We start from the raw sequence: 57,671 nt of genomic DNA, 5'->3' as shown, positions 1-57,671 counted from the left end.
AAAAGCTCGGCCAAACCGTTGGCATAGCGGGCCGCTTTTTGAGGATCCTTGGAGCTGACATTGACTTCAACAATGTAAGTCGCACCTTGTCTTGAGGCACTCATATTCTTCCGAAAAGAATCAATGAGCGCTTTTTCACTTGCTGCCGACGCATAGTCTGGATCCGAACTGAGATCGAGAGCATTTACTGCTTTGGCCAGAAAGCCATCGGATTTCATGATTTGCACGAGACTGGTCAATGCGGCAGCATCGCCGCCAATGCCCGGCAGAACATCTTCGGTCAAGGTGACCCTTGGTTGTCGTGGGTCAACCAACACAAGCGCTTGCGAGGAATATTTACCCGGCAACACCATATAAACGGCCAGACCCAGACCAAAAACAAGCGAGGCGACCAGAAGAATAGTGGTAAATCGCCGAGTAAAAAAAGCCAACATGGCACGTGGATGGATCAATCCTGTCCAGGTATCTGACGGCTCACCCTGCTGAAGAGCAGCTGCTTCATGCTCAGCTTGCTCTGGCTGCCAGTCCAGACCACATTGTCCATGTCCGCGATTGCGCATTTATTCTTCGTCCGCCAAGTCACCGCAAATCCTCTGGGAAAAGCGGCATTTTCTCACCCATTTTGCCAATTCATCATATAGATGGCGACAATGGTGCATTTCTCTTCATACCGCACTATGGAGGGATGAGATTGAGGTTTGGTTAACCATGTTTGCTTGCCAGCAATTGAAGTGCATTTTTCTGAATTTTGCTCGAAGAGATTTATCTATTGAGGACTGTATTTGCGATCGAACCAAGGTCGTAACTTCTGCCATTTTGGCCGTAGAACCGCACCATCGATGACTTCAAGCTGGCCAGCCCTGTTCAAGCTGTGCAATTTTCGCCCCGGCCAGGCTGCATCTGGCGCCAGTTTTTTATGCACAATCTGCTCAAACCCACTCTCATCCAGTCGAGTGACTTCACAGAGAGCCAATTCGGCCCCATAGGAGAGCGAGCAATCCTGTACTGGACGCCAAAGTTTGCCGTTTTTTTGAACCATATTGCCTGCAGGACGGGCAGTTGCGCGATCAATCAGAACCGGATTTTGGGCATGAGCTTGCCAAGGCCCGAGCAAGTGATCAGCATGAAAGAGAGAAAGACAGTCAGAATATCCCCCTGCTCCATCGCGGGTGACGCAGAACATCCAATATTTACCATCCCATCTGGAGATGGTCACATCTGCTGCATCAATATCGCTTATCAGCACATGTTTCTTTTTCCACCCAAAGGGAAATTTGTCTGCACGATAAAGAGCTATTTCACGATTATTGGATGTCTCCGGGATCATGTAAAGCTCATCCTCTTCCTCAATGAAGAAAGGGTATGAAAGATGAAAGTCCTCTATCAAACAAGGTTGAGCCGGCCCTGTTGGGCCAGTTTCGTCAAATTCGATAACAGACAAAATTCCCTTTTGCTCATACTGATTGAGATCTTCAAAAAACAGATAATGCTTCCCTTTCCAAAAAAGAGGGAAAGGGTCTGCATAGAAATTGTGGCCCGGATCTTCCAGAATTTGCCATTTTTCACCGGATAAATCCTGACGGTTCCAGACATCCTGATCATCCACCCATCGCCAACCCACACGCCAATGGCTGGCATGAAAGAGTATCCGATAGACCTTCATGACTGTTTCACGCAGCACACTTTTGGCAGCTCGTTTCACAAGCGACATGGGCCCAGGCATGAAGCTATCCGTCTTTTGCAAAGGGGCTGCAAACCGTTGTGGGTGATGCAAGAAGGCATCCAGAAGCGTGATGACACGCGCATATAGTTGGTCCAGACCTCCAACCACACCTGCGGCCAATTCTCCAGAAGGTAAAGCGCTTGCAAGAATTTTGTCATTCTTCAGATCGCGCAAAGCTACTTGTGGCAAACCATTGTTGCCGAAAAGAGAAGCAATCGCGGCATCTTCCCCGGTTTTTCCGTCGAACAAGAGCTGAATTTGCATCGCACTTTCAGGGCAGGCGTCGTCACCGGCCAAATCGATGACCATATCAACGGCATCATTGCCGAGCAGCGGCAGATCCAATCTATCGAAACCCAGTCTAGAAGCTCCAGCTGTTTCTGCCTTGATATAGAGCCTGGTTTCAAACTCCATATAGACTTCAATGGCTTTCGCCAAAGGCTGTTCAACCGCACGAGACAAGCACAATTCGATATCATTGTGATCTGCCAGACGTTGAATCAGAGTTCGGTGCCAAGCTCTGGTGCGTGATGGATCGATATGTAGACAAAGCTTCATCAGGCTTGTTGCCCCATGGGCATGAAGAGCGGTTGTTCTTGTTCCAGAACCAGATCTTCATAATGATCAACCATGGTGTCTAGCGAATAGAGCCGGCTTAACCGTTCCGCCGAGGTAGCAAGTTGCTTCACCAGTTCCGGATCAGACAGCAATTTTTCGATGGCAGTGACATAACTTGCAACATCATCGCTATTTGCGAATAGTGCGCATGGTACCCCATCGGTTTGCAAGACTTCACGCAAGACCGGTATATCATTTGCCACGATTGGCAACCCCACTTGGGCAGCTTCCACTGCAGCCAAACCGAATGTCTCTGCTTGCGATGGAAAAATGAACAAATCCAATGTCTTCAGGAAATCACCGACCTGCTCGGACCTCATCTCGCCAATGAAGTGAACCCTATCCTCTACCCCCAAATCTTTTGCTTGCTTACGCAGATTGTCTTCTTCCGGCCCTTGTCCACCCAAAGCCAGATGCCAAGAAGGATTGGCAGAAAGAACTTCGATCGCGATATCAAGGCGCTTCAGCACATTCAGTCTTGCGACAGAACCCAAAATTGTTGCATTTGACGGAAGGCCATATTTCTCCCGGGCACATCCTTTGCTCAGATCAGAGGTTTTGGTCTTGAAGCCATGGGGGACATGAACAATCCGTTTGGTATAAACCTTCGGGAAATCACCATATTCACCCGCCGTATCCTTGCTATTGACCGTTATGGAATCAAACACGCCAATGGAGCCCATTGCCATATCCAACTTGCGGATCACAGAATTCATGGTTGCCTGTGCCGAGACCTGATTGGCAATAACATGGGGTACTCCAGCCAGACGAGCAGCAGGGCCGCCGAACAAATTTCCATAATGCTGGAAAGTCAAAACAACATCGGGCTTGAGATCGCGGATAAATTTGACCAGATCAATCAGGAATTTTGCAAATGCCAGTGGCGTTGACGGACGTTGATCACACAATATTGTCGTATTGGGTGCATGATCATATGCATCGGTCTTGCGATAAAAGAAAAGATGGTGAACTGCATGTTGCTTGGTCGCCAACCCCTCACCTACCAGACGCGAAATTTCCTGGGCGCCTGCATTCTCGGCCTGGGTTTGAATGAACAAGATTTTCTTTTTCATTTTCATGACTGACATCCATTTTATTTATTCGGCCGGGCTGGGGCGTATAGATGCGGCAGAGAGAGCATTGGGGTTGGTCGTCTGTTCACTCACATCCGGAATGCAGTCCGCCTTTTTACGAAGCAGACGCAAAATGGACGGATCCATGCCAGTTTTTGAACGACATTGCATATTGAGATAAATAGACAAGAGAACCAGCATGCTGGCAGTCACACAAGCCGCACCGACGATACCGAAAGCCGGAATGACCAGCATGAAACCAATGATCCGCCAGACGACTGAGGTCGCAACCGTCTTCATATAGGCATCTTCGTGCCCTGTGATCATCAGAAAGGACGGAGCCGGCCCTGCAGCCGCCGCAATCGCGGTGCCGACCGATAGAATGATCAGAACCAGGTGATAGTCCATGTAAGTGGTGCCAAAGAGCGCAAGCAACCAATGACCAAATAGAAGAACGGTGCCAAGGCCGGCTGCAACAATCACCAAGCTCATCAGAGCCATGAGCCTCAGGGTTTGAGACAGCTCGCGTTGCTGGCCGGTAAAATAGAGGCCGGGAACCCGACGAGTTCCAAATGTGTTGATACCATCCGCCGCCAGTGCAAAGGCGTTGGCGAGGCGAGCTGCAACGAAATATGCCCCTGCCGCCATGGGATCAAGCAATATTCCGATCAACAGCACTTCCAGATGCTGATTGGTAGCCTCCATCATCGCAGCGAACCAAAGACGAATGCTGCGAGGCGTCCAGGTCTTTACATCATAGCTTGCTTTTACAGGCCCCAATTCTCGAGACAATTTTCGGCTGATCAAAACGGACTGGATGGCGATGACCAGCATCAATCCGAATGCTGATACTGCAAAAATCTCAGCTGTTGTAATGGAATGCCCAAATATCAAGCTGGCAACAAGCATTGTGATAACCAGCGTACGCCAGGTCAATTCATGATGCCCATCTCCGACGCGAATAGAGACAATCGCTCTCGCGGCATGACTACTGAACAAGGACAATGTATTGGTGATCAGAAAGGCAACAGTCGCCAGTGCAAGCATCCAGTCGCCGTTGATTTGCAAGGGAGTGGCATTCCAATCAGCCAATAGGAATGCGCCAAAACTCAACCCGACAACAGCCGTTCCGGCCAAGCTCAATATCCAGCCATACCGCAAGGCCCCCAAAGCCAAAGCAGGTTGCTTTTGCGCCATATATTGGTTCCAGGCGCGCACAACTTTCAGCTCTTGCCCCATCGCGGCAACAATGGAAAGCAATGAAGCCACGGAGAAGAAGATTGAGAAACGTCCAAATTCCTCTGCCCCTGACGCGTTCGCAGCCAAGGTGAAGAGAGAAAAGGCAATGATCGCACTTGCGGCTTTCAGGGCCATGGTACCCAAGATACCTTTGGCGACACTATTGCCAAATAAAGCTTTGAGACTCTCCAGAGACGCACGTGATCCGGGATGTAGCTGGGTCATACTGTCTTGTTTTTTCCGGCGACTGCCATTTGCGCTGAATTTCAGCTACAACACTAAGCATCGCGTGCGAATTTTCCGTTTACCGAGATGCTTAATAAAGTCCTATCTGGATAGCTGGGCTGGTTACCGAACGGCTCTCAAAGATGCGCCCAGGATATGTCCGTTGAGTGCCATCATGGACCCCAAAGCAAGAGGGGAGAACAGAGCTTCTTCCTGAAAAACACCATTGACCAGAATGATGAAGAGGCCAAAAGATGCAATGGAATGCAAAGCCACCTTGCTTTGCAGGGATAGTTTGAAAGTCTGATATCCAATCCAGGCATAACAGGCCAGCAGTGCAAAGGCAGCAAATCCCATTTGGCGCATCATGACTCCCACTGCACTTTCCATGGCTGTTGGAGTTCGTCCCGCCGCCTGATAAGCAGACCAATCCAGCTTACCAAAATTCGTTGCAAGATTACCACCATCACCCAACCCATAACCAATTGGATTGCCTAGAAAATCATAGACACCACCCATGAAACCGAGGACATGGAAATCTCCAATATCAAGACCAATAATAATGCCCAGTACAAAATAACAAACGAGGACAAAAACAAGAGAAACAAGACCGAATACGGCGCCGAACAGAAAACGGGCAAGCAAAGCGCAAAAAGCCAGAAAGATCATGATCATCGAACCCTTGGCACTGGCCAAAAGCAAGAGTGGCAGCAACGGCAGAACCCACCAACCTCGCTTTGAGAACCACATTATGAGGGCCAGAATACTCAAAGCATAGGAATATGAAATCGGATGCAAATTCGGACCGTTCATGCGCGTGATCTTGATGGAATTATCGCCGAGCAAAGGGGTATTGAGAAAATCCACTCGCATGGAATCAAGTATGCCCAAAAGAACCTGACCTTTTTCCTTGGCATCCTGATCCCATGAAAGGTTCAGAATGTCCTTCTCCATGATCTTGCCCCAATAGGTCCATCCATTGGTGAGATCCAGCCAGAGGGGTCGATCCAGCATCTCGATCCAACCCGCAATGATGACAATCACGGTAACGGTGGTGAAAAACGGAAGAAGCGGTTGATTGAACCTCAGCGCAACAAAAAAGAAGAGCTGGAACATCACCATTGGTGTGATGATATTTCGCAAATAGATGGACGCTGCCATTGGGTTTTTGGCCATTCCAAGCAGCAAATAAAAACCAATGATAGCGAAAGCAATCAAACCAACTGCCATGATGCGATTGACCTGTCTGCTATGCACCCGCCAATTCATGGCATAACTGCCAAATAGCCAAAGCCAGGCCACCATCATGGTTAGAAAGTTAAACCCTTTGAGGATATTGAAACTTTCCGCATCACTCACGAAACCCGAAAATATCGAGATAATGATATTCTGGAACAATAGAGCGAAATAGACGATTTGAGGCAATGCAGGAGCAAAATAGAAGGTGACTGCACTTACCAGGATCAGATGACCGATAATCGCAATAAGCGGGGAAATGAAGAAGGCAGCAATCGGGAATGTCGTCACCAACAGGCACAGTGCCAATGTCAAGCTCAAATGGCTGGTTTGAATGGCCAGCCGTTCTATTGCATGGCCGCTCACCGGTTGATAGGGCGAGGCCGCATGTTGCATTTGATTGTTGACCAATGTGGACATGAAGTCTTTGGATTCGCTCTGAACAAATATTGCTATATATGGCTGGAAACCGGCTTTCGCTCAGTTTATCTCCGGGGCTATTGCAAAACACTTAAGAGTTGACCGCTTTCCTAGTTTGCCGTTTTTTACTCCGACTTTTGGTGAAGTGACAAAATATCACTTGCAGCGTCCAGGAAAATTCGCGTAAATCATAAAAACGAACGTATGTACGTTTAATGTTCATTCGAGCCAATTAAAAGTCTCGGGCATATACCGAAATACACATTCATTTTAAATGTCTATCAATCAGCATGGCATTTGAGGGAGGAACAATGAGCGATTTAGATAGCATTCTGGCCGCCGCCAGAACTCATGCGCAAGACGTCATCAGCCCGCAGGTTCATGACTGGAACGAACAAGGCCAATGGCCGCGCGCCGCTTCTGATCAAGCTGCAAAAGACGGACTTCTCGGGCTTTACTGCCCACCAGAATTTGGTGGACAAGGGTTGTCGTTAGGCGATGGTATTCAGGTTTATGAAGAATTGGGAAAAGGTGATGGAGCTTATGCCTTCGCACTTTCCATGCATAACATCTGCTCCTTTGCTCTTTGTGGTTTCGGAACCGATGCTGCCAAGGAAAAATGGGCGAAGGACCTCACCTCTGGCAAAAAACTGGCAGGCTTTGTTCTAACAGAGCCACAGTCAGGTTCGGACCCCATGATCATGCACACCAGGGCCAATGTGGATGGTAATTCCGGATCCTATACCATTTCCGGACGCAAAGCCTGGGTTTCTCTGGCAACGGAGGCTGATGTCTATTTTGTGGTGGTCAAAACCTCTGACGAACCGGGTCATAAAGATATGGCGATGATAGCAGTCCCTGCCGACGCACCCGGTGTGAGCTTTGGCCCACGCTATGAGACCGCTTCCTTCAACTTCCTGCCACTTGCCGACATGTATCTGGACAATGTGGAAGTGCCAGCCGAAAACATCATCCTTCCACCCGGCAAAGGTTTGTCCGGCTCCTTGATGGCCATTGACATTGCCCGGGCTTCCATTGCATCAGGCTGCTGCGGTCTTATGGAAGCGGCCCTTGATACAGCGCTCTCTTTTGCAAAGCAACGCGACATGTTTGGTGGCAAAGAACTGGATCTGGAAGGCATTCAATGGATGATGGCAGACATCGCCACCGATCTGGAGATTTCACGGCTACTCTACAAAAAGGCAGCTGGTCTTGTTGGAACTCCGGATGGTCCGCTGGCAGCAGCACACGCCAAGCGATTTGCCCCAGATGCTGCCTTGAAAGCGGCCAATGCCTGCACCCAGATGCTGGGTGGTTATGGCTTGCTCAAACAATATGATCTGGATCGACTGTCACGCCTTGCGCAGATGCTCAAATTGGTGGATGGCACGACAGAAATTCAGCGCGTTGTGATTGCCCGTTCATTGATCAAACGATCCAAAGGGCTGAATAATGTGCAGATGCCATAATTGAAACTGCCGATCATCTTGATCAATCAGACTTTGTCCTCTCCATTGCCGATATGGAGAGGACGGAAAGCAAAGCAGGTCACAATCGTGTCCTGTTTTTTCATTTCACTAACATGTCCAACCCAAAATCCCCTGGAAACTGGTTTATAGACCACGTCTCTCTCCAAAGATTGGTCATTTTATCCAGACTATTACTCCAAGATCATCACGGCTCGTCGTTCAAACATGAATTGCAGCCATCTCACCACTCTTTGGCACTTGATAAGGGCATTCATTTTAAATTTCGAATATTTATGGCAGGTAGCGAAGTGATGGCTCGTCTTTTCGGTATGCCCTCACGCCATATCCTGCCGAAGGCGGGTACCTGAGATCCCCTCTCTCCGCACTGTTCGGCCGTGATTGACGGGGTGGAAAGTCATTGCCGCTCTCTCATTCCACCGCGTTTCGAAGGCTCGAAGATTTTAGAAGGAGCTGGCAGATTGATCGATGAGGCGAATGTTGCTGATTGATCCAGTCGTCCCAAAGGGAGACCGGTGGTTCTTTGCGCACATATCAGACTTGGTACCAAAAACCGCAGTATTCTATCGTTGGAAGCCCTTCGCCAGCATGGCCTTCATGTGGTTGGTGCGACATTCATTGGCAAGACCAATGATGACACGATGAAAACGCTTGGCGATTTTTTTGGCGATCTCGGTATTCTGGCCGTCTGTCCGTTCTGTCGTCAATTTCCAAAATCAGTATTACAAAGGCATTTGCCAATAACTTTCATGTCAAAGATTTTGCCGTGGCTTGAAGATCATGCTCGAATTGGCCATCCAACCGAGAGGCGAAATCGGAACTGAAAAGCCATCAACATGCTACCGTTTCTCTATCCAACGCCTTTCCAAGCTGTTGACGCAGGCTTAACTGTGAGAATCATTTTTCAAAGCCTCGTCACATTCAAAAAGCGCTCTGTTTTTCTTGAAGAGCGAAAAAAGCGCTCGCGATGTTTTTTGAATATGTGGCAACTTCCTGTTTTCCTGGTGGCTAACAAGCCATTGGGTGTGGGTCAGTTCTTCAATCGGCGCGCTACAGCGCTTCAGCCGCTCATGCATTTCCCCGACAAAGCAGGGCAATATGCATAGCCCCATACCTTCGGCAACGGCCTCCAGCATGGCATTGGAGTTGGCGCAAACCATACGTGGCCGGCAGTCCATACGCTGAATGATCCATTTCGATGACGCTCCTGTAGCACCACTCATAGCCGTTATGACCCAATCGGCTTGGCCATATCGAAGATCTCCGTATGCCTTGGGGGTCCGGTCCAGATATTCTTTGGAGCCATAGATGGCAAAACGCACAAGACCGATACGTTGACGCACCAAACCCGGTTGCTCCGGCATCTGGTTTCGGATTCCGAGATCTGCTTCCTTTCTTGCAAAACTCAAAAAAGAGGCTCCGGTGATCAATTCAATTCTTGGTCCAGCTTCTCCAAACAACGAACCGATGGAGTTAGCCAAATTCTTTGCAAGGAATATGCTTGTCCAACTTCCAGCCGTAATTTTCACGGTGGGTGTCTCACTGAAACCATTGCGCCACGATGAAATCAGTTGTGCCTGTTCATCCATGGCATACGCATAGTCAAAGAGTTCTGTTCCACTTTCGGTCAAGGTGTATCCTCCTTGCCTGCGATTGAACAATGTTATTCCTAACGACTGCTCCAATGTCGTCATTCTTCGACTTAAAGTTGGAGCACTTGCACCCGTAATGGCAATAGCACCTGTGAGTCCGCCAGCACGCGCAATATTGAGAAACAGACGTAGATCGTCCCAATTCATTCTTTCATTTTCGAAAGACATTTTTTGAAACTTCCTCTCTCCATTGAAGTCAAAACTGAAGTATATGTTTATAGCATAATTTTTTCAGCTACTTACTGAAACTGAATGATAATCGTCCAATGCAATTGGATTTCAAAATTGGAAAATAAATTAACATCAATTATCAGGTAGCCGGCCAACAGAGGAACTTTCAGTTTGGAGAGAGAATTGCCTAAGAGACATAGCGTTATTGTCACGCTTACTGCAAAGCCTGAACAAAAATCCGCTTTGAAAAAAACGTTGAGATCAATCCAACGCGAACTACCACAAGTCGACGGATGCCTGGACGTTCGGGTTTTATCACACGCGGATAAAACCGGCTGCTTTACGTTGGTTGAGGATTGGAGCAGTCAGAGCCAACATGAAGCCCATATCCAAACTCTAACAAGCAATGGAGATTGGGCAAAACTCGAAGCATTATTAAGAGAACCGGTATTGGCGAACAACTATATTCCATTGGAAACGGAAGACATAAATTCTTGAATCTCAATGGTTTGGCAGATGAGCCTCTTACTTCCAAAAAGAAAAGAGTGTCAGGCGAGCAATTGCCTGGCACCCTTTTCAACCTTACAGATGCGCCGTCAGGCGCGACCAATGGAGCTGTAATCGAATCCTTTGGCTCGCATGTTATCAGGTTGATAGACATTTCGCATATCAACAACGACATCCCCATTCATGGCGTCGTGCAGACGGTTCATGTCCAACGCACGATATTCGTTCCACTCGGTCACAAGTGCCAAAGCATCCGCCCCTTCTGCCGCATCATATGCATCTGAGCACCAGATGACATTGTCCAGTTGCGGCTTTGCCTGATCCATACCTTCCGGATCATGGGCCCGAACAATCACGCCGGCCTCCTGCAAGATCGGGATGATTGCAAGGGTCGGGCTTTCACGCACATCATCGGTATTGGGCTTGAATGCGACACCCAGAATGCAAACCGTCTTGCCTTTCGGATCTGGCCCCAATTTAGCAAGAACACGCTCGGCCATGTTGGCTTTTCGGCTCTCATTCACTTCAATCACGGCCTCAACAAGGCGCTGAGGCGCGCCAAATTTTTCCCCGGTCGCTGCAAACGCACGCGTATCTTTTGGGAAACAGGACCCACCAAAGCCAGGACCTGCATGAAGGAACTTGCCGCCAATGCGCTTGTCCAAACCAATCGCTGATGCCACTTGCTGAACATTGCCACCCACCTGCTCACACAGATTGGCCACTTCATTGATGAAAGAGATTTTAACGGCCAGAAATGCATTGGCTGCATATTTGATCAGTTCGGCATCCTCCAGACCTGTAAAAACAATCGGCGTTTCACGAAGAAAGAGCGGGCGATACAGATTACGCATCACCTCCTCGGCACGCTTGTCCTCGACACCCACAACCACACGATCAGGACGCATGAAGTCCTCAAGAGCCGAGCCTTCACGAAGGAATTCCGGGTTGGAGGCGATGGAGAAATCCAGATCCGGATTCTCCTCCCGGATAATTTCAGCAACTTTACGATTGGTTCCGACCACAACGGTCGACTTGGTAACAATCACAACGCCCGGTTTGGCAGCATTGGCGATCTGACGCGCAGCCGCCCAGACATATTGCAAATCTGCTTCACCATCTCCACGTCGCGACGGGGTACCAACAGCAATGAAAATCGCGTCAGCTTGCGAAACCGCTTCATCGAAATTGGTGGTAAAGGTCAGGCGACCAGCCTTGGTGTTGCGATCCAGCAATGTATCGAGCCCAGGCTCAAAAATTGGCACTTCACCTTTATTGAGGGTGTCAATTTTACTCTGATCGACATCGACACAAGTCACGTCAAAACCAAATTCAGAAAAACATACACCGGACACCAAACCGACATAGCCGGTTCCAATCATCACTACCTTCATGACACTCTCAATTTTCGTTCAGCCTGAGGCCTTTGTTTCTTTGGGCACTTTGAATACCAGCAAAGCCTTGAAAAAACGTATCCAATTCCATACAGGGTTTGTCATCCAAATCATATGCTGATTTGGCATTGATTTCATGACAACACCCATCTCTTACCAAGGATGTTGCCTATCCCGCAAACACCTTGGTTCAGATATAGTCCAATCAGTTCCATTTGTTGACCGCCATTCCAGAAATCTCTTCGATGAGATAACACCTGCTCGAAACAATATCAGCTAATATAAAGATTTCTTTATATCGTTATTGCTTTCTTTAAAACTTGGCTCTATATCAGACTTAGTATTGAGATTTGGGCCGCTGGTGCCTGCATTCCCTTGCCCGCGAGGGCCTTATGTCACTGATCTGTTCCCAGACCGGGGCAATATTAGGAGCGAACATGGCTGATTTTGTCGTTAAAGATCTGTCTCTGGCCGATTGGGGCCGTAAGGAAATCAAAATTGCAGAGACCGAAATGCCCGGTCTGATGCAGACCCGTGAAGAATATGGCCCATCGCAGCCATTGAAAGGTGCAAAGATCACCGGTTCTTTGCATATGACCATTCAAACCGCTGTCCTGATTGAAACTCTTCAAGCGCTTGGTGCGGAAGTTCGCTGGGCAACCTGTAACATCTTCTCTACCCAGGACCACGCTGCCGCCGCCATTGCAGCAACCGGAACCCCTGTCTTTGCCGTGAAAGGCGAGAGTTTGGAGGAATATTGGGATTATGTGGATCGCATCTTTGATTGGGGTAACGGCGAAGGCCCAAATCTGATCCTCGATGATGGCGGCGACGCCACCATGTATATTCTGCTGGGTGCCAAGGTTGATGCCGGTGAAGATGTTCTGGTGAATCCAGAAAATGAAGAAGAAGAATATGTAAAGGCACAAATCTATAAGCGTGCAAAGGCAACTCCGGGTTGGTTCACCAAGATCCGTGATGGCATTCTGGGTGTTTCCGAAGAGACCACCACCGGCGTGCATCGTCTCTACCATCTGGCAAAGTCTGGCGATCTGCCTTTCCCTGCCATCAATGTCAACGATTCCGTCACCAAGTCCAAGTTTGACAATCTCTATGGCTGTCGTGAGTCTCTGGTTGATGGCATCAAGCGCGCGACCGACGTGATGATTTCGGGTAAGGTTGCTGTGGTTGCAGGCTTTGGTGACGTTGGGAAGGGTTCCGCTGAATCCCTGCGCTCTCAGGGAGCTCGGGTGATCGTCACCGAAATCGACCCAATCTGCGCGCTGCAAGCATCCATGCAGGGTTATGAAGTCACCACCATGGAAGACGCTGTCCCTCAGGGCGATATTTTTGTGACCACCACCGGCAACAAAGATGTCATCACCATCGAACATATGCGTGGCATGAAAGACCGTGCAATCGTTTGTAACATTGGTCACTTCGATTCCGAGATCCAGATTGGCGCTCTGAAAAACTATGAATGGCACAATGTGAAGCCGCAGGTTGATGAAGTGGAATTCCCTGATGGAACACGCATCATTGTTCTGGCCGAAGGTCGTCTGGTAAATCTGGGCTGCGCAACTGGTCATCCTAGCTTTGTCATGTCCGCTTCCTTCACCAACCAGACTTTGGCACAGATGGAATTGTGGGCAAACCATGCCAATTATGGCAAGGATGTCTATGTTCTGCCAAAAGCACTGGATGAGAAAGTGGCAACCCTGCATCTGGAGAAACTTGGCGTAAAATTGACAACGCTGAGCAAAGACCAAGCTGACTATATCGGTGTGCCTGTGGATGGTCCTTACAAGCCAGAGCATTACCGCTATTAACCTTTTGTTAAGAAAATGGCGGCTTTTCAAGGATCGGGAGTCACCAATCTTATCATTTGCAATGAATGCGTCTGGATCAATACTGATTCAGACGCTTTTTTTTTATCTTTTTGCGGGTGGACTCTGTTGCGAGATTCCGTGAACAGGTAAAGTGAAAGTGATTCGGTCAGAGCCGGGAGGAGGCCCCGGTGCTGCATCGAAATGAGTGCGTGCGTTCAAGCTTGTAATAGTTATGGGTTCCGAGTTTCCCCCGGTCACGGCAATGGCTGGTTTGGGAAGACGTGAGAGGAGTCCAACTTTTACAAGATCTTACGACGCATGGCTCTGACAAGAAAAAGAATTGGAGCTATGAAGTCAGCTTGCTGGCTGTGCGGCGGAAAGGGCTAAGACATGCCAGAAGGCGGTCTGTTGGAACAAAAAGGGCAAGTGCGGGCCTTTTTAACGACATCTCTTTGTATGCTGGGAGTAGGTGGAGTTCTGCTTCTTTCGCCTTCCTCTCTTTTAGCGCAGGAACAAAAAACCATCTTTGCCGATGATATGTCCCTGACCGCGCAAATGTCGGAATCAGAAACCAGCACATCCGAGCCCCTGGTCATTGCCGCTCCTGGTGCAACAGAAGCCTCGCAGCTCCCTGACATTCCATCTCTACCGGGTGAAGGCAGCATAAATGACTTTGCCATATCAACAAACGATGGATTGTCCAGCTCCGCTATTTTGGGATTGGCTACTTTTGGTGGCTTATTGATTTTCACATTGATAGCTGGTTGGTCTTCAATTCGCGCCCGCAGACAGGCCAATATGCAACTGCGTGAGGCGCATCAGGCAATCGTAACATTGCAATCTCGTCTGGATCAGTCTGAATCGCTTTTGGATGCTTCTGACCAAATGATGATCATTTGGGATAATTCAGGTGATGCTCCAAACCTGATTGGAAGCCTGACCAGCAATCATCAATTGCCCAACGGCGATGCAATTCTTGCTTTCGGCTCATGGCTTAACAGCGACTGTGCGCAGCAATTGGAACAAGCCATCGAGACCTTGCGCTCAAATGGACAGCGCTTTCAACTCATTGTTGAGGCGCGAATGGGTGCTTACGTCGAAATCAAAGGTCGCACTTCGGGGGCACGCGCTCATTTGCAATTGCGTGTTTTGGAAGATGAAGAACGGGACAGAGCGCACCTACGTCATAAAGCCAATCGCTTGTCACAAGAAATGAAGCGCATGAAGAGCCTTTTGGATGCGGTGCCCATGCCTGTTTGGTCCCGCGATGAAAAAGGAGAGCTTAGCTGGATCAACGAAGCCTATCGCTTGGCCGTTGATGCAGAAAATTTACGTGATGTACTGGAAAAGCAAACCGAATTGCTCGACCAGCAAGGACGCGATCTGGTTCGCAAAGCACATGTTGCACGAGCCGAACAATCAATCAACGACGACAAGCGCTCTATTGATGTTGCCGTCGAGCGCCTTCCGGTCATCATGCAAGGCAAACGCCAAATTCTGGATGTGGTTGATATTGCCTCCACACAAGGCAATGTTGGCATCGCGACAGATGTGTCCGCCATTGACCACGCAGAAAGGGCATTGGAGCGCATGCAGACATTCCATGCGACAACCATGGATCAGCTGACAACCGCTGTTGCGATCTTTGATTCCAACCAGACCCTGCAATTCTATAATGCTGCCTACCATAGTCTGTTCGATCTCGATCCGGCCTTTCTGGATCAACAACCGACAGATGGTGCAATATTGGATCGCCTCCGCGCTGATCGTCAATTGCCAGAGCAAGCCGATTTCGCTGTCTGGAAATCAGAGATGTTCTCAGCCTATCGCTCGGTAGACACGCAAGAGCATTGGTGGCATTTGCCCAACGGACAGTCCTTGCGTGTTGTTGCAGCTCCCAATCCCGACGGTGGTGTGACCTATATTTACGAGAATATCACCGAGCGGCTTGATCTCGAAAAGCGCTATAATTCTCTCATTCGTGTCCAGTCTGAAACTCTGGATCATCTGGGTGATGGTGTCATCGTGTTCGGGTCCGACGGACGAGTACGCGTATCCAACCCGGCTTTTGCTTCCATGTGGTCAATGGATGAAGGTTTATTGGCGGAACAGCCACATGTAAGTGCCGTGCTGGAAGTCTGTCGCCGGACCTATTCCGATCCGGCTGTTTGGGCTGATTTAAAACAAGCCATTGTTGGCCTTGCAGACAGTCGTGAAGGCTTGTCTGGCCGGATGGATCGGGAAGATGAACGCGTTGTGGATTATGCTCTCGTTCCGCTTCCCGATGGGGCTAGCATGATCACCTTTGTTGATGTAACGGACAAGGTCAATGTCGAGCGCGGCCTGACGACACGAAACGAAGCGCTTATGGCGGCCGATCATCTGAAAAACACCTTCATTCAGCATGTATCTTATGAGCTGCGCTCACCGCTGACCAATATCATCGGCTTCACGGAATTGTTGACCGAGGAAACATTTGGTTCATTAAATGAAAAGCAGCGCGAATATACAGATCATATCATGACTTCTAGCTCTTCCTTGCTCGCAATCGTCAATGATATTCTGGATCTGGCGACCATCGATGCGGGAATCATGGTGCTTGAACTGGAGGAAGTAGATCCGGTTGGATCCATTCAAGCTGCGGCTGAAGGGCTGCAAGATCGTCTGGCCGAAAAGGACATCACCCTCAATGTCTCCGTCGCGGACAATTTGCAGAATTTCATGGGTGACAGCAAACGCGTAAGGCAGGTTCTCTATAACATGATATCCAACGCCATCGCCTTCTCACCCGACCACTCAAACGTCTCGGTGCTCGCCGATCAAACGGCAAGTGAAATGGTCTTCACCGTGCGCGATCATGGTTGTGGCATGCCAGAAGAATTTCTCTCGTCTGCCTTCGAACGCTTCGAAAGCCGCAAAGCCGGAGAGACCCGGAAAGGGGCAGGACTGGGCCTTTCCATCGTCAAGAGCTTCGTGGAGTTGCATGGCGGACATGTATCCATCGATTCCGTTGTTGGCAAGGGTACGGCTGTCATCTGTCATTTCCCGATTGCGCCGCAACCAGTTAGTCAAGCTGCAGAATAGACCTGACAAAGCAAGTCAATTGGCCTAGTCCTGCTTTTCTCTCTTCATTCAGATAGCCAGTGCATGCAACCAACCAATGTATCTTCACCTTCTTCTGATTGGCACTTCAGCTTCCCAAATCTTGATGAAGCTGCCGGTCAGGCTTTTGCAGGGGACCTGGCCGAGATTCTCCGGTCGGGTGATGTAATCGCACTGGATGGCGACGTTGGCATGGGCAAAAGCACTCTGGCCCGTGCTCTGTTGCGCTCACTTGCCGATGATGAGCTTCTTGAAGTTCCCAGCCCCACCTTCACTCTGGTACAGAACTATCATCTGGACGGTCTTGAGGTCAGCCACTTCGATCTCTATCGCATCAGCGATTTCGAGGAATTGTACGAGATTGGCTTTGAGGAAAGCTGGCAAGAAGGGTGCACATTGGTGGAATGGCCAGATCGGGGTGAAGAGCTGCTTCCCGCGTCTACTCTTTGGCTGCATTTTGAAGATGCGCATGGAGAGGAAAGCTCTGCTCGCCACCTGACCTTGCAGGGAAACAAAGCATGGAAGGATAGGCTGGAACGTCCCTGTCAGAAACGGCAATTGCTCATTGATTGTGATTGGGGAAACGCCAAACTCAGCGAAATAGATGGCGATCTTTCAACTCGCAGCTATCAACGTGCTTATCATAGCGAAACTCAGCAAACCGCCATCTTGATGGATATGCCAAAACGTGAGCCGGGCCCTGTTCTCGCTGATGGTCGTCGGTATGATTTGATCGCACATCGCGTAACCGAACTGGCGCCGATGATCACTGTTGCGGAAAATCTGGAAAAGGCCGGTCTCACCGTACCACAGTGCTTTGGCCATCAATTGAATAACGGATTGGCTCTTTGGGAAGATTTTGGCAGTGAATGCCTGAGCCTAAGCGTTCCAAATAAGGAAGCCAAACCGATTGCAGAACGATATGAGGCAACGGTGATCGCGCTGGCGGATTTTCATCAAGATGGCTGGCAAAGCAACGCCACCCAACTCTCGGGTTCTGGTGGGCCTCACCTCCTCTCCAATTACGATCGCGCAGCTTTTGAGGTTGAACTGGATATTTTCCTTGATTGGTATTGGCCATTTCTAAAGGGACAGGATTGTCCTGCTACCACAAGAGAGGTCTATGTTTCACTATGGCAGCCAGCTTTTGATATTCTGATTGAAGCAGAACAGTGCCTTGTTCTTCGTGATGTGCAAAATCCCAATTGTTTCTGGCTGGAAAAGATCCGCGACGATAAGTTGATCGGTTTTATTGATTTTCAGGATTGCCTCATTGGACCAAGCGCCTATGATGTTGCAGCTCTTTGTCTGGATGCACGGATCTCCATTGAGCCTGATCTGGAAAAAACGCTTAAAGCTGCCTATATGCAGCATAGATCCTTTGACCGTGAGGCGTCGCAGATTTTCGAGCAATCTTATGCTTTGTGCGGCGCACAGCGGACATCCAAGAATTTGGGGGCCTTCGCCCGGGCCAAATTGAGTTTGGGCAAAAGCTCCTATATGGCGCATATCCCACGGGGTATTGGTTACTTGGCTCGCTGCCTTGCCCATCCCGAGTTAGCTGATTTGAGCGCCTTTTATAATGAGAATAAATTGTTGGACCTGCCATCCACATTTTGATGTTGGCAAGCCACGCAAGACTGGCAGTACGTGAATGACAAATAACGAACATTTCAAGGCTCCACTCGGCGCCCCCAAGACCGGTATGATTTTGGCGGCCGGACGCGGTACGCGCATGCGCCCTCTATCGGCGATCACTCCCAAACCCTTAATTCCTGTTGCAGGTCAAGCACTGATTGATCGAGCGCTTGATAAACTGCGCATTGCTGGCGTCGAGCGCACAATCGTGAATGTTCACTATCTTGCCGACTTGGTGGAAGTTCATGCAAAACGCTCTGCCCAATGCGAAATCATTATCTCCGATGAACGCGACGTCCTTTTGGAGACCGGTGGTGGTATTACCAAAGCCCTTCCCTCTCTTGGGCAAGACCCCTTCTATCTGCTCAATTCGGACAGTTTCTGGATGGAAGGCGTTGCCAATAATTTATCTTTGCTGTCTGATCATTGGGATGATGACAAAATGGATGCTCTTCTCCTTCTGGCACCGACCGTCTCCGCTATCGGCTATGAAGGCAAAGGTGATTTCAAAATGGACAAGGATGGTCGTCTCAGTCGTCGTGACGCGCGGACTATCTCCCCATTCGTCTATAGCGGCGCTGCCATTCTGCATCCACGTTTGTTCAAGAAAGCTCCTGATGGTGCTCACTCCCTGAATGTGCAATTCGACCAGGCCATCAAAGAAGAACGTTTGTTTGGCCTATCCATGGATGGCATATGGTTACACGTGGGAGAACCCTGTGCTATTGACCAAGCAGAAAAAGCCATTCAGAACAGTACACATATGGGCCTGATTTAGAACGCGTTCCCGAAAAGTTGCAGATTTTTCGGATGAGAACCCGTTTCAAACAAATAGCGAAAGCTTTTCGGGCGTTTCAATTATCGTCGAAAGGCTTTTAGTCGGGCTTTGGTTTTGGCAATCTATGATGGCCGGAGGCTGGTTTGACGGGAGAGAGAGATTGGATCTTTTTTCATATAGCTCGAATATCTCTCACCCCAATGTCTATTCCATCAGTCCCGGTTCCGGCTTTCTGGCAACCATGATCGATAGCTTGATCGATGGTGACCTGATTCCAAATTTTGATGGCTCTGACCCTGGTGCGTTGGCCAGTGTTACCATTTATGTGCCAACCCGCCGTACGGCCAATGCGCTGAAAGAAGCTTTTGTCTCTCATCTGCGCCTACGTGGCTGGCCGAGCATCATTCTGCCTCGTATCCATGTCATTGGAGATGTCGACGAAGATCTGCTTCCCTTGAAAGTCAGTATTGGTGTTGATGATGGATTCTGGTCCTTGCCAAGCGCAATGGATCCGTTGGAGCGTCGGTTGATCATGACGCAGCTGGTACATTTTTGGGCGCAGAAGCAAGCACGTGAAATCTTGCGCCTCGATCCCAAACAACGTCTGAATGTTTCCAGCACACCAAGTGATGCTGCTTATCTTGCCATTGATCTACTGGCGCTGATCGATGCTGTCCATCGCGAAGAGAGCGACTGGTCATTGCTGGGAGATTTGGTGCCCGATGATTATGGCGCCTATTGGCAGATGAGCCTGGAATTCTTGAAGATAGCCACCCAATTCTGGCCAGCTATTCTGACCGAGCGAGAGCTGGTAGATCCGGTAGAGCGCCGCAATGCCGTGCTTTCTCGTGAAATTGAAGCACTGAAAGGTCATACGGGTCCAGTGATTGCTGCCGGTTCAACCGGCTCTGTCCCTGCCACTGCCGATCTTCTGGTGGCAGTGGCCAATCATCCCAAAGGGGCCTTGATCCTTCCGGGGTTAGATTATCAACTGGATGAGCAAAGCTGGCTGGCTATCGGCCATTTACATCCCCTTGAAGGTCAAGGTGAGGGTGTTGCCGGGCATCCGCAATTCAACCTCAAGCAATTGCTTGATCGACTGAAACTAACTCGTGGTGACGTTCGCAAATTGGGAAGTGTGAGCCATCCGCTTTCATTACGCGAAAAACTGGTCAGCGAAGCCTTGCGCCCGGCGGAAAGCACGGATCTCTGGAAACAGGCTCTGGATCAATTCCTAGAGGCCGATCGTCAGATCGCTTTATTGGATGTTGCCTTGGCAAGGGGTGCCAACGAGCAGGAAGAAGCGCGCATTTGCGCCCTGGCTTTGCGAGAGACACTAGCTGACAAAGGCAAAAAAGCCGCTCTGGTAACCCCTGACCGGGCCTTGGCACGTCGCGTGATGGTAGAGTTGAAACGCTGGAATATCGAGGTCGAGGATAGCGCCGGTATGCCACTGGGTGAAACACCCCCTGCTCTCTTGATGCGTCTGATGCTGGACTGTGTTTTGCAGCATATGGAGCCTGTGTCCCTGCTCGCACTGATCAAGCATCCTCTTGCTTCCCTTGGCATGGAGCGAAGCCAAGCCCGGCGGGCTGCCCGCTTCATTGAGGTTGAGCTGTTGCGCGGCCCGCGTCTTGGTGGTGGTTTGCAAACATTACTCAATGAATTTGCCAATCGTCGTGAAGAGCGCCACGCAAAGGATCCAGAAACTCCATTGCCGCAAAACTGGGATCTTGCGAAGAAGCTGCTAGAGAATTTGCAACAGAGCCTTGGATCTCTGGAGACGCTCGTTCTTCAGTCAGAAGAACCACAACCTCTGTCCGATTGGATCAAGCACATCATTGCTTGTGTCGAAGCAATTGCAGCAAACGAAGAGGCTGATCCTCAACGCTTCTATGATGAAGAAGCTGGTCGTGCCATGCGCAGTTTCTTTGAGCGCATACAAAGCCCCGCCAGTGAAAATATCATGCTGGGCGCACGCGATGTAGAGCCTTTCCTCGTTGCCATGATGTCCGGTGAGACGGTTCTTGATCATGGCAGTGGGCATCCTCGTCTACAATTGCTCGGTACCTTGGAAGCTCGTTTGATGGATGTGGATCGAGTGGTGATTGGAGGCCTCAATGAAGGCTCCTGGCCTGCTCAAACAAAATCTGATGCCTGGCTCTCCCGTCCCATGCGTGCCGGAATGAAACTGGAGCCACCTGAGCGGCGCACCGGCCTTGCCGCCCATGACTTCGCGCAATCCATGGGGCGTCGCGAAGTGATTTTGGTGCGCTCAGAGAAAAGTGGCGGCTCTCCCACTGTGCCAAGTCGCTGGATCCTGCGGCTTGAGGCCGTAGCCGGGCGCGAGGCAAGTGATGCGATGGTAGCACGTGGAGAGAAGTATATTCGCTGGGCACGCCAACTGGATGCTCCCAGGGCACCGAAGCTTATTCCGCGCCCCAACCCCAAGCCACCTTTGGAACATCGTCCGCGCAATCTCTCGGTCACCGAGATTGAAACATGGGTACGTGATCCTTACGCACTTTACGCAAAACATGTGTTGGGCCTGCGTCAGCTCGACGATATTGGCAGCCCCCCGGGCGGTGCTGAAAAAGGCTCCATCATTCATGACGTGCTGGGGGATTTTACCCAGAACTGGGAAGGTCCATTTGATCAAAGAGCCTATGACCATCTGATTGAGTTGGGACGGTCTGCTTTCACACGGTTCGAGAACTTCCCAGATCTGCTGGCTATATGGTGGCCGCGCTTCGAGCGCATTGCTCACTGGTTCATTTTCGAATGGGAAGCAAGACGCAATGATGATGTTGCCAGTCGTTTTGCAGAAATAGCGGGCGGCACTTCGTTGCCGATGCGTTCCGGCTCGTTCCATTTGCGCGGACGGGCAGACCGGCTGGATATCATGAAAGATGGCAGCCTGTCGGTGATTGATTTCAAGACCGGCCAGCCGCCTTCTGCAAAGCAAGTCCTACCCGGCTTTGCACCACAATTGGCGCTGGAAGGCTATATGGCCAAACTTGGCGGCTTCAAGGATATCCCTCGCTCGGTTGAAGTCTCAGACATGGCCTGGATCAAACTGTCTGGCGGACGCAAGGCAGGGGAAATCAAAAGCGGCGTTGAGAAGGATTATGCAGCCGAAGATATTGTTGAATTGATCGGTAAACGTCTGCTTGGACTGATCGTTGCCTATGACAATCCATCCAAAGGGTACATGTCTCGCGCTCGTCCGATGTTTGAGCGCTTTGAAAGCCCTTATGATCACCTTGCTCGCGTCAAGGAATGGTCTCAGCAAAGCGAGGGAGACGAATAGGCATGACTTTTCAGATCCCTGACAAAACACGGCAAGATCAAGCCCTTGCTTCCCATCCTCAGCAATCTGCCTGGGTGAGCGCCAATGCCGGTTCGGGTAAAACCTTCGTTCTTTCCCAGCGCGTGATCCGTCTTCTATTGGCCGGAACCGATCCCTCTCGAATCCTTTGCCTGACCTTTACCAAGGCCGCTGCAGCGGAGATGTCCAATCGTGTCTTTGCCCGACTTTCCGACTGGATCGGGCTGGACGATGAAACCTTGACCAAAGCCTTGCAGGATTTGGAAGGGCGACCGCCCAGTGAGCAAGAGCTTGCTTTGGCCAGACGACTTTTTGCACGAGCGCTGGAAACTCCGGGCGGTTTGAAAATTCAGACCATTCACGCCTTTGCCGAACGCTTGCTGCATCAATTTCCACTGGAAGCCAATGTGCCCGCGCATTTTGAAATTCTGGATGATCAATTGGCAGCAGAATTGTTGAGCAATGCCGTTGGATCCGTGCTGTCTTCAGCGCGGCTGAATAGCCAACCCTTGTGGGGCGAGGCTCTGGATCATCTCGTCGGTTCCATGGGCGATATGGATATCCGCAATGCTCTGGCCAGCTTGGTGCGCAACCGTGAAGGCTTTGGCCGCTTCATGGAAGCTGGGGAAGCAAACACATCAAATGGAAACGAAGATGCAGCAGGTGTAAGCGCCGCATTGGAAGCTCTCGCCAAACATCTTGGGGTAGATCCAAGCGACAGCATGGATAAGGTGCGCAGCAGCCAGTCAGACAGCCCACATTTCTCAACGGATTATATAAGCTCTCTAGTTGATCTGTTCGAAGCTGGCGGCAAGAGAGACAAGGATCAGGCGGCAACTTTGCGGGCATTTCTGCATGCGGAAGATCCAAAGCAAAAAGCTGCTCATTGGTGGACATTCTTGCGCAAGAAAGATGGTGCTGCCAAAAGCGCCAGCTTCATGGCCTCCAAGAAGGTCAAGGAAGCTGATTTGGCGCTGGAAGGCAGTATTGAACGCGAGCAAGCACGATTGGATGCTCTGGAAGAGCGCCGCAAGGCCCTGGTAACATTGGCGGGCAGTCGGGCGTTGTTCATCCTGGCGGACGGCGTTATCAGCCATTATGAACGCGCCAAAGCCGCACGGGGTTTAATGGACTTTGATGATCTGATCATCAAAGCGGCCAATCTGCTTGCCCCCTCCCAAGCGGCTGCATGGGTGCATTATAAACTTGATCAGGGCATCGATCATATTCTGGTCGATGAAGCGCAAGACACCAACCCTCGGCAATGGGAAATCATTCAGCAGCTGGGCGAGGAATTTTTCGTCAGCGAAAGCATGCGTGGGGTGGAACGCACCATTTTTGCAGTGGGAGATGAAAAGCAGTCCATCTATAGTTTTCAGGGCGCGGAACCAAAATGGTTCGCCCAGATGCGCGAGCTCTTTGCATCGCGTGCAAGAATGCAAGAAAAACCGTTCCACAAGATCGATTTGCAGCTCTCTTTCCGCTCCACGCCGCACATTCTGAAGGCAGTGGATGAAGTCTTTGCCAATGAAGCGCAATATACCGCGCTGTCAGCTGATCATGAGCCTACCGTACATGAAGCCATTCGGCACAACGATCCAGGGCTGGTAGAACTTTGGCCATTATTGGAACCGGTTGAGCAAGAGCAGGATGATGATTGGGCTGCGCCATTGGATGTACAGGGGGACAGCAGTCCATCCGTCACACTTGCACACACCATCGCCTCAACCATCAAGCATTGGTTGCAAAATGGCGATCATCTGGCTGGATCTGGCAAAAGAATCACTGCGGGCGACATTCTTATTCTGGTGCGCAAGCGTGGCGGCTTTGCCAATGCTGTCAACCGCGCCCTGAAAGAAGCCGGTCTGCCCGTTGCCGGCGCGGACCGCCTTGCCTTGCTTGATCATATCGCCGTCATGGATCTGCTCTCGCTTGGCGATGTCATGCTTTTGCCAGAGGATGATCTCAGCCTTGCCTGTGTACTGAAGAGTCCACTTTTTGGTCTCTCAGAGGAGCAATTGTTTGATCTGGCCAAAGCGCCTGAATCAGATGAAAAGCGTGAAAAAAACCTTTGGGAAATTCTGGGTGCGCATCATCAAAATGACCCATCCAGCTTGTTTGGTCGTATTTTCGGCACGCTCAGTCATTGGCGCGGGCAGATTGATTTCCAACCACCTTTCGACTTCTATGCGCAAATTCTGGGTCCGGGCGGTAAACGTCGGGCTTTTATTGAACGTCTAGGGCCAGAAGCAGATGAAGTGATTGATGAGCTGCTTTCCCGCGCTCTGGATTTTGAGAAGAAGCAAATCCCCAACCTGCAGGCATTTCTCGCTGCCATGCGCCAAGGTGGCGCAGAGATCAAGCGTGACATGGGCGCGGCTGAAAATCAGATCCGCGTCATGACGGTTCACGGCTCAAAAGGGCTGGAAGCTCCCATCGTCTTCATGGTGGACAGCACCGGCAAGCCTGCCAATCCTCGTCACCATCCGCACCTTGTCTCCCTGGATCAGAAAGACAGTTCCATCGATCTGATGGCACTCAAGACCGCAAAGGCTGATCAACCTGCCATCATTCAAGCAAGCCTTTCGGAGCTGGATCGCGAGACGGAAGAAGAATATCTGCGCCTTCTTTATGTAGGCATGACCCGTGCGGAAGATCGGCTCTATTTGTGCGGATATACAGGAACTAACGGGCCAGCGGAGAATTGCTGGTACAATGTCGTGGCCCGGCAGTTGCGCCCTGATGCTGTAGAACTGGATCATCCCGTTACTGGCGAAAGCATTTTGCGCTGGGAGCTGAAGCAAGACTTCCGTCCACGTCCTGTGAATGAGAGCCTTAATCTTAGTCCTGTAAGCGCGCCAGCAGCTTTACCCGATTGGTTCCGTGTCTCACTGGAAGCAGAACCTGCCCCGAATGCGTTGTTGCAGCCTTCGAAAGCGGCTGATCTGGTTGAAGCCAAATCCGTTGCCTTTCCCAATGTCGGACAGACAACCACCGGGTCCGCGACCAAACATAGTCTTCATGATTGGGAACCAAGGCGCAGAGGCTCGATCCTTCATAGTTTGTTTGAACATTTACCCAATCTGATATCTTCCCGATGGGAAGAACAAGGCAGAGCATTTTTGGATCGCGTAGCAGGGGATATGACAGAGACAAGCCGGGATGCGATTCTGTCTGAGGCACTTGCACTATTAAGCGATTCGGCTTTTTCCGAGCTATTCTCCTTCCAAAGTCAGGCTGAAGTTTCCATTGCGGGCTGGGTAGAAACCGCAAGTGGCCCCAGAGATGTTTCTGGCCAAGTGGATAGGTTGATCGTTACCCCTGACGAAGTTGTGATCGTGGATTACAAAACAAACCGTCATGTACCAGCTTCACCTGATGAGGTGCCCTTTGATTATGTTAGCCAAATGGCTGTTTACGGTCATCTTTTGGCACCGCTCTATCCGCAAAAGAGTGTTCGAACACTGCTTTTGTGGAGCTGCGGGCCATCCTTGATGGAGGTTGACGCAGAACAGAGATGTGCCGCACTGGATCAGATTGGAATAAGATAACACTTGCCCATCTTGACGGACGCGGCTTCAATACCTACCTTCAAGGCAACAGAGCTATATTCAAACATCAATGAATATAGATACTTCTTCCTTCCCCAGTTCATTGGTGAGCGATGAGCTGAGACGAACCGAACGAGGCTTACTATGGCTATTGTGAACGCGACTGATGCAAACTTTGCAACTGAAGTTCAGGGTGATGTCCCTGTTGTTGTTGATTTCTGGGCAGAATGGTGTGGCCCTTGTAAGATGATTGCTCCAATCCTGGACGAAATCGATACCGAAGCTGCCGGTGGTGTTAAAGTCGTCAAAGTCAATGTCGACGAAAACCCGAACACTGCTGCTCAGTTCGGCGTTCGCTCCATCCCTACCCTGTTGCTTTTCAAAGGCGGCGAAGTGGTTGACATGAAAGTAGGCGCTGCACCAAAAGCTGACCTGCTGAAATGGATCGAAGCGAAAAAATAAGCTCGTTTCTCATCTGATCAAAAAAGCCCGATTAAATTCCCAATCGGGCTTTTTTGTTATTCAATCCAGCTCTTCACCATTTGCCTTGAGCACTTCGCCGGCCAGATAAAGCGAGCCTGCAATCAGAATACGCGGGGGAGCTTCTCTTGGAATCAGAGCCAGTTTTTGCAAAGCTTCTTCAACTGAGCTGGCTGCAGATGCAGGTACTCCAGCTTTCACGGCAAGACTTGCCAGCTCAACAGGATCTTGTCCGTTTGTCTGACTGATCACAGGTACGGTAATAACGTCCCTTGCAAGACCTTTGAAGGCCTGAAAATAGCCTGATGGATCCTTGGTTTTCAGCATTCCAACGATCATGTGCAACGGACGAGGAGATCTATCTTCGAGATCTGCCAACGCCGCTGCCAGCATTTGCCCGGCATTGGGATTATGACCGCCGTCCAGCCACAATTCCGCGCCCTTGGGCGCCATATCGAACAGTGGGCCATTCGTTAGCTGCTGCAAACGACCGGGCCATTTCACCTGCTGCAAGCCTTGTGCGATGGCCTCATCGCTCAAATCAAGCAGGCCAGATTGTGCCAATGCTCTCAGTGCCGCTATCGCCATGCCTGCATTGGAGATTTGATGCTGGCCCAGCAAGCGTGGCAAGGGCAAATCCAGCAAACCATTTTCATCCTGATAGACCAGTCGTCCATGTTCCTCATAACTCATCCAATCCTGAGCATGGACAAAAAGTGGGCCAGCTCTTTTGGTACGAGCTTCGTCCTCCAATGCATCGCGAACAACATCAGCCTGGGGCCCAACGATGATCGGGCTACCAGCTTTGAAAATTCCAGCCTTTTCTTTGGCGATGCCGGCGAGGTCTGAGCCAAGATATTCTTCGTGATCCCGCGCAATCGGAGTAATCATGGTCATGGCCGGTCGTGGGATGACATTGGTGGCATCCAGCCTTCCGCCAAGACCTACTTCCAATATCACGATGTCTGCCGGTATCTGGCTGAACAGCAGAAGAGCTGCGGCAGTGGTAATCTCGAAGAAAGTAACCTCACCATCTCCATTGGCTTTTTCACATTGCTGCAAGGCCGCCAACAGGCTTTCCTCGCTTACCAGCATGCCTGCAAGGCGAATGCGCTCACGAAAGTCCACCAAATGAGGTGATGTATAAACATGCACCTTCAGCCCCTGCGCTTCCAACATCGCTCTTAACAAGGCTGAGGTGGAGCCTTTGCCATTGGTTCCGGCGACATGAATGACGGGTGGGAGCAATAGATGTGGATTGCCCAACTTTCCCAATAATGTGAACAGACGTTCCAATCCCAGATCAATCTCATCAGGGTGAAACATACTCAGGCGCGACAGGATAGAGTTGATTTGCTGCATGGAGGACCTTGGCGAAACCTCGGGTCAAGCATAGCTTTCCCTGAGTTGAGGTATGATTTTAGCCGAAAGGATAACATAAGAAAAATGCCTCAGAAAACCAGTTCCTGAGGCATTCCAACGATCAATGTGCAATTTTTTACTGAGCAGCTTGTTCCGCTGCCTTGTCTGCATTCTCATTTGATGCGGCAGCTTCTGCCACTTGCGCATCGGAATCGACTGCGTTGGATACAGCGGCATTGCCTTCTTCGTCTTCACCAGAGCCAGAATTTGTCTGCTTCAGTTCAGCAGGCATTTCCTGATTTGTGAAGAAACGGCACAAACGGGCAATGGTAGATTTCATATCGTGGCGATGCACCACCATGTCCACCATGCCATGCTCTTTCAGGTATTCTGCCCGCTGGAAGCCTTCAGGCAACTTCTCACGAATGGTCTGCTCAATCACACGCTGACCAGCAAAACCAATCAACGCACCAGGTTCGGCCAACTGGATGTCACCCAACATCGCGTAGGATGCGGTGACGCCGCCAGTGGTTGGGTCGGTCAGCACGACAATATAAGGAAGACCTGCTTCACGTAGAGCTTGAACAGCAACGGTCACACGCGGCATCTGCATCAGAGACAGAATGCCTTCCTGCATGCGCGCACCACCAGATGCTGCGAACAAGATGAACGGGGTCTCATCTTCAACTGCCTTCATCATGCCAGTGATCAGCGCTTCACCTGCTGCCATCCCGAGGGAGCCGCCAAGGAAGGTAAAATCCTGCACTGCGGTGGTAACTTTCAGACCTTCGATGCTGCCTGTGGCAACCAGAACACTGTCCTTTCGGCCTGTTTTGGCACGCGCGTCTTTCACCCGATCAACATAGCGTTTCGTGTCTTTGAACTTCAATGGGTCAGAAGCAGCTTCCGGCAGATCAACCAGATCGAACTTCCCATCATCGAAGAAATAGGTCAGACGCTGGTTGCCGTTGATGCGCATGTGGAAGTCGGAATTGGGAACCACAAACTGATTTGCTTCCAGATCACGATGGAACACCATTTCTCCGGTAACAGGACATTTGATCCAGAGATTTTCCGGAGTGTCACGACGAGAGAGAATGGAGCGAATTTTCGGTCTGACGACAGTGTTAATCCAGTTCACGAGCCAATTCCTGAGACTGTCCCGATTATCACTTTTCATGAAAATCGGGAATACTGATGTTCGTATGCCAAAAGGCCCGCATTCAGTTAGGTGCGAGCCTATATGACAATTTGGCTATGCTTTAGCACTCAATTGTGGTGATGGGGAGGCCAAAATTTCAATTTTGGCCTGCTTTTTCCCCTTTTGTTAGGCCTTTGACGCTTTCGCGCCCTCTGCCAACCCTTCGATGATGCTGGTAACAGAGTTAACAGTGGCATCGGTTGCCTTGCCGTCTGCATCCAGACTTTCGCGAATGGCATTGACCAGAACCGAGCCGACCACCACGCCGTCGGCATTTTTGCCAATAGCCTTGGCTTGTTCTGGTGTCTTCACACCAAAGCCAACTGCAACAGGCAGATCGGTGTGACCTTTGATGGTGCTCACCGCTTCGGCCGCGGCATCTGCGTTCAATGCACCAGAACCAGTTACACCGGTGACTGAGACATAATAAACAAAGCCAGAGGTATTCTGCAGCACCTGATCCAGACGTTTGCCTTTGGTTGTCGGCGTCGCCAGACGGATGAAGTTCAAGCCACCATCACGAGCGGGTAGGCAAAGCTCATCATCATGCTCTGGTGGCAGATCGACCACGATCAATCCATCGACACCAGCATCCTTGGCATCCTTGACGAACTTGTTGACCCCCCAACTGTAAATTGGGTTGTAATAACCCATCAAAATGATCGGCGTGTCGTTATCATCTTTTCGAAATTCGCGGACCATATTCAGTGTCTTTTGCATGGTCTGACCGCTGGACAATGCTCTCTGTGTTGCAAGCTGTATCGGCACGCCTTCCGCCATCGGATCGGAAAACGGCATACCAAGTTCGATGACATCTGCACCAGCTTTTGGCATTGCTTTCAGGATTGCCAAAGACGTTTCCAGATCTGGATCGCCTGCCGTGATGAAGGTCACCAATGCAGGACGGTTTTCAGCTTTGCAAGCAGCAAAGCGAGTATCAATGCGAGTTGTTTCCATTGCTTTATCTCTTTTGCTGATTGCTTAATTGCTGGTCAGATCAACGCCCAGATGACCGCCAACGGTAAAGACATCCTTGTCACCACGACCACACAGATTCATTACAATGATCTGGTCTTTATCCATCGTTGGCGCAATTTTGATCACATGAGCCAGGGCGTGGGATGGTTCCAGTGCCGGAATAATACCCTCGGTGCGACAGAGCAGCTGGAAGGCTTCCAGAGCTTCCTGATCGCCTGCCGAGACATATTCCACACGGCCGCTATCACGAAGATAGGAATGTTCGGGGCCAATACCTGGATAATCAAGACCCGCAGAGATGGAATGACCTTCCAGAATCTGACCATCGTCATCTTGCAGCAAATAGGTGCGGTTGCCATGAAGCACACCTGGTTTGCCAGCATTCAGCGATGCGCAATGCTCTTCGGTATCCAGGCCTTTGCCAGCTGCTTCCACTCCAATGATTTTCACATCTTCGTCTTCCAGGAATGGATGGAACAAACCGATGGCGTTGGAACCACCACCAAGACACGCCACCAGCATGTCTGGCAGACGGCCTTCCGCTTCCATCATCTGCTTTTTGACTTCCCGCCCGATGATGGATTGGAAATCACGCACCATTGCAGGATAAGGATGCGGACCTGCGGCAGTACCAATGATGTAATAGGTGTTCTCGACATTGGTTACCCAATCACGCAGGGCCTCGTTCATGGCATCTTTCAGTGTACCTGCACCCGCGGTGACGGGGTTTACCTTACCGCCCAGGAGCTTCATGCGAAACACGTTCGGAGCCTGACGTTCCACGTCAGTCGCTCCCATATAGACTTCACACGGGAAACCAAAACGTGCGCAAACCGTGGCCGTGGCCACACCATGCTGACCAGCACCGGTCTCGGCGATGATACGGGTTTTGCCCATACGTTTTGCCAGCAGTATTTGCCCAAGGCAATTGTTGATCTTGTGACTGCCGGTATGGTTCAGCTCATCGCGCTTGAAATAGATTTTTGCACCACCCAGCTCTTCGGTCAGGCGCTCGGCAAAATAGAGCGGGCTTTCACGTCCCACATAATGCTTGTGAAGATAAGCCAGCTCGTCATGGAAAGCCGGATCGTTCTTGGCTTTCTCATAAGCTTCATTCAAATCCAAAATGAGCGGCATCAGGGTTTCAGAGACGAATTGTCCGCCATAAATGCCAAAAAAACCTCGTTCGTCTGGCCCTGCGGCCAATGAATTGGGCGCAACAATAGCCCCGGTGTCAGAAGATGACTTGGTCATAACGCATTCCTTTATGCGTTGTGCGCGCGGAAAATCTGCAAATACTTCCGAGACGCTCGGATCAAGTGCTTGCAGCTTCCTTCGCAGCGCGAATGAATTGAATGATTTTTTCCCGATCCTTAACGCCGGGAGAGCTTTCAATGCCTGAGGAAACATCAACCCCTTGTGGCCTTGTAAGGCGAATGGCCTCGGCCACATTGTCCGGGTTCAAACCACCGGACAGCATAAAAGGTTTCTTGAGCTGCAAGTTCTTGATCAGACGCCAATCAAAGGAAATACCGTTGCCACCAGGCAATTCGGTCTTCATATCTTTGGGCGGTTTTGCATCAAACAGCAAGACATCGCACACGGCTTCATAATCAGGGATCGGAGCCAGATCAGCTTCATCCCGAATTGCCAGGGCTTTCATCACCGGACGTCCAAATTTTTGACGGATTTCCGCCACTCGTTCCGGTGTCTCGCTGCCATGCAATTGCCAGATGTCTGGATTGATGGCTTCATCAATGGCTTTCAGCTCTTCATCGGTAGCATTGACTGTAAGAGCGACTATGGACGCTTTCCCGCGTACCGGACCCACCAGATCCTTCGCTTCCCCATAATTCACATGCCTCGGGCTTTTTGGAAAAAAGACAAATCCGATCCAGTTGGCCCCGCTGGCAAGACCCGTTTCAATCGTATCTGGCGTGGACAGACCACAAATTTTTACATACATATCTGCCCTCCCCTTTTCCTCGTTAATGGCTCAGTTCGTAAAGATATTGCGCGGCGGCCAAATCTTCAATTGCCGTTCCTACGCTTTTAAACAGGGTGATCTCATCATCCGTTACGCGGCCTTTGACTTCACCTTTGCATAGTTCAAATAAATCACCCTTGATCTGGTCAAGAGTCAAGATGCCATCTGCCAAAGGTTGGACAAGATCGCCCCCTTCTTTGGTTGCGCCGGCTTTTGTATCACAAAAAACATTGGCCCTACGGATCGCTTCATCATCGCTTTCGCGCATATCCGGTCGATAAGCCCCGACCAGATCCAGATGCGCACCCGGTTTCAACCATTCCCCCATGATCAATGGATCGCTTGCCATGGTAGCGCAGGAAATGACATCAGCTTTTGTGGCAGCTTCCGCCAGATCCTCCACTACATCGATATCCAGATCGATATTCCCCATGGATATGACAAGTTGCTCTGCCTTGGCTGGATTACGTCCCCAAACGCGTATCCGTTTAAGTGGGCGTACCGCCAAATGTGCTCGAACCAGATGCTCAGACAGAGCGCCGGTTCCCACCATCAGCAGTTCCTCTGCATTTTCATGAGCTAGATAACTTGCCGCCAAAGCCGAAGCACAAGCGGTTCGCCAGACAGTAATGGCCGGGCCATCCATAATTGCACGAATTTCGCCAGTGGCGCCATCAAGTAACAGATAGGTGCCAAGAATGGAGGGTTTTTGGGCTCTTTGCGCATTATCGGGATAGACGGAAACCATCTTGATACCGACATATCCATTGTTTGAATGCCCTTTTGCCATGGCATCATGCCAAGCTGGCATCAGCAACAATGTGGCGTCAGATTGATCGGGCATCTCAATCGTATGATGGTGTCGAACAGGTGTCGTGATCTCGCCCTGAAATGCTGAGCGAAGCGCTTCCACCAAAGCCGGATATTGCATCAAGCCATTCACGTCATCTGCAGATAGCACATGCATCATCTCTCTCCCGGATCAATTGCTCAGGGCGCACCCAAACATCAGCCCCTGTCTGCATATTCGTGAATTCCGTTGGAAAGAAGCGGGGCTGCCTTCAAAAACACTCTGGCATAACAGGGAAGCCCATCTCACCACACATCGTGGCGAGATGGAGACAACAAAATATATCGAAAAATAATCATGCCTGACACAGGCAAAGGCAACAAAGTCAGTCGCGAATTTTTACGCTGCTGTTTTGGTATCTGGTGCTGGCAAGGAAGGACCAGCAGCTTTGACCTGCTCATTGAGCTTTTCAACCCGCTGATGCTGACGGTCCGCCTCGTTACGCCATTTTCTGGCTTCATAGCGATTGGAACGTGCGGCCTTACGATGACGCCCCTGTTTCAACCATGCCATCACACCGCCGATAAGAATTCCAGACATCAATGCTCCGAACACAATCCAGAACAGCGGCACATCGACAGCAAATGCCGGATTTTCAGGTGAAAACGGGTCCAGGACCAATGGAACCACATGACGGTTGGCCACGGCAAGCGATACGAAGGCGATGCCAAATGGAATCAAAACCAGAAACAGAAACAGGCGCTTGAGAGCTTTCATGATATTCGGATACTCGCTTGGCTTCTATTCCAGATCTTCGCCGTCATTCAAACGCTCACGCATTTCCTTGCCGGTTTTGAAGAAAGGTACAAATTTTTCGGCAACAGACACACGTTCGCCTGTTCGCGGATTTCGACCGATTCGAGCAGGACGGTTTTTGACCGAAAAAGCTCCGAAGCCACGCAACTCAACACGGTCACCCCGTGCAAGCGCGTCGGAAATCTCATCAAGGATGGCATTCACAATATGCTCGACATCCCGTTGATATAAATGTGGATTTTGCTCTGCAATATGCTGAACAAGCTCGGACTTGATCATTGTCCGTGTTCCTTCTATTGACGTCTTCCCCTACCCATCAGGAATTTGACGGGTCGTTCACAATGACGCTGGCATAATGGCTTCTTATTGTTTACTTTTTTGAGCCTGCCAAACTGAAACCAGTCCGTCAAGTTTATGGATTGGTTTTTGTGCGCCAAACAGCTCAATTATTGGCTGTGGTAACCATTTTGACAAGAAAGCGCTCGCGAGACCAAATGGGAGATCATCCCGCAAAGGTGCCGGTTTCCATTCGATCAACTTCAGATCTGTCGATAGCTTGTGTTTTGTCACCATCCAGTTTTTGGCATCTTCCGGACCACCAAGCTCGTCCACCAGTTTCAGACTTACCGCCTGGCCTCCCGTTACAACGCGACCATCAGCGAGCTCGAGTGCCTTGGTGCGGTCAAAAGGGCGATGCTTTGCAACGAGATCCACAAACCATTGATAAGAGTCGTCGAGCATCTTGGCGATCATATCGCCTGCTTCCGGAGTATAGGGAGTGAATGGGTTTGGCTCAGCCTTCAAGGGCGCGCTCTTGATGGACCGCATTTCAACGCCGACAGTTTCCATCAATTTGGTCACATCGGTATATTGAAACAGAACACCAATGGATCCGGTGATTGTGGACCGGCGTGCAAAAATCCGTTCTGCAGGCAAGGCAATCATATAACCAGCTGAGGCTGCAATGCCATCCATCGAAGCGACCAATGGTTTGGTCTTGCCCAAATCGACCAATGCTTCATAGAGGGCTTCTCCACCCGATGTTGCACCGCCTGGACTATTGATAACCGCCACAACACCCTTGACGGATTTGTCTTCTTTGAGTTTCTGGATCAAATCCAGTTTTCGCTGTTCTCCCAGAATCACACCATCAAAATTGACTTTCGCAATATGCTGTCCGCCTTTGGTCAGACCTCCACCATCAGATGTCATTGACAAGCCGAGGGCAATAACGCCAGCAACAACCAGCAATACGGTGATGACACGCCAGAAAGTCACCTTGCGGGACAAGCGGCGGCGTTCGATAAGTTGGTCGGCATCAAAAGGCATGAATCCATCCTGAATAGGTCAATTTGGCAGAGCTATACCCTGTCTGCTTGCTATCGGTAGCATCGGCTTGCCGATCAAGGCAATCGATAAGACTTGGCAGCATGGTAATCCATCCTACCTGAAAGCACATTCCCAAACATTGGTAAAAAGACCTTTTATTCAAGGTCCGAAAGGGGTTTTTCGATCGACTTAATCCCAGACACAAAAAAACGCGGCTCAAATGAGCCGCGTTTTCAGATTTGGAAGCTTCAATTATGAAGCATCGACTTACTCGTCGCGCGCTTTCAGAGCTGCACCAAGAATATCGCCGAGGGATGCGCCAGCATCGGAAGAACCGAACTGTGCAATGGCTTCCTTCTCTTCTGCAACTTCCAGTGCCTTGATGGACACGGACAGCTTGCGGGATTTTTTGTCGAACTGAGTGATGCGTGCATCAACTTTTTCACCGACCTGGAAACGGTCAGTGCGCTGATCGCCACGGTCACGAGCCAGATCACCACGACGAATGAACGCAGTCATATCGGAGTCAGTTACTTTAACTTCCAGACCGTTTTCTTTCACTTCGGTGATTTCACAAGTGATAACCGCACCGCGCTTCAGTTCGCCAGAAGCATCTTCAAACGGATCGCTTTCCAGCTGCTTGATGCCAAGGGAGATACGCTCTTTGTCAACATCCACATCGAGGATGACAGCTTTGACCATATCGCCTTTGTTATACTCTTCCAGAACCTGCTCGCCAGGACGGTTCCAATCCAGATCGGACAGGTGAACCATGCCGTCGACTTCGCCTTCCAGACCAATGAAGAGACCGAATTCGGTTTTGTTCTTCACTTCACCTTCAACGATGGTGCCCTGTGGATGGCTATCGGCAAAGACTGCCCAAGGGTTGTCGAGGGTCTGTTTCAGGCCGAGGGATACACGACGCTTTACAGGATCAACTTCCAGGATCATCACTTCCACTTCCTGAGAGGTAGAAACGATTTTACCAGGATGAACGTTTTTCTTGGTCCAGGACATTTCAGAAACGTGGATCAGACCTTCGATGCCTGGCTCCAGCTCAAGGAATGCGCCGTAATCGGTGATGTTGGTTACGCGGCCGGTGAATTTCTCACCAACTGGGTAACGCTGCTCGATTTCGGACCAAGGATCGGTTTCCAGCTGCTTCATGCCCAGGGAAATACGATGAGTTTCCTGGTTGACGCGAACGATCTGCACCTTAACGGACTGGCCAATGGACAGCACTTCGCTTGGGTGGTTGATACGACGCCATGCAATGTCGGTTACGTGCAGCAGGCCATCGATGCCACCAAGGTCAACGAACGCACCGTAATCGGTGATGTTCTTGACGATACCTTCAACAGTCTGACCTTCTTTGAGGTTCTGTACCAGCTCAGAGCGCAGCTCTGCACGGGTTTCCTCAAGAATAACACGACGAGACACAACGATGTTGCCACGTCGCTTGTCCATTTTCAGAATCTGGAAAGGCTGTGGGGTGTGCATCAGAGGTGTAACATCGCGGACCGGACGGATATCGACCTGGGAGCGTGGCAGGAAGGCAACAGCACCATCCAGATCGACGGTAAAGCCGCCTTTGACCTGGTTGAAGATAACGCCCTGTACTTTTTCTTCTGCTTCGAAGGCTTTTTCCAGCTTGCCCCAGCTTTCCTCACGACGTGCCTTGTCGCGGGACAGAACAGCTTCGCCCAAAGCATTTTCGATACGCTCGAGGTAAACTTCAACCTCGGAGCCAATCTCAAGACCACCGTCTTTTGCCTGCGCACCAAACTCTTTCAGAGACACACGGCCTTCAACTTTCAGACCTACGTCGATGATGGCCATGTCTTTTTCGATGCCAACGACGGTGCCTTTGATAACGGAACCCTCATGCGGCTCTTCCGCGGAGAAGGATTCGTCAAGAAGGGCTGCAAAATCTTCCATGGACGGATTAAGATCGCTCATAAAATCTCCTAAATGGCCATTTCAGGCCTATCGCGCCAATTGGGTTGGTGTGTATAAACGCGCCTTTCTCGCCGTAGCTTTTATCAAAGCTACCCCAGCCTCATCCCAGAAGATGAAACCAGTCTGGCGCGAAACCGGCCAGAAAGGGCTATGGGTTTTTGAATTCCCGACAAGCTGCTACAGGAAAAAACTCTGCAATAGCAAGCATCAAACGCCAAAAAGGGCGCATGCTGCACCCTCTTCGTTCAGATACCTGCTTGATCACTTGACAAGAGATCTCTGTGCAAGAGTCTTTTCCACCAAGCTCACGGCCTGCTGGAATGCGCCTTCTATATCTAATTTTGACGTATCTAGCAAGTGCGCATTTTCCGCGGGTTTCAGCGGCGCATCGGCCCGGTTCATGTCCCGCTCGTCTCTCATTTTGACATCTTGCAGAATCTGATCGAAATCGGCGTCTTGCCCTTTGCCAAGTATTTCATCCGTGCGACGTTGTGCCCGTACCTCTGGCGATGCGGTCACAAACAGTTTTACATCCGCATCCGGGCAAACCACGGTGCCGATGTCACGGCCATCCAAAATGGCTCCGCCTGGCTGATTGGCGAAGTTTCGTTGCGCTTCCAAAAGAGCCTTGCGTACAGATGGCATGACAGCAACCTTGGATGCTGCCTCACCGATATGATGAGCTGAGAGGATGTTTCGATCCAGTTTGCCCAGATCGACCTTCTGCGCCATCTCGCATGCCAACACCTCATTATCCAGCGGCAGATCTGCTGATAGAAGTGCATGACCAACAGCACGAAAGGTAAGTCCCGTGTCCAGATGAGGAAGCATGAAATGCCCCGCCAGCTGGCGAGAAAGAGTGCCTTTGCCCGATGCTGCGGGGCCATCAATTGCAATTATCATTGCGGTATCCTTCTTCCTTCACGCCGAAAATCTACCGCCTAGACCTGTCATCAGATCTACAAAGCCCGGGAACGACGTGTTGATGACGGCACCATCATCCACTTCAACAGGCTTTTGCGAAGCCAGTCCCATGACAAGGAAACTCATGGCAATGCGGTGGTCCAGATGGGTTACCACGGTGCCACCACCGATTTGGTTGGAACCACCTTTGACAACCAGATAGTCCTCACCTTCGATATGCGGAACATTGTTAGCCGTCAGACCTGCGGCTACGGCAGACAAGCGATCACTTTCCTTGACGCGTAATTCTTCCAAGCCTTCCATGCGGGTTTCGCCGTTGGCAAAGCTGGCCGCAACGGAGAGAACCGGATATTCATCAATCATCGATGGCGCGCGCTCTGCAGGAACCGTAACACCTTTGAGATCGGAATGACGGACATGGATATCTCCAATGCGCTCACCACCACTTTCACGTTCATTCTCAATGGTTAGATTCGCTCCCATTTCAACGAGCGTGGTCAAAAGCCCGGTGCGGGTCTCGTTGAGAAGCACATTCTCGACCAAGAGATCGGATCCCGGCGTGATAAGTGCTGCAACTATCGGGAAAGCCGCAGAAGATGGATCCGCTGGCACCGTCACATTTTGTGCTGTCAGCTCTTGCAAGCCTTCGAGCGTCAGAACGGTCTCACCTGCCTCATTGATTTCTTCGCCGAGTTCGGCCCCAAAGCCACGTAGCATTTTCTCGGTATGATCGCGCGTTTTGACCGGCTCTATCAGAGTAGTGGTTCCCGCCATGTTCAGACCAGCCAGCAGCACGCAGCTTTTTACCTGCGCCGATGCCATCGGTACTCGATAGGTAATTGGAGTTGCCGGATCAGCACCCTTGATGGTCAGGGGCAGCCGATCCTTGGAGCGAGCCAAGACTTCAACACCCATTTCGCGTAGTGGATTGAGCACCCGCCCCATCGGGCGGCCGGACAAAGACGCATCGCCAATGAAAGTGGAAGCAAAGGCGTGAGCGCCCGCCAATCCCATGACAAGACGAGCTCCGGTACCGGAATTGCCAAAATCCAGCACATCGATTGGTTCCAAAAGAGATCCTGTTCCCACGCCGGTCACATGCCATAGGCCTTGATCATCTTTATGAACCTGCGCACCAAATGCCTGCATTGCTTTTGCAGTATTCAACACATCTTCCGATTCCAGCAAACCGGAAACAACCGTCTCACCCTTGGCCAAAGCACCAAAGATCAGCGAACGATGTGAAATGGATTTATCGCCCGGGACCTGAAGCTTTCCTTTCAGACCATCTGAACGAAGAGAGGATAATGGTGTCATGTTTGAGGCATCATGTGCCATAATATGCCTATCGGCCGCATCCGGGGCGGCTGTTTGCAAAAAGCCAATCGCGCTCGCATTTACACGATTTTTTAGTGTTGGTCACCTTGATATCAGGACAATTGTGGGTTTTTGCAGCAATTGGGTCGTTTTTGCTTTTGACAGGCCGCTTAAGGTTGTCTAATGGAGGTCTTCAGAGTTTTTGAAACAAGAATCTAGGCAAAGAGGCAAAGCTGTGGCACGACCAGAACTTGGCACCAAGCGGATTTGTTTGGACTGTAATGCCAAATATTACGATCTGAATCGCGATCCTATCACCTGCCCAAAATGTGGCACCATCTTTGAGCTTGCAAAACCAGCAGCTCCTGAAGTGCCAGAGATTGAAGAAGAAAGCACCGAGGTCGAGGTTGAAGAAGGCGCTGCGGAAGCAAATGCCGAAGTTATCTCCCTGGAAGATGCCGATGCCGAGCAGGCCTCCAGCATTGAAGTACCAGATCTGGATGATGATTCCAGCAGCGACGATGCCGATGTTTTCCTTGATGACGAGGAAGATGAAGATTCCATGGCCAATATTGGTCTGGATGTGGCAGTTCCATCCAATGATGAAGAATAAGAACGCTTAGACCAGCATTCTTGTTCCTTCATCAACAGACCAAATGCATGCGAACGCGGCAGAATTCTGTCGCGTTTTCTTTTGGCTTCTATGGGTCTGTCGTCTCGCAGAATTCAGAGAATTGCGTGCTTTGACAGAAATCTACTCGACTGGGGAAAGATTTGCATATCAGACAAAAAAGGGATTGATTTCAAAAAAATCCCTGACTATGTTCCGCCTCACCACCTGATCGGTGCATACCAGTCAAAGATGTGGGGCTATAGCTCAGTTGGGAGAGCGCGTGAATGGCATTCACGAGGTCAGCGGTTCGATCCCGCTTAGCTCCACCATTTTACCATTCCCTTGTTTCAAGTCACTTAAGTGTCTGAAAGGTAATGTAGTTTTTGCGGTTCGATAACCCTTATTTCGACCATAGGTCATGGGGTCTGCAAAGGCCAATCTCAGGACAAGTCTCCGCAACGAAATTTGCCCAGAAGTCCATAAGTTCCAAGGGTTTTCCAGGAATTTGATACCCGGTTCGATAATGTCCACGAAGCTGCATGCCGATTTGTCTGATTCTTTGAGTTTTGAGACTATACGTAGCTTCTCACTATCCAGACTTTTCAGGTGCTTCTCATAAGCTGTAACCAGAGCATCACTATCCGCGCTGACAATCCGCTTGACCAAGGCTTATTCTTTTTTCTCGACATCTTCTAATGCTTGGTGAAGCGCATCTTGTATGAAATCGATCTGTACCCCGCGCTGATCCCATGCATGCTGAAAGATGGTTTACGAGCGCCCAGCCATCGGCTTCAAACTCCATACATAGCAAAACACGATTATCAATTCCGGTATCTGATACAACAAGCCCATCGAAATGTAGTTCTTCGAGACCCGTTATAGTGAGTGCTTGTTCCGAATGGGAGTTGGAAATGCCTTAGCAGAGTAACAGCGAAATCCCCTGGATGCTGTTTGTTGAAAATATCCGGCCCTGTCCTGCTCCGTCCCGTTGAAATCGTCATTCCGTAACACATCCGTCTCTACGGCTGTGTCAATGAAGGTTTCCGAAATCGGACTTGAAGCGCGCATTGAAGAAATTGCGCGAGGGCCGTCTTCACCATGATACTCATTCCCTTCTGGCCCATGCTTTCAGATCTGGTGGATCTGCACTGTCGTGACGGCAATCAGGGCTAGAATGTCATCGACAGAGCAGCCGCGGGACAGATCGTTGGCGGGTTTGGCCAGACCTTGCAAAACAGGTCCGATCGCGGTCATGCCACCGATACGTTGCGCGATTTTATAGCCGATATTGCCGGCATCAAGATTGGGAAAAATGAAGACATTGGGACGGTCTTCCAGGGGACTATCAGGTGCTTTAGAAGCACGGATTGATTTCTCAAACGCCGCATCAAACTGAAGCTCACCACCCACGACCAATTCTGGGTGATTTTCTTGCAATTGCGTCGCGGCTTCCTGCACCACGGCCACACGTGGATGGGCAGCGCTGCCAGAAGTGGAGAAGGATAGCATCGCTATCTGAGGATCCTGACCCAACAAAGCCTTGCAGGATTGGGCCGACGATAGCGCTATGGATTGCAGCTCCTCACAATCCGGTTCCACCACGAGACCGCAGTCAGAGAAAATCATGCCACCTTTGCCCTTTTTGTGGCCGGTATGGTGGGGGGCGCAGGCCAGCATCAAGAAGAAGCTGGAAACGATATTGCTATCCTTGGCCTTACCAATGATCTGCAGAGCTGAGCGGATCGTATCAGCCGTTGTCGCAACCGCACCAGCAATCGTTCCATCCGCATCGCCTGTATGCACCATCATGGCGGCATAGTTCAGCGGTTCTTTCATTGCAGCCAACGCTTTATTGGCATCGACGCCCTTATGGGCACGTTTTTTATGAAAGAGTTCGGCATAATGTGCCAATTGTGGGCTGGTTTCCGGTTCGATGATAGCGATATCCTTGGCTTTGTCGCCAAAGACCATCAGGTCTTTGCTGATCCGATCCTTGCGCCCCAAAAGAGTTATGCGGCTCAGACCATCTTCACTGGCCCGAATGGCCGCTTCCTGAATGCGTGGATCTTCTCCTTCAGCCAATACGATATGGCGAGGCTTTTCCTTTGCGAGATGAAAGAGTCTTTCAAGAGGTTTCATCGGAGATCTCCTTAGCAGCCTCGCGGGCTAGGTCAGCAATTGCAGGCCAGCAATGATGACACCTGCAATGAAAATGGTTTCCAGAACGATCAAACCAATGGCGGGACCACCCACTTCCAGCACCTTGCCGAGGGAAGTTTTCATGCCAACGGCTGCAATAGAGGTGAGCAGAGCCCAACGGGACACAACGCCAGCCCAATCAACCAGAATTTGCGGAATCAGATGGGCGCTGTTCAGGCCTGCCAAAATCAGGAACATGATCACAAACATAGGCAGCAATGGTGGCTTGGATGCACCGGTCTGGCTGGCACCGTTATAGCGGGCGCGGATGACCAAGGTTGCGACCAGAACCACTGGGGCAAGCATGGTCACGCGAATGAGCTTGACCAAGGTGGCCACTTCGCCGGTCTCATTGGAAATGGAGAAGCCCGCACCAACAACCTGCGCCACATCATGAATAGTACCGCCGAGGAAGACACCACTCTGGCGGGTGTCAAATTCAAACAGGCTCGACAGGATAGGATAGAGCACCATGGCAATGGTTGAGAGCACGGTTACGCCAAGAACGGTGAAAATCAGATTGCGCTCCGAGAAATCCTCACCTTCGCTATCGTTGTTATTTTTGGGCAGGATTGCGCCGATGGCCATAGCTGCAGACGCCCCACAAATCGCAACAGAGCCGCCGGTCAGAAATGAGAATTTGCTGTCAAACCCAAATAACTTACCAACGGTGAGGGCAAATAAAATGGTCAGGATCACACCGCCAACCACCAGGCTAATCAACTGCGGTCCCAGATCCATCAACAAGTCTACGGAAATTCTGGCGCCGAGCAGAGCAACTCCAATACGCAGAACAGTTTTAGCTGTCAGTGCAATGCCTTTGACCGCTCGGCCTTCCTCTCCCAGAAAATTCAGCGCAATGCCAAGGAGCAATGCCATCAACATGGCTGGGGCGCCATAATGGTCAGACAGGAATTGTGCGGTCGCGGCAACTACCAGACAGATCAAAAAGCCGGGAACAGCCAAGCGCAATTCTGGAAGTTTGGATTGCAAGGTCTGTGTCAATGAAATGCCCATTTGAAACCTCTGATATGGCAAAATGTTTCGAAAAGAGTCAGCTATTAATAGCTATCGACCAATCACCCCGCGGAAATTTCGAAAAAATTGATGCATAGCCGAATGTGAGAGATTGGGGGAAAATCCGGCTATGCTCGGAATGCCAGACGGACAAGGTCTGGAGGAACGCAAACGGTTCCTTGTCAATGCCTGGCATTCCATATCCTGGTCGGATGGGTTGGGCCGATGGATAAACTGCCCAACCCTTCGCGCATAAGGCTTGCGATTAGAGAGCGCCTTTTTGCAGAACCATGTCGTTGATGTCGACGCCGGCCACAGAAACAGGCTTTTTCATAGCATCGCGGCGGAATGGCTCGCCCAGTTCCTGATTGAGCATGACTTCGATGAAAGTGGTTTTGCCATTATTCATCTGGTCATCTACAGCCTTGGACAGTGCTTCGGTCAGCTCCTGCATGGAGAAGACAGCAACACCTTCCAGACCACATGCTTTTGCAATGCCCGCATAGGACACATTGGTGTCGAGTTCGGTTCCGACAAAATTGTCATCGAACCACAAGGTGGTGTTGCGTTTTTCAGCGCCCCACTGATAGTTGCGGAAGATCACCATCGTGATAGGCGGCCAGTCATCACGACCAACGGATACCATCTCGTTCATCGAGATGCCGAAAGCACCGTCACCAGCAAAACCAACCACTGGTATATCCGGACGACCTATCTTTGCGCCACAGATTGCTGGCAGACCATAACCACAAGGGCCGAATAGACCAGGAGCAAGGTATTTGCGGCCCTCTTCGAAGCTCGGATAAGCATTGCCAATTGCACAGTTGTTGCCGATATCAGATGTGATGATCGCATCTTTCGGCAAAGCCGCAGAGATTGCCCGCCAAGCCATACGAGGAGACATCTTTTCCGGCTCACGGCCGCGAGCGCGCTCATTCCACGTGGTGCCTGGATCGTCATCTTCATGATCCATGGAGGTCAGGGCTTGAGCCCATGCAGATTTGGTCTGTGAGATCAGAGCTTTGCGGCCGTCACGATCATGATCGCCTGCGGTAGAAGACAAACGCTCAAGAATGGAAGTCGCCACTTTCTTTGCGTCACCAACGATACCAACGCTAACAGGTTTGGTCAGGCCGATACGGTCCGGATTGATATCCACCTGAATGATCGCCGCATCTTTTGGCCAATAATCAATACCATAACCTGGCAGGGTGGAGAATGGGTTCAGACGCGTGCCAAGAGCAAGAACCACGTCTGCTTTGGAAATCAGTTCCATACCTGCCTTGGAGCCGTTATAGCCCAGAGGACCGGCATGCAGTGGATGTGTGCCGGGGAAGGCATCATTGTGCTGATAGCCACAGCACACAGGAGCAGTCAAACGCTCTGCCAATTGACGAGATTCATCGATCGCGCCGCCAATCACAACGCCAGCACCATTGAGGATAACAGGGAATTTGGCATTGGACAGCAGCTCTGCTGCACGATTGATGGCTTCTTCACCGCCGCCAGGACGCTCGAATTCAACAATCTGAGGCAGATCTATATCGATGACCTGGGTCCAGAAATCGCGTGGAATATTAATCTGGGCAGGCGCAGAAGCACGCTTTGCCTGCAGGATCACACGGTTCAGAACTTCAGCCATGCGGCTGGCGTCGCGAACTTCTTCCTGATAGGCAACCATGTCTTCAAACAGGGCCATCTGTTCCACTTCCTGGAAACCACCCTGACCGATGGTCTTGTTTGCAGCCTGCGGGGTTACCAGCAGAAGTGGAGTGTGGTTCCAGTAAGCGGTCTTGATCGGGGTCACCAAGCTGGTAATGCCAGGACCGTTCTGAGCAACGACCATGGACATTTTACCGGTAGAACGAGTGTAACCATCTGCAATCATGCCTGCGTTACATTCATGAGCGCAATCCCAGAACTTGATCCCTGCAGCAGGGAACAGATCTGAAATCGGCATCATGGCAGATCCGATGATGCCAAAGGAATGCTCAATGCCGTGTGCTTGCAAGACTTTGATGAAAGCCTCTTCGGTTGTCATCTTTACCATTTTGTTCAACCCTCCAATTGGTCTGAATTGCGGTTCAACAAGCTTCCTATCAATCAATGTCAGCGAAGAGTTGCCTTGTTGATGACGAGGATTTTTGTTTTCTTGACACTCAGGATATGGTATGAAAATAATAATGCAAACGTTTTCATAAATTTTTTCATAAGAGAGAATTCGCATGAAAAAACAAAAAGATAAGATCGATATTTTTGCAGTTGCTCAACAGGCTGGTGTTTCACCAGCTACGGTTTCGAGGAGCTTCAATCATCCCGATCTGGTCAAACCCACTACCCTGAAGCGCATTGAAGACGCTGTGCGCAATCTTGGATACATTCGCAATCGTGCTGCTCAGACCATTCACGGCAAGCGTAGCGGCACGATCGGACTGGTGGTGCCGGTGGTGACCAATGCCATTTTTTCCGAATTGATTCAGGCTTTCACCGAAGTAGCAGACGACAAGGGTTTCACCATTCTCATCGCCACCCATGGCTTCAATCTCAAAAAGGAAGAGTCGGTTCTGCGCAAACTGCTCGAACATCGAGTCGATGGAATTGCTCTTATTGGACTTGATCATCTGGACGCGACCTATGTGTTGGTCGAGCAGCAAAATATTCCATCCATCGCCATGTGGAATTTCAATGACAAATCGCGCCTTTCCTGTGTCGGTGTCGACAATTTTGAAGCAGGCTATCTGGCTGCCAAGCATTTGATTGATCTCGGCCATACCAAATTCGGTCTCGCCATGCCGCCGACAGAAGAAAATGACCGCGCCCGTGCCCGTAATGCTGGGGCGGTGGCTGCCCTCAAGGATGCTGGTCTGCAAGCATCTGAAGAATGGGCCGTGGAAGCACTTTATGATGTCTCGCAGGCCAAGCAGGTCTGCCTGTCCTTGCTCTCTCGCGATAACCTGCCAACAGCCCTGATTTGCGGCAATGATCTTATTGCCAAATCTGCTCTTTTCGCCGCCCAACGCTTGAAATTGGATGTGCCAAAAGAATTGTCGATCGTGGGGATTGGTGACTTCCCTGGATCTGCCGATCTGGAGCCGGGCTTAACCACAGTTCGCATACCCGCCCGCCATATCGGGCGACAAGCCATGCATCACCTGGCAATTTCCATAGCAGAACAAAATGTCACCAGCATCATGCGATCCAAGCTTGATGTGTCCTTGGTCGTTCGCGGATCAACTCACACAGCACCATAAGGCGATTGCGAAACCTCACCTGACAACGACAAACCCAAATGAAAGAGCTCAAATGGATCACCGCCATTCAAGCTCTTTGCCATGTTTGGTATTTGGGTTCAGGACCCATTGATCAAGCACGTTCTGCAAGTCCAGACACCTTGATAGTTCGAGCTGCCTTTACAGGAATTTGCCCGCACTCAGCGACGCTCATCGCGATAATGATACCACTGGTATAACCATCTTTGACCGAGGCGACGGAATGGGGTCAAAATGCCTTCATGAGGCAGTTCAGATCCGCAAATAGGTAGGTCCGGGGTCGGAACGCCCATCGCAAGATCTGCCATTCGCTTTCCGGCCATGGCTGAATACATGACACCATTGCCTCCATATCCCATAGCGTAGAACATCTGTTCTTGCAGATCAGGCTGAGTGATGCGCGGCATCATGTCGTGGCTGACATCCACCCATCCCCACCAAGAATAATCCAGTTTCACGTCCCGTAGTACGGGGAACTTGCGAGCCAATCCTTCACACAGAGCTGCCAGATGTTTGGGATTGTCAGCATCAGATCCGGTGATGGAACTGCGCGATCCGATCTGAATCCGATTGTCTGGCAACAATCGGAAGTAATGGCGTAGAACACGGGTATCGGTAAGCGGACAGGTGACCTTGATGCCACATGCAGCCAACTCATCGTCCGTCAGGACGCGTGTCACAACGGAGTTGGACAATACCGGCATCAGTCGATCTTTGGTTTTGCGATGTAAATTGCGTGGAATGTAAGCAGAAGTTGCGACGCATACCTTACGGGCTCTTACAATACCGCCAGGCGTGTGCAGATAGTGTTTGCCGTGCTTTGTTTCCCAATGGGTGACCGGACTGGCGGTATGGATTTTTGCCCCTGCGTTGCGAGCAGCTTCCATAAGACCAAATGCATATTTGGCAGCATGAATGGCCACGCCGTCCGGCTCCCACATGGCACCTTGTGCCTCGTGGTCGTTGGCTATTTCGTTGCGATAGGTCTCAGCTGAGAGTATTTTCGCGCCATAGGAAAAGCTGTCATTGAGAAGTGCGGCTTCTTTTTCCAGCTTTGGCATCATCCATTGACGATGCGCCACATAATAGTGACCACCATCTTGCGGATTACAATCAATCTCATGGTCCTTGATCAAAGAGCGGAAGAGATCAAAAGCTTCACTGACCTCTCGATGTAAGGCTTTCGCTGTATCCAGGTCCCAACGAGCAATCCATTCGGATCGCTTCAATCGCCCGGACGAGATCTGAGCCTGCCCGCCATTTCGAACAGAGCAACCCCATGCTACCTGATTGGCCTCTAGCACATGGACATCTATACCATGGTCCTTTGCCAGATGCAGCGCGCAGCTCAGGCCGGTATATCCTGAGCCAATGACCGCAACTTCCACATCCAGATCGCAAGAGACCGGCCCATCGTCCTCTGGCGGTTGTCCTGCGGTATCAATCCAGTAAGTAGGGGCATAGGCCTGATTGCATCCCGGCCCCTTATTGGTGAGCGGATCAAAGAGCGGATCATATTGTTCTTGATCACGAGCTGTCTTTATCTTGTTCTGATCCATACCAAAAATCCTTCAACTGATAGAGCATCCGCCGTCATTCTCGGCAAGATGCGCCATTCTTTGCAGAGTGAAGGGCCCAAGACTGGCCAAGGCCCTTCAGCTTTCCTGACAGGCTCAACCGGCTTGTAGAGGCCGATCTTTGCGGAATGCTTGTTTGACGATGATTTTGCCATCACGCACGGTGAAGAGATCTGCACCCTGTGCTTCGACACGCTGCCCTTGGGCATTGGTGCCGGTGAAGGTCCATTCGGACACAGCCCGGTCTCCATGCACAAAATGGCTATGATGGTCCCAATGAGCATCCTTCATTCCAGCCCATACCGCACTGAAGGCTGCTGCGATAGCGTCTTTGCCTTCGACCTTGGTTCCGTAAACCTCTGCACCACCAACGGTGTAAAAGACTGCATCGTCAGCAAAAACCTTCATGACAGCATCAACATCATGCTGGTTGAAGGCATCAAAAGTTGCTGCAAGATCTTCTGCAGTAAGTGTGTTTGACATTCTCATTACTCCAATTGTCAGAGTTCGTCTTTGAAAGGCACCACAAAGGTGGGAATGGTGGAACGGCGTAGAACCCGCTTGGCAATCGAGCCAAGAAAGGTATGGCTGAAGCCATGAGCATGCGCTCCGATCAGGATCATGTCGCAATCCAGGGCTTCCGCTTCATGCAGAATGGATTCAGCTGGAAAGCCCTCCAAGACTCGAACTGACGCGACCTTGTCGCGGATGACCTGTTCTGTCTCATCAAGCGACTCCCAAAATTTGTCCTGTCGCTCATGAAGAAGCTCCGTTGCCGTATCGACCCGCCGTCGCAAGGCTTCTTCACGGGCTTTTTCATTCTGGATGAACAATGTCAGGGTTACCCGTTGATCATCGCTCAGAGCTTCGACCACATGAATGACATGGATTTCAGCATCCAGAGATTTTGCCAAACCGGCAGCATATTCAAAGGCATAGGCTGCATTGTCGGTAAGGTCGGTTGCATAGAGTATGCGGTTGATTTCTCTAATCATGAGACAAGCCTCCTCAATAGCCCATCAGACGTGGGAGCCACAGGGACAGTTCAGGGAAGAAGGCGATCAGCAACACTGCGATGATATTGACCACAGCGAATGGCAGAGCCTTGATGGATATTTCCTCGATCGAGACATTTGAGATGCCCGATGCGATGAAAAGATTTTCTCCCAAAGGTGGAGTCTGGAACCCGATTGACAGGGAGCAGATCATCACCACACCGAAATGGATTGGGTCGATACCAACGCTATATGCGACTGGTAACATCACCGGCACCAGGATCAGGATCGTGGCCAGAGTTTCCATGAACATACCGACAAACAACAGGAAGGCTATGATCATGATCCAGATGAAATAGACATTCTCGGTCAGTGACAGCATGCCATCTGCAATGATGGCCGGGATCTGGTTCTCCACCAGGATGCGACCAAACAAAGTTGCGGTGAACAGGATCAAGAGCACCCGCCCGGACAACCAGGTTGTTGTTTCCAGTGAAGAACTGACCGCTTTCCAATCCAGTTCGCGATAGATGAATGCGCCGACAAATAGTGTGAAGAAGATGGCTACAATTGCCGCTTCGGTCGGCGTGAAGAAACCGGAATAGATTCCGCCGAGAATGACGAGCGGAGCCATCAGAGCCCAGAAGCCCTCACGGATTGCTTGGAAGATATGCCCAAAATCCATGGCAGAACTGGTGCCCTTGTAACCATGCTTGCGGCATAGAAGATAATTCATAACCAACAAGCAGGTCGCCATGATGAAGGCAGGAACAAAGCCCGCGATGAACAGCTTTGAAATTGAGACGGACTGGAATGTGCCAAACTTCTCAACTGCAGCTGGAGGCGGAATCATGCCAAGGGCGGAAATTCCGAAAATAACCATCGGAATAGAAGGGGGAATAACAATACCAAGACCACCTGCAGCGGCCGTCAGCGATGACGCGTAGCCAGGGGAGTAGTTGCGTTTGATCATGGCGGGGATCATGAGCATGCCAACGGCAGCTGTTGTCGCAGGACCAGAGCCGGAAATAGCACCAAAGAACAGGCACGCCACAACAGTCGAGGCAGCGATACCCCCTGTAAAGGGACCAGCAAAACTCTCCGCTACATTGATAAGGCGACGAGACAAGCCAGCTGCTTCCATCAAGGCCCCAGCCAGGATAAAGGCGGGCAATGCCATCAGCGGAAAGGATCCCACAGAAGTGAAAGCAATCTGGACAAACTTAACGGGGTTTTCTTCCAGATAGAAGGTCGTTATGAGCGATGCGACACCCAGTGCAACCGTGATGGGGGCACCAATCAGCAACAATCCGAGAAAAGAGCCAAACAGGACATAGACAATTGCGGTCTCCATTATGCCTTTCCTCCGTTATTGGTGTTGTTTGTGGCTGATGTGCCATCGACATCATTCAGCTCATCCTCAAGCGGCAAATCGATCTTGTCGGGGTCTTTGATGTCCACGCCCTTGACGAGCTTGAGATAATTCACTTGTAGAATGCGTATGGTCATCAGTGCGAAAGCTATTGGGAGCACCAGATAGATGTATTTCAGCTCGACACCCAACGTTTGTGCTTTCCAAAACTTGTTCATCCGGAAGAAGATGAAGTCGTAGGCCAGATAGACAAAGTAGATATTGAAGCTCACCCAGATGAGATCGGCAAACGCTTCCAGCCAAACTCCGACCTTTGCTGGCAACCAGCGAAAATGAAATGAAACGCGGTTATGAGCTGAAATTCGGGCGGCGTAACTGGCTCCAAAATAGACGAACCAGACAAACATGAAGACTGATAATTCTTCAATCCAGGTGATCGATGTTCCAAATATTTGACGAGACACAACTTGAGTGAAGAGAAGAGAGACGAAGCAAACGAGCAGAAAGCGACAGATATAACTTTCCAAACGGTCACAGAATTTGAGAAAATGGGTCATCAGTCGGCTCCTATCCCATTCATGAGACAAAGGGATCCTTAATCCCGGGGGCCGCGAAGGATCCCCGGGATTAAGGTGTCACAATGGGAGGACATTACTTGACGGTTTCACGACCCAGTGCAGTCAGTACTTCATTCAGCTTGTCTTTGCCGCCGATGCTCTCGTAAAATTTCGGCCACACAGTGCTGGTTGCTTTGTCGATGAACTCTTTCTCACCATCGGCAGGATCAGAAATCTCCATGCCTTTTTCAGACAGTTCTTTCTTGATGCGATCTTCTGTTTCTTTCAGGAAGCTGGCAGAGAAAGCTGTTGCTGCCTTACCGGCTTCAAGAACAGCTTGCTGATCTTCTTTTGACAGGTCCTGAAACAGGCTTTCGGATACGACCAGCGGTTCGATCGAGAAGATGTAGCGAAGGTTCGTGACGTATTTCTGTACTTCATAGAACTTCATCGCATTGATGGTGATGTATGGGTTGTCCTGCCCATCAACCACTTTTTGCTGCAGACCGGCAAAAGTCTCAGACCAGGCCATTGGAGTTGGATTGATACCCCAAGACTTATAGGTCTCGATCATGATCGCATTCTTTGGAACACGCACGACAAGGCCATCAAGATCAGCCACGGACTTCACTGGCTTTTTTGAGTTCGACAACACACGGAAGCCAGAATAAGCCCAGCCGATGATACGCACATTGGCATCACGGATCGTGTTCTTGACAAGCTGCTGGCCAATAGGTCCAGTCGTGACTTTCTGCGCGTCCTCCAAGCTTAGAATTACATATGGCAAAGTTAAAGTGCCAACACTTGGAGAAAAAGGTGTTATATTGTTAATGGCTAGAATAGAAAAATCCAATGCTCCCATGGCAGCATTATTAACTGTATCTTGCTCTGATCCAAGCTGACCATTCAGAAAAAGAGTAGCCGTATGTTTTTTATTTGAATTTTTTTCAAGAGCTTCAATGAATGCTTTACCAAGTGCTTCTTGCGTCCCACCAGCGCCATCACCAACGGCAATCTTAAAGTTTTTCGCCGAGACTGGCGATACTGCTACTGCCAGAGCCGCTGCAAATACAGCGGTTTTCAAACCTTTGATTGAAAAGGCCATGATATCCTCCCAGATATTTTGATATAGAAAGTAGTAATATTTGATTTTTCTTATTTCCGTTGCCCGAAGGATACTTGCGTATAATCCCTGATTGATATATCCAGTTAAAATCTCATTTAAGTCCAGATCGATTTTTGTGCGGGGAAACGCCATGTCCAATAAAAAAAATCGCATTCCACCGGACCTGTTTTTCATCGACAAAAAGGCTACGATTCCACTGCAAGCACAGCTGATCACTTCGGTGGTTTCCCTTATACTTCAAAATCATATACCTGCTGGTACGTGGCTTCCTTCCAGTCGGACACTGGCCAAATTTTTGGGTATTTCACGGCTGACGGTGACGCTGGCTTACAATGAGCTGGTCGCTCAAAATTATTTGATCCCCATGTCCAGATCGGGCTATGCCGTATCGCCAAATGCGCCGCGCCGACGCGTAAAATCCGATCAGGAGGGGCAGGAAATCGATGAGTTGCAGTGGTCAAAACGGCTCAGACAAGATCACGTGCGGCTCAGAACAATCGTTAAGAGACGGGACTGGGGTACCTATCCATACCCATTTTTGTATGGGCAAATGGATAGGTCTTTGTTTAATCATACGGCTTGGCGAGATTGCGCCAGACGAGCCTTGGGAGCCAAGGAGTTTGACCTGCTAGCCGGGGACTGGGCCAGTGAAGATGATCCCATGCTGGTTGACTATATCTGTAACCGCACGCTTCCCCGTCGTGGAATTCAGGCCACAAAGGAGCAGGTTTTGATTACGATGGGCGCGCAAAATGCTCTTTGGATCATCATCGATATCCTCAAACATAACCGGAAGCTTTTCATATATGAGGAGCCGGGCTATCCAGATGTTCCGGAAATGCTGCGCTTTGCTGATGTCCCCACCAAGGGGTTGCAAATTGACACGCAAGGTCTGGATCCATCCTGCATTCCGCCAGAAACCAATTGTGTGTTTGTCACACCGTCTCACCACGTCCCCACTGGCGTAACCATGCCGATGGATCGACGGCGGAAACTGTTGGATCTGGCGGAGAAAGACGATTTCGTTGTTGTGGAGGATGATTATGAGTTCGAGCTCAGCTTCCTGCAAGCTCCCAGTCCGGCCCTGAAATCATTGGACCGATCTGGTCGCGTGCTTTACGTGGGTAGCTTTTCCAAGTCAATTTTTCCAGGACTTCGACTTGGATATATCGTTGCGCCCGAACCAGTCATCCGTCAGGCACGCACAATGCGCACAATGATGCTGCGCCACCCTCCAGGGCACATGCAGCGAACCACAGCCTATTTTCTGGCTCAGGGATATTATGATGCCCTCATCGTCAAGATGCGCGAAGCCATGCGTGAACGTAGCGAAGCATTGAGCGCAGCTTTGATCAAAACAGATTTGCAAGTGGTAGGTAAAAGTCAGCATGGAGGAACCAGTTTTTGGATCAAAGGACCAGATTTTCTGGATAGCAAGATCTTTGCTCAAAGACTTGAGGCACATGGTGTCCTGATTGAACCAGGTCATCCCTTCTTTTCTACTCCTCCAAGTCCATGCCCTTATTTCCGACTGGGATATTCCAGTATTGCATTGGATAAAATTGAAGATGGTGTGGCGAAAATTCAAGATGTTCTGAGTGAAATTAAAAATAAAAACAGCAAAACAACTGAAGGGTCAGTAGTGTACTGAGGTGATGCTCAATGCAAAGATATTTTTACTCTATTTTGGGTCATCTATATTTTCCAGTATTAAAGTATGTCCGTATAAAGCATTCACATTTCCCCTGAATCATTCATCCATCAACCCAATGACTACAAAAAGGAACTACCTTGATTTTGTTATTGGCTCCTCTATCTGAGCACTTCAAAGCAACCAATACCAACGAGGGGAAAGAATGCCCCATATGACCGAACTTTTCAGGTTTTGTGACAAGGAGCGGGTGCCGTCTTGGTCTGACTGACCACAAGGCAGCGGCGACGCAGTCCACGAAGCTTGAAAATCCGGCCTTTGGTGCTTTTCGATTGCTCGCTGAACGTCGTTATCTTTCTTCCGAAAATGCCCCGGCATTGTCCGTCGAAAGCTGCCTTGTCAGCAAACAATCGAAAAGCATCCTATGGGTTATTGTTCCCCCTCGTTGGTATAAAGCATTTTGGCATCAAGTCAGTTTTGACAATTCTGCCGCGCCTTGCTGCAATGAGGGGAGGAACTCTGTCAGATCCTTCAAACTGTGTCGTTGAACCGGAGCATGGACCGAGAGTGTTGCAAGCAATCGTTGGTGAGCATCCCAAACCGGAACTGCGACGGCTACCATACCGGTAATGAATTCCTCGTCATCGGTAGAATATCCACGGCTAGCGATGGCCTCCAGTTCTGAACCGAGGGCATCTGCGTCGATGCAGGTCTGGTTGGTGGCCGCTTCAAGCGGTTGAGCACGCAATATTGCTTCCTGTGCGCTGGCTTTGAGTGTCGAGAGATACATCTTTCCGCTGGCCGTACAATGGAATGGGACCCGGGTACCAATTGGTAGCTGAATGCGCAATGGCCATTTGGTTTCCACGCGATCGAGGTAAGTCATGCCTTCCCGATCAGGCGTGGCCAAATTGCAGGTCTCTCCCAGATCTTCGGCAATGCCCTTCAGGATACTGAGACGCGCAGTGCGCAGATGCTCTGAAGACATCGTATTCAGAGCCAGTTTTCTCAGCCGGGGACCCGGGCCATAAGCCCGGGCATCCAGATCACGTTGCAGAAAGCCTTCAGCTTCGGCGGTTTGCATCAGACGATGAACGGTTGGCTTGGGGAGGCCCATTGCCTCGATCATCTCAGAGGGTTTTACCGCCACACCGCGCCTGACGACTTCTTCAACGAGTATCAAAAGACGTAGGTTGGTGGGGATTTGCCCCTCTTTTTTGTCTGACAGACCATCCTCTACCATGAGTGCATGTTACCTATTTGTTGGGCAGCAACATCAAGGCGAGGTCGGGAACAAGGGATACCAGTAACCACACCCCAATCAGGGCCGCAAGATAAGGTACGGTATAACGAAGTAATCTGAAATATGGAACACCTGTTACTCCAGATGCGACATATAGATTGAGCCCGTAGGGAGGCGTGATAAAGCCAATGGAGGCGCCAACCAGAAAGATCACCGAGAAATGGATAGGATCTATGCCGACCGAAGCAGCAATCGGGGCCAAGATTGGAGCCAGAATGATGGTGACCGGCAGGCTTTCCAGCACCATGCCGGAGAAGAATACGATGACCATGGAAGTGAACAGAACGGCATAATAGCCGCCCATTGATGTCACAAAATCCCCGACGGCCTGCTGGGCACCCAATAGTGACAGGATTTGCTGCATGACCACAGAAATGGCGATCAACGGTGCCAGAATACCGGTAATCTGAGCCGAACGCACCACAATTGAAGGGATCTGGGGGATCGTGAAGCCCTCAACCAGAAGCATTTCAGCAAAAGACTTTTCTTCCCAGCTTTTGAAACTGCGTATGCCTGTCATCTTGGTCACCAACCAGGACAGAACACCTGCAATCACACAAAAACCAACCGTCACTCCTGCCGCTTCGGTGGGGGAGAATTTGCCAGTATATATACCCCACAGGACAAGACCGATCGCAAAGAAGCCAAGCCAGGCCCCAAAGGCGGTTTTCAGGACCCGGTTCAGTCGTAGTGAGATCAAATAACCCCAACCGTTTCGTGTGCAAATGATCCAACAGGCGAGCTGCATGCCGATGACCATCATGGCACCTGGGATAATACCGGCGACAAACAATTCCGAGACCGGCAGGTTCATCAGGAAGCCATAAACAATGAAGATGATTGATGGCGGAATGATGATACCAACTGTACCACCCGCGGCGGCTGTCGCAGCAGAAAAGCGTTCGTCATAGCCACCCTTGACCATTTCCGGATGTAGCATGGAACCGATGGTGGCCGTGGTGGCGGAGTTCGATCCCGAGATTGCCGCAAACAGTCCGCAGGCACCAAGCGATGCCATGGCCAGACCGCCCCGCATCCATCCAAGACAAGCATAGGCAAAGTCCGATAGTCGCCGGGCAATGCCTGATTGATTGATCAGATCACCTGTCAGGATGAAGAGAGGCATCGCCAAAAGTGCAAAGCCCTTGTTGAAGACGTTCAAAAGCTCCGCACCCATATTATCGAGTGTCAGACCCAACACGAAGGAACATCCGATCACCCAATATCCGATCACAAGCAGAACTGGCACGCCCAGCATGAACAGCAAAGAGACCCCAAGTGAAATCAACGTAATCCAGGTTCCATCAGCCATTATACATCTCCTCCGATTACAGCCTGTTTGATCAACGGTTCGCCGCTTCGGAAATTTCGAATATCATCGAACAGGTTTTCGAATACACGGGCGATCATCAGGATAAAGGATAGAGGTGCGGTGATCAGGAACCACCATTGCAGCACGCTGTCGGTGCCAAGCACGATCTGGAAGTTGGAGGCCGACAAGGCAGTGAGCCGGGTGGTGGTGACAAAAACAATCACTGCAAAAATGAACCACAATATTGCATCCAGTGTGAGACAACTCATTTGCGCCCAGCGCGGCATTCGGGAACGGAACTCGGAGAAACTCAGATGTGTGCGTAGTCGAACGTTAAAAGCCGCCCCGAACCAGGCCATGATCATGAATAGCAAAGGCGGGATGGTGGTGGACCAGGGTTCCTGGTTCTTAAAGACGAAACGATCAATCACACCCCAAAAGATAATCATGGCGATTGCCAGATAGCTCCATACCATGATGGTCCGTTCCAGATGACGGTCCAGGAGCGGCGCCAGCCGATAGATGAACATCACAAGAAAACCGCTAAGAGCGGCTGCAATGGTGCCCAACACCCAGGCAGCATTACTTTCCAGAGCATTTCGAATTTCCCAACTGTCTTGTGAAGCAAATGCACTGAGAATCGCACCGATATCAGACCAGAGCGTCATTTATTCCTCCCATAAAATCTCCGGTTCTCCCGTCCGGAGGCACGGCCCCCGGCGCATAAGCTTGCGTCGGGGGCCGATCTTTGTGGCTTAAAGCAATTCTATTGGTTCTTGAGTGATGTGAGTTGCTGTTTGCCTATTTTTTTCAAAGCGCGCCGGAATGTGAAATCTGTTTTGATTTTCCAGAGCTTCATTCTGGCACACAAGCCCTGATCAGGCCTTCCACCAGCGGCGCGGTTCTACATTTTCCGGCTTCATGTCTTTGTCAACTTCGCGCGCGATGTTATAGATTTCCTGATAGGTATCGATGCCACCAGCCCATTTGTTGAGACGGTCGCGCCATTGCTCCCATAATTGTGGCTGGAATTCAGGCGAACACATTTCCTCTGCCATGCGGATTTCGCTGTCCGGCAAGAAGGCGGGACGCACGTCATTTTCGACGAACATGGTGCCTGGTAGTTGCGGGTCAGAGAAACCGACAGTTTTGACCAGAGCAGCTTCATTTGCTGCCTGCACATGGGCCTGGGCCCAATATGCGCTTTCCATCACCGCATCCTGCAAATAGCCTTCAAGGCTGTCAAAGACTTTGGCTGACATCGAAGTATGTTCGGTACCACAGAAGAATTTCAGATCGACCGACTGGCTGACCACTGGCGACATATTGGCATAGGCTACTGCTGACGCCCAGGTTTCCGCACCATCGATCAGGCCCTGTTTCAAACCATCAAGGGTTTCTTCCCAGGCAACCGGGACCGGGTTCAGGTTCAATGCCTTCATGGCAATCCGGCCCAGCTGGGTTCCGGTCACGCGATTCTTGGTGCCAAATAACTGTTCCAGCTTGGTGATGGTTGGCTTGTCTTTATATTTCAGGCCCAACTGGATGCCGCGCAGTTCACAATGG

Annotated in this window: 45 protein-coding genes and 1 tRNA gene (2 of these 46 running past the window's edge); 14 read left to right on the top strand and 32 right to left on the bottom strand. The window is 50.5% G+C overall.

Annotated elements, in window-relative coordinates; translation table 11 throughout:
- The 5 genes from CRO57_RS18755 to CRO57_RS18735 all read right to left on the bottom strand — a co-directional run.
- Nucleotides 1-560: the 5' end (the start) of a GumC family protein gene (locus CRO57_RS18755; protein WP_097155025.1), read on the bottom strand. It extends 2,128 nt beyond the left edge of the window; the window shows 560 of its 2,688 coding nt (coding positions 1-560); it begins with the start codon at nucleotides 558-560; its stop codon lies off the left edge, out of view.
- Nucleotides 561-766: 206 nt separating this feature from the next.
- The gene (locus CRO57_RS18750) at nucleotides 767-2,281 is read right to left on the bottom strand and encodes a glucosamine inositolphosphorylceramide transferase family protein (RefSeq protein ID WP_097155024.1); all 1,515 of its coding nucleotides are present in this window, start codon (nucleotides 2,279-2,281) and stop codon (nucleotides 767-769) included.
- Nucleotides 2,281-3,420, bottom strand: coding sequence for a glycosyltransferase family 4 protein (locus CRO57_RS18745; RefSeq protein WP_244580150.1), 1,140 nt, complete (start codon nucleotides 3,418-3,420; stop codon nucleotides 2,281-2,283). The genes CRO57_RS18750 and CRO57_RS18745 overlap by 1 nt, the downstream gene beginning before the upstream one ends.
- An 18-nt stretch (nucleotides 3,421-3,438) precedes the next feature.
- Entirely contained in the window at nucleotides 3,439-4,878 is a 1,440-nt protein-coding gene (locus CRO57_RS18740) for a lipopolysaccharide biosynthesis protein (RefSeq protein WP_097155022.1), read from the bottom strand.
- A gap of 123 nt (nucleotides 4,879-5,001) precedes the next feature.
- On the bottom strand, nucleotides 5,002-6,534 hold the full coding sequence (locus CRO57_RS18735) for a hypothetical protein (protein ID WP_097155021.1): 1,533 nt from the start codon (nucleotides 6,532-6,534) through the stop codon (nucleotides 5,002-5,004).
- 311 nt (nucleotides 6,535-6,845) lie between these two features.
- Here CRO57_RS18735 and CRO57_RS18730 point away from each other — a divergent pair, with 311 nt between their 5' ends.
- The gene (locus tag CRO57_RS18730) at nucleotides 6,846-8,003 is read left to right on the top strand and encodes an acyl-CoA dehydrogenase family protein (protein WP_097155020.1); all 1,158 of its coding nucleotides are present in this window, start codon (nucleotides 6,846-6,848) and stop codon (nucleotides 8,001-8,003) included.
- A 533-nt stretch (nucleotides 8,004-8,536) separates the two neighbouring features.
- Entirely contained in the window at nucleotides 8,537-8,845 is a 309-nt protein-coding gene (locus CRO57_RS25405) for an AAA family ATPase (protein ID WP_097155018.1), read from the top strand.
- A 60-nt stretch (nucleotides 8,846-8,905) separates the two neighbouring features.
- On the opposite strand, the gene CRO57_RS18715 is transcribed toward CRO57_RS25405, so the two are convergent.
- Nucleotides 8,906-9,841 (bottom strand): LysR family transcriptional regulator, encoded by a 936-nt coding sequence (locus tag CRO57_RS18715; protein WP_097155017.1) that lies wholly within the window; start codon nucleotides 9,839-9,841, stop codon nucleotides 8,906-8,908.
- Nucleotides 9,842-10,027: 186 nt separating this feature from the next.
- Between CRO57_RS18715 and CRO57_RS18710 the strand changes: the two genes are divergently transcribed.
- Nucleotides 10,028-10,342: a putative quinol monooxygenase gene (locus tag CRO57_RS18710; RefSeq protein WP_170956168.1), complete on the top strand. Its 315-nt coding sequence runs from the start codon at nucleotides 10,028-10,030 to the stop codon at nucleotides 10,340-10,342.
- A gap of 98 nt (nucleotides 10,343-10,440) precedes the next feature.
- Here CRO57_RS18710 and CRO57_RS18705 read toward each other — a convergent pair whose 3' ends face one another.
- The gene (locus tag CRO57_RS18705) at nucleotides 10,441-11,745 is read right to left on the bottom strand and encodes a UDP-glucose dehydrogenase family protein (RefSeq protein ID WP_097155015.1); all 1,305 of its coding nucleotides are present in this window, start codon (nucleotides 11,743-11,745) and stop codon (nucleotides 10,441-10,443) included.
- A gap of 437 nt (nucleotides 11,746-12,182) precedes the next feature.
- Between CRO57_RS18705 and ahcY the strand changes: the two genes are divergently transcribed.
- The 7 genes from ahcY (at nucleotide 12,183) to trxA (ending at nucleotide 26,433) form a co-directional block, all read left to right on the top strand.
- Entirely contained in the window at nucleotides 12,183-13,574 is a 1,392-nt protein-coding gene (gene ahcY / locus CRO57_RS18700; protein ID WP_097155014.1) for an adenosylhomocysteinase, read from the top strand.
- Nucleotides 13,575-13,964: 390 nt separating this feature from the next.
- Entirely contained in the window at nucleotides 13,965-16,658 is a 2,694-nt protein-coding gene (locus CRO57_RS18695; protein ID WP_097155013.1) for a sensor histidine kinase, read from the top strand.
- A 63-nt stretch (nucleotides 16,659-16,721) separates the two neighbouring features.
- Nucleotides 16,722-18,296 (top strand): tRNA (adenosine(37)-N6)-threonylcarbamoyltransferase complex ATPase subunit type 1 TsaE, encoded by a 1,575-nt coding sequence (gene tsaE / locus CRO57_RS18690; protein WP_097155012.1) that lies wholly within the window; start codon nucleotides 16,722-16,724, stop codon nucleotides 18,294-18,296.
- Nucleotides 18,297-18,330: 34 nt separating this feature from the next.
- On the top strand, nucleotides 18,331-19,092 hold the full coding sequence (locus CRO57_RS18685; RefSeq protein WP_210200940.1) for a nucleotidyltransferase family protein: 762 nt from the start codon (nucleotides 18,331-18,333) through the stop codon (nucleotides 19,090-19,092).
- Between the two features lie 160 nt (nucleotides 19,093-19,252).
- Nucleotides 19,253-22,402, top strand: a complete 3,150-nt coding sequence (addB, locus tag CRO57_RS18680) for a double-strand break repair protein AddB (RefSeq protein WP_170956167.1) — start codon at nucleotides 19,253-19,255, stop codon at nucleotides 22,400-22,402.
- 2 nt (nucleotides 22,403-22,404) lie between these two features.
- Nucleotides 22,405-25,971, top strand: coding sequence for a double-strand break repair helicase AddA (gene addA / locus CRO57_RS18675; RefSeq protein WP_170956166.1), 3,567 nt, complete (start codon nucleotides 22,405-22,407; stop codon nucleotides 25,969-25,971).
- Between the two features lie 144 nt (nucleotides 25,972-26,115).
- Complete coding sequence (gene trxA / locus CRO57_RS18670) at nucleotides 26,116-26,433, top strand: thioredoxin (protein WP_097155009.1); 318 nt, start codon at nucleotides 26,116-26,118, stop codon at nucleotides 26,431-26,433.
- A 60-nt stretch (nucleotides 26,434-26,493) separates the two neighbouring features.
- On the opposite strand, the gene CRO57_RS18665 is transcribed toward trxA, so the two are convergent.
- The 12 genes from CRO57_RS18665 to aroA all read right to left on the bottom strand — a co-directional run bounded on the left by CRO57_RS18665 (nucleotide 26,494) and on the right by aroA (nucleotide 39,135).
- Nucleotides 26,494-27,813, bottom strand: a complete 1,320-nt coding sequence (locus CRO57_RS18665; protein ID WP_097155008.1) for a bifunctional folylpolyglutamate synthase/dihydrofolate synthase — start codon at nucleotides 27,811-27,813, stop codon at nucleotides 26,494-26,496.
- Between the two features lie 136 nt (nucleotides 27,814-27,949).
- A complete protein-coding gene (gene accD / locus CRO57_RS18660; RefSeq protein WP_097155007.1) occupies nucleotides 27,950-28,954 on the bottom strand; it encodes an acetyl-CoA carboxylase, carboxyltransferase subunit beta in 1,005 nt (334 codons plus the stop codon).
- 186 nt (nucleotides 28,955-29,140) lie between these two features.
- Nucleotides 29,141-29,971: a tryptophan synthase subunit alpha gene (gene trpA, locus CRO57_RS18655; protein WP_097155006.1), complete on the bottom strand. Its 831-nt coding sequence runs from the start codon at nucleotides 29,969-29,971 to the stop codon at nucleotides 29,141-29,143.
- A 24-nt stretch (nucleotides 29,972-29,995) separates the two neighbouring features.
- Nucleotides 29,996-31,246 carry a tryptophan synthase subunit beta gene (trpB, locus tag CRO57_RS18650; protein WP_097155005.1) on the bottom strand — a complete coding sequence of 417 codons (1,251 nt, stop codon included), beginning with the start codon at nucleotides 31,244-31,246 and terminating at the stop codon, nucleotides 29,996-29,998.
- 61 nt (nucleotides 31,247-31,307) lie between these two features.
- Nucleotides 31,308-31,958 (bottom strand): phosphoribosylanthranilate isomerase, encoded by a 651-nt coding sequence (locus CRO57_RS18645; protein WP_097155004.1) that lies wholly within the window; start codon nucleotides 31,956-31,958, stop codon nucleotides 31,308-31,310.
- A 22-nt stretch (nucleotides 31,959-31,980) separates the two neighbouring features.
- Nucleotides 31,981-32,949 (bottom strand): bifunctional Delta(1)-pyrroline-2-carboxylate/Delta(1)-piperideine-2-carboxylate reductase, encoded by a 969-nt coding sequence (gene lhpI, locus CRO57_RS18640; protein WP_342068286.1) that lies wholly within the window; start codon nucleotides 32,947-32,949, stop codon nucleotides 31,981-31,983.
- Between the two features lie 219 nt (nucleotides 32,950-33,168).
- Nucleotides 33,169-33,546 carry a LapA family protein gene (locus tag CRO57_RS18635; protein ID WP_210200939.1) on the bottom strand — a complete coding sequence of 126 codons (378 nt, stop codon included), beginning with the start codon at nucleotides 33,544-33,546 and terminating at the stop codon, nucleotides 33,169-33,171.
- A gap of 24 nt (nucleotides 33,547-33,570) precedes the next feature.
- Nucleotides 33,571-33,864: an integration host factor subunit beta gene (locus tag CRO57_RS18630; protein WP_097155002.1), complete on the bottom strand. Its 294-nt coding sequence runs from the start codon at nucleotides 33,862-33,864 to the stop codon at nucleotides 33,571-33,573.
- Nucleotides 33,865-33,948: 84 nt separating this feature from the next.
- Complete coding sequence (sppA, locus tag CRO57_RS18625) at nucleotides 33,949-34,914, bottom strand: signal peptide peptidase SppA (protein ID WP_097155001.1); 966 nt, start codon at nucleotides 34,912-34,914, stop codon at nucleotides 33,949-33,951.
- Between the two features lie 267 nt (nucleotides 34,915-35,181).
- A complete protein-coding gene (gene rpsA, locus CRO57_RS18620) occupies nucleotides 35,182-36,873 on the bottom strand; it encodes a 30S ribosomal protein S1 (protein WP_097155000.1) in 1,692 nt (563 codons plus the stop codon).
- Nucleotides 36,874-37,134: 261 nt separating this feature from the next.
- A complete protein-coding gene (gene cmk / locus CRO57_RS18615; protein WP_097154999.1) occupies nucleotides 37,135-37,776 on the bottom strand; it encodes a (d)CMP kinase in 642 nt (213 codons plus the stop codon).
- 18 nt (nucleotides 37,777-37,794) lie between these two features.
- A complete protein-coding gene (gene aroA / locus CRO57_RS18610) occupies nucleotides 37,795-39,135 on the bottom strand; it encodes a 3-phosphoshikimate 1-carboxyvinyltransferase (protein ID WP_097154998.1) in 1,341 nt (446 codons plus the stop codon).
- A gap of 214 nt (nucleotides 39,136-39,349) precedes the next feature.
- Between aroA and CRO57_RS18605 the strand changes: the two genes are divergently transcribed.
- Entirely contained in the window at nucleotides 39,350-39,727 is a 378-nt protein-coding gene (locus tag CRO57_RS18605; protein ID WP_097154997.1) for a TIGR02300 family protein, read from the top strand.
- Nucleotides 39,728-39,980: 253 nt separating this feature from the next.
- Nucleotides 39,981-40,056, top strand: a tRNA-Ala gene (locus tag CRO57_RS18595).
- A gap of 799 nt (nucleotides 40,057-40,855) precedes the next feature.
- Here the strand turns inward: CRO57_RS18595 and pta are convergent.
- The 3 genes from pta to xsc form a co-directional block, all read right to left on the bottom strand.
- A complete protein-coding gene (gene pta, locus CRO57_RS18590) occupies nucleotides 40,856-41,866 on the bottom strand; it encodes a phosphate acetyltransferase (protein WP_097154995.1) in 1,011 nt (336 codons plus the stop codon).
- A 27-nt stretch (nucleotides 41,867-41,893) separates the two neighbouring features.
- Entirely contained in the window at nucleotides 41,894-42,943 is a 1,050-nt protein-coding gene (locus tag CRO57_RS18585; protein WP_097154994.1) for a YeiH family protein, read from the bottom strand.
- A 265-nt stretch (nucleotides 42,944-43,208) separates the two neighbouring features.
- A complete protein-coding gene (gene xsc / locus CRO57_RS18580; RefSeq protein WP_097155181.1) occupies nucleotides 43,209-44,993 on the bottom strand; it encodes a sulfoacetaldehyde acetyltransferase in 1,785 nt (594 codons plus the stop codon).
- Nucleotides 44,994-45,168: 175 nt separating this feature from the next.
- Here xsc and CRO57_RS18575 point away from each other — a divergent pair, with 175 nt between their 5' ends.
- Entirely contained in the window at nucleotides 45,169-46,194 is a 1,026-nt protein-coding gene (locus CRO57_RS18575; protein WP_097154993.1) for a LacI family DNA-binding transcriptional regulator, read from the top strand.
- A gap of 179 nt (nucleotides 46,195-46,373) precedes the next feature.
- Here the strand turns inward: CRO57_RS18575 and CRO57_RS18570 are convergent, their stop codons facing one another.
- From CRO57_RS18570 to CRO57_RS18545, 6 genes are all read right to left on the bottom strand, one after another.
- Nucleotides 46,374-47,771, bottom strand: a complete 1,398-nt coding sequence (locus CRO57_RS18570; protein ID WP_097154992.1) for an NAD(P)/FAD-dependent oxidoreductase — start codon at nucleotides 47,769-47,771, stop codon at nucleotides 46,374-46,376.
- Between the two features lie 114 nt (nucleotides 47,772-47,885).
- The gene (locus tag CRO57_RS18565) at nucleotides 47,886-48,272 is read right to left on the bottom strand and encodes a nuclear transport factor 2 family protein (RefSeq protein WP_097154991.1); all 387 of its coding nucleotides are present in this window, start codon (nucleotides 48,270-48,272) and stop codon (nucleotides 47,886-47,888) included.
- 17 nt (nucleotides 48,273-48,289) lie between these two features.
- Nucleotides 48,290-48,784: a universal stress protein gene (locus CRO57_RS18560; RefSeq protein WP_097154990.1), complete on the bottom strand. Its 495-nt coding sequence runs from the start codon at nucleotides 48,782-48,784 to the stop codon at nucleotides 48,290-48,292.
- A gap of 13 nt (nucleotides 48,785-48,797) precedes the next feature.
- On the bottom strand, nucleotides 48,798-50,138 hold the full coding sequence (locus CRO57_RS18555; RefSeq protein ID WP_097154989.1) for a TRAP transporter large permease: 1,341 nt from the start codon (nucleotides 50,136-50,138) through the stop codon (nucleotides 48,798-48,800).
- A complete protein-coding gene (locus CRO57_RS18550) occupies nucleotides 50,138-50,713 on the bottom strand; it encodes a TRAP transporter small permease (protein WP_097154988.1) in 576 nt (191 codons plus the stop codon). The genes CRO57_RS18555 and CRO57_RS18550 overlap by 1 nt, the downstream gene beginning before the upstream one ends.
- 94 nt (nucleotides 50,714-50,807) lie before the next feature.
- Nucleotides 50,808-51,992, bottom strand: coding sequence for a TRAP transporter substrate-binding protein (locus CRO57_RS18545; protein WP_244580148.1), 1,185 nt, complete (start codon nucleotides 51,990-51,992; stop codon nucleotides 50,808-50,810).
- Here CRO57_RS18545 and pdxR point away from each other — a divergent pair.
- Nucleotides 51,970-53,490 (top strand): MocR-like pyridoxine biosynthesis transcription factor PdxR, encoded by a 1,521-nt coding sequence (gene pdxR, locus CRO57_RS18540; protein ID WP_097154986.1) that lies wholly within the window; start codon nucleotides 51,970-51,972, stop codon nucleotides 53,488-53,490. The genes CRO57_RS18545 and pdxR overlap by 23 nt on opposite strands.
- Before the next feature lie 466 nt (nucleotides 53,491-53,956).
- Here pdxR and CRO57_RS18535 read toward each other — a convergent pair whose 3' ends face one another.
- From CRO57_RS18535 to CRO57_RS18520, 4 genes are all read right to left on the bottom strand, one after another.
- A complete protein-coding gene (locus CRO57_RS18535; RefSeq protein WP_097154985.1) occupies nucleotides 53,957-54,733 on the bottom strand; it encodes an IclR family transcriptional regulator in 777 nt (258 codons plus the stop codon).
- 13 nt (nucleotides 54,734-54,746) lie between these two features.
- Entirely contained in the window at nucleotides 54,747-56,105 is a 1,359-nt protein-coding gene (locus CRO57_RS18530; RefSeq protein WP_097154984.1) for a TRAP transporter large permease, read from the bottom strand.
- Entirely contained in the window at nucleotides 56,105-56,773 is a 669-nt protein-coding gene (locus CRO57_RS18525; RefSeq protein ID WP_097154983.1) for a TRAP transporter small permease, read from the bottom strand. The genes CRO57_RS18530 and CRO57_RS18525 overlap by 1 nt, the downstream gene beginning before the upstream one ends.
- Before the next feature lie 210 nt (nucleotides 56,774-56,983).
- A protein-coding gene (locus CRO57_RS18520; RefSeq protein WP_244580147.1) for a TRAP transporter substrate-binding protein crosses the window boundary here: on the bottom strand, nucleotides 56,984-57,671 show its 3' portion. 476 nt of this gene lie beyond the right edge of the window; only the last 688 of its 1,164 coding nucleotides appear in the window; its start codon lies beyond the right edge, outside the window; it ends in the stop codon at nucleotides 56,984-56,986.

It is taken from the genome of Cohaesibacter gelatinilyticus (genome assembly GCF_900215605.1).
Taxonomy (GTDB): Bacteria; Pseudomonadota; Alphaproteobacteria; order Rhizobiales; family Cohaesibacteraceae; genus Cohaesibacter; species Cohaesibacter gelatinilyticus.
The sequence above is the reverse complement of the archived record's forward strand: the minus strand, read 5'-3'. Positions and strand labels throughout refer to the sequence as shown.

Coding starts and splice junctions, on each gene's coding strand:
- CRO57_RS18750 (WP_097155024.1), bottom strand. CDS start 2,281: ATGAAGCTTTGTCTACATATCGATCCATCACGCACCAGAGCTTGGCAC.
- CRO57_RS18745 (WP_244580150.1), bottom strand. CDS start 3,420: ATGAAAATGAAAAAGAAAATCTTGTTCATTCAAACCCAGGCCGAGAAT.
- CRO57_RS18740 (WP_097155022.1), bottom strand. CDS start 4,878: ATGACCCAGCTACATCCCGGATCACGTGCGTCTCTGGAGAGTCTCAAA.
- CRO57_RS18735 (WP_097155021.1), bottom strand. CDS start 6,534: ATGTCCACATTGGTCAACAATCAAATGCAACATGCGGCCTCGCCCTAT.
- CRO57_RS18730 (WP_097155020.1), top strand. CDS start 6,846: ATGAGCGATTTAGATAGCATTCTGGCCGCCGCCAGAACTCATGCGCAA.
- CRO57_RS18715 (WP_097155017.1), bottom strand. CDS start 9,841: ATGTCTTTCGAAAATGAAAGAATGAATTGGGACGATCTACGTCTGTTT.
- CRO57_RS18705 (WP_097155015.1), bottom strand. CDS start 11,745: ATGAAGGTAGTGATGATTGGAACCGGCTATGTCGGTTTGGTGTCCGGT.
- ahcY (WP_097155014.1), top strand. CDS start 12,183: ATGGCTGATTTTGTCGTTAAAGATCTGTCTCTGGCCGATTGGGGCCGT.
- CRO57_RS18695 (WP_097155013.1), top strand. CDS start 13,965: ATGCCAGAAGGCGGTCTGTTGGAACAAAAAGGGCAAGTGCGGGCCTTT.
- tsaE (WP_097155012.1), top strand. CDS start 16,722: ATGCAACCAACCAATGTATCTTCACCTTCTTCTGATTGGCACTTCAGC.
- CRO57_RS18685 (WP_210200940.1), top strand. CDS start 18,331: ATGACAAATAACGAACATTTCAAGGCTCCACTCGGCGCCCCCAAGACC.
- addA (WP_170956166.1), top strand. CDS start 22,405: ATGACTTTTCAGATCCCTGACAAAACACGGCAAGATCAAGCCCTTGCT.
- trxA (WP_097155009.1), top strand. CDS start 26,116: ATGGCTATTGTGAACGCGACTGATGCAAACTTTGCAACTGAAGTTCAG.
- CRO57_RS18665 (WP_097155008.1), bottom strand. CDS start 27,813: ATGCAGCAAATCAACTCTATCCTGTCGCGCCTGAGTATGTTTCACCCT.
- trpA (WP_097155006.1), bottom strand. CDS start 29,971: ATGGAAACAACTCGCATTGATACTCGCTTTGCTGCTTGCAAAGCTGAA.
- trpB (WP_097155005.1), bottom strand. CDS start 31,246: ATGACCAAGTCATCTTCTGACACCGGGGCTATTGTTGCGCCCAATTCA.
- CRO57_RS18645 (WP_097155004.1), bottom strand. CDS start 31,958: ATGTATGTAAAAATTTGTGGTCTGTCCACGCCAGATACGATTGAAACG.
- lhpI (WP_342068286.1), bottom strand. CDS start 32,949: ATGATGCATGTGCTATCTGCAGATGACGTGAATGGCTTGATGCAATAT.
- CRO57_RS18635 (WP_210200939.1), bottom strand. CDS start 33,546: ATGAAAGCTCTCAAGCGCCTGTTTCTGTTTCTGGTTTTGATTCCATTT.
- CRO57_RS18630 (WP_097155002.1), bottom strand. CDS start 33,864: ATGATCAAGTCCGAGCTTGTTCAGCATATTGCAGAGCAAAATCCACAT.
- sppA (WP_097155001.1), bottom strand. CDS start 34,914: ATGCCTTTTGATGCCGACCAACTTATCGAACGCCGCCGCTTGTCCCGC.
- rpsA (WP_097155000.1), bottom strand. CDS start 36,873: ATGAGCGATCTTAATCCGTCCATGGAAGATTTTGCAGCCCTTCTTGAC.
- cmk (WP_097154999.1), bottom strand. CDS start 37,776: ATGATAATTGCAATTGATGGCCCCGCAGCATCGGGCAAAGGCACTCTT.
- aroA (WP_097154998.1), bottom strand. CDS start 39,135: ATGGCACATGATGCCTCAAACATGACACCATTATCCTCTCTTCGTTCA.
- pta (WP_097154995.1), bottom strand. CDS start 41,866: ATGAAACCTCTTGAAAGACTCTTTCATCTCGCAAAGGAAAAGCCTCGC.
- CRO57_RS18585 (WP_097154994.1), bottom strand. CDS start 42,943: ATGGGCATTTCATTGACACAGACCTTGCAATCCAAACTTCCAGAATTG.
- xsc (WP_097155181.1), bottom strand. CDS start 44,993: ATGGTAAAGATGACAACCGAAGAGGCTTTCATCAAAGTCTTGCAAGCA.
- CRO57_RS18575 (WP_097154993.1), top strand. CDS start 45,169: ATGAAAAAACAAAAAGATAAGATCGATATTTTTGCAGTTGCTCAACAG.
- CRO57_RS18570 (WP_097154992.1), bottom strand. CDS start 47,771: ATGGATCAGAACAAGATAAAGACAGCTCGTGATCAAGAACAATATGAT.
- CRO57_RS18565 (WP_097154991.1), bottom strand. CDS start 48,272: ATGTCAAACACACTTACTGCAGAAGATCTTGCAGCAACTTTTGATGCC.
- CRO57_RS18560 (WP_097154990.1), bottom strand. CDS start 48,784: ATGATTAGAGAAATCAACCGCATACTCTATGCAACCGACCTTACCGAC.
- CRO57_RS18555 (WP_097154989.1), bottom strand. CDS start 50,138: ATGGAGACCGCAATTGTCTATGTCCTGTTTGGCTCTTTTCTCGGATTG.
- CRO57_RS18550 (WP_097154988.1), bottom strand. CDS start 50,713: ATGACCCATTTTCTCAAATTCTGTGACCGTTTGGAAAGTTATATCTGT.
- pdxR (WP_097154986.1), top strand. CDS start 51,970: ATGTCCAATAAAAAAAATCGCATTCCACCGGACCTGTTTTTCATCGAC.
- CRO57_RS18545 (WP_244580148.1), bottom strand. CDS start 51,992: ATGCGATTTTTTTTATTGGACATGGCGTTTCCCCGCACAAAAATCGAT.
- CRO57_RS18535 (WP_097154985.1), bottom strand. CDS start 54,733: ATGGTAGAGGATGGTCTGTCAGACAAAAAAGAGGGGCAAATCCCCACC.
- CRO57_RS18530 (WP_097154984.1), bottom strand. CDS start 56,105: ATGGCTGATGGAACCTGGATTACGTTGATTTCACTTGGGGTCTCTTTG.
- CRO57_RS18525 (WP_097154983.1), bottom strand. CDS start 56,773: ATGACGCTCTGGTCTGATATCGGTGCGATTCTCAGTGCATTTGCTTCA.